This window comes from Micromonospora sp. C28SCA-DRY-2 (assembly GCF_030519475.1).
Lineage (GTDB): Bacteria > Actinomycetota > Actinomycetes > Mycobacteriales > Micromonosporaceae > Micromonospora.
In genome coordinates, this window is record NZ_JAUMKD010000001.1 from 56,571 (window position 1) to 114,241 (window position 57,671).

At 73.6% G+C, this 57,671-nt stretch carries 44 protein-coding genes (1 of these 44 only partly in view); 15 read left to right on the forward strand and 29 right to left on the reverse strand.

The window, feature by feature from the left end; genetic code table 11:
* The 3 genes in view from fsxC to fxsT are tightly spaced (at most 31 nt apart) and all read left to right on the forward strand, a layout consistent with a single transcriptional unit that may run on beyond the window.
* Nucleotides 1–28: the 3' end of an FxsC protein gene (gene fsxC, locus Q3W71_RS00255; RefSeq protein WP_302917232.1), read on the forward strand. 1,178 nt of this gene lie to the left of the window's left edge; only the last 28 of its 1,206 coding nucleotides appear in the window; its start codon lies beyond the left edge, outside the window; it ends in the stop codon at nucleotides 26–28.
* Nucleotides 25–804, forward strand: coding sequence for a TIR-like protein FxsC (locus tag Q3W71_RS00260; protein ID WP_302917233.1), 780 nt, complete (start codon nucleotides 25–27; stop codon nucleotides 802–804). Before fsxC ends, Q3W71_RS00260 begins: the two co-directional genes overlap by 4 nt.
* A 31-nt stretch (nucleotides 805–835) precedes the next feature.
* Nucleotides 836–4,726, forward strand: a complete 3,891-nt coding sequence (gene fxsT / locus Q3W71_RS00265) for an FxSxx-COOH system tetratricopeptide repeat protein (RefSeq protein WP_302917234.1) — start codon at nucleotides 836–838, stop codon at nucleotides 4,724–4,726.
* Here the strand turns inward: fxsT and Q3W71_RS00270 are convergent.
* The 11 genes from Q3W71_RS00270 to Q3W71_RS00320 all read right to left on the reverse strand — a co-directional run bounded on the left by Q3W71_RS00270 (nucleotide 4,719) and on the right by Q3W71_RS00320 (nucleotide 16,681).
* Entirely contained in the window at nucleotides 4,719–5,903 is a 1,185-nt protein-coding gene (locus tag Q3W71_RS00270; RefSeq protein ID WP_302917235.1) for an FxsB family cyclophane-forming radical SAM/SPASM peptide maturase, read from the reverse strand. The genes fxsT and Q3W71_RS00270 overlap by 8 nt on opposite strands.
* Entirely contained in the window at nucleotides 5,885–6,061 is a 177-nt protein-coding gene (locus tag Q3W71_RS00275) for a hypothetical protein (RefSeq protein WP_302917236.1), read from the reverse strand. The genes Q3W71_RS00270 and Q3W71_RS00275 overlap by 19 nt, the downstream gene beginning before the upstream one ends.
* Before the next feature lie 110 nt (nucleotides 6,062–6,171).
* The gene (locus tag Q3W71_RS00280) at nucleotides 6,172–6,627 is read right to left on the reverse strand and encodes a DUF4231 domain-containing protein (RefSeq protein ID WP_302917237.1); all 456 of its coding nucleotides are present in this window, start codon (nucleotides 6,625–6,627) and stop codon (nucleotides 6,172–6,174) included.
* A gap of 101 nt (nucleotides 6,628–6,728) precedes the next feature.
* Complete coding sequence (locus Q3W71_RS00285) at nucleotides 6,729–7,409, reverse strand: response regulator (RefSeq protein WP_302917238.1); 681 nt, start codon at nucleotides 7,407–7,409, stop codon at nucleotides 6,729–6,731.
* Nucleotides 7,406–9,958: a DUF4118 domain-containing protein gene (locus Q3W71_RS00290; protein ID WP_302917239.1), complete on the reverse strand. Its 2,553-nt coding sequence runs from the start codon at nucleotides 9,956–9,958 to the stop codon at nucleotides 7,406–7,408. The genes Q3W71_RS00285 and Q3W71_RS00290 overlap by 4 nt, the downstream gene beginning before the upstream one ends.
* 73 nt (nucleotides 9,959–10,031) lie before the next feature.
* Complete coding sequence (locus Q3W71_RS00295; protein ID WP_302917240.1) at nucleotides 10,032–10,913, reverse strand: potassium-transporting ATPase subunit C; 882 nt, start codon at nucleotides 10,911–10,913, stop codon at nucleotides 10,032–10,034.
* Entirely contained in the window at nucleotides 10,913–13,105 is a 2,193-nt protein-coding gene (kdpB, locus tag Q3W71_RS00300; RefSeq protein WP_302917241.1) for a potassium-transporting ATPase subunit KdpB, read from the reverse strand. The genes Q3W71_RS00295 and kdpB overlap by 1 nt, the downstream gene beginning before the upstream one ends.
* Nucleotides 13,106–13,125: 20 nt before the next feature.
* On the reverse strand, nucleotides 13,126–14,781 hold the full coding sequence (kdpA, locus tag Q3W71_RS00305) for a potassium-transporting ATPase subunit KdpA (RefSeq protein ID WP_302917242.1): 1,656 nt from the start codon (nucleotides 14,779–14,781) through the stop codon (nucleotides 13,126–13,128).
* A complete protein-coding gene (locus Q3W71_RS00310) occupies nucleotides 14,781–14,870 on the reverse strand; it encodes a potassium-transporting ATPase subunit F (RefSeq protein WP_302917243.1) in 90 nt (29 codons plus the stop codon). Before Q3W71_RS00310 ends, kdpA begins: the two co-directional genes overlap by 1 nt.
* A 323-nt stretch (nucleotides 14,871–15,193) precedes the next feature.
* Nucleotides 15,194–15,949 (reverse strand): YwiC-like family protein, encoded by a 756-nt coding sequence (locus tag Q3W71_RS00315; protein WP_302917244.1) that lies wholly within the window; start codon nucleotides 15,947–15,949, stop codon nucleotides 15,194–15,196.
* A gap of 3 nt (nucleotides 15,950–15,952) precedes the next feature.
* Nucleotides 15,953–16,681: a metalloregulator ArsR/SmtB family transcription factor gene (locus Q3W71_RS00320; RefSeq protein WP_302917245.1), complete on the reverse strand. Its 729-nt coding sequence runs from the start codon at nucleotides 16,679–16,681 to the stop codon at nucleotides 15,953–15,955.
* 151 nt (nucleotides 16,682–16,832) lie between these two features.
* Here Q3W71_RS00320 and Q3W71_RS00325 point away from each other — a divergent pair, with 151 nt between their 5' ends.
* The gene (locus Q3W71_RS00325) at nucleotides 16,833–17,270 is read left to right on the forward strand and encodes a hemerythrin domain-containing protein (RefSeq protein WP_302917246.1); all 438 of its coding nucleotides are present in this window, start codon (nucleotides 16,833–16,835) and stop codon (nucleotides 17,268–17,270) included.
* A gap of 424 nt (nucleotides 17,271–17,694) precedes the next feature.
* Nucleotides 17,695–19,830: an RNA polymerase recycling motor ATPase HelR gene (gene helR / locus Q3W71_RS00330; protein WP_302918682.1), complete on the forward strand. Its 2,136-nt coding sequence runs from the start codon at nucleotides 17,695–17,697 to the stop codon at nucleotides 19,828–19,830.
* A 126-nt stretch (nucleotides 19,831–19,956) separates the two neighbouring features.
* Here helR and Q3W71_RS00335 read toward each other — a convergent pair whose 3' ends face one another.
* The 4 genes from Q3W71_RS00335 to Q3W71_RS00350 form a co-directional block, all read right to left on the reverse strand.
* The gene (locus tag Q3W71_RS00335) at nucleotides 19,957–20,622 is read right to left on the reverse strand and encodes a M23 family metallopeptidase (RefSeq protein ID WP_302917247.1); all 666 of its coding nucleotides are present in this window, start codon (nucleotides 20,620–20,622) and stop codon (nucleotides 19,957–19,959) included.
* A gap of 43 nt (nucleotides 20,623–20,665) precedes the next feature.
* Nucleotides 20,666–22,219, reverse strand: coding sequence for an OFA family MFS transporter (locus Q3W71_RS00340; RefSeq protein ID WP_302918683.1), 1,554 nt, complete (start codon nucleotides 22,217–22,219; stop codon nucleotides 20,666–20,668).
* Between the two features lie 243 nt (nucleotides 22,220–22,462).
* Nucleotides 22,463–22,855 carry a hypothetical protein gene (locus tag Q3W71_RS00345; RefSeq protein WP_302917248.1) on the reverse strand — a complete coding sequence of 131 codons (393 nt, stop codon included), beginning with the start codon at nucleotides 22,853–22,855 and terminating at the stop codon, nucleotides 22,463–22,465.
* 395 nt (nucleotides 22,856–23,250) lie between these two features.
* Nucleotides 23,251–23,934, reverse strand: a complete 684-nt coding sequence (locus Q3W71_RS00350) for a TetR/AcrR family transcriptional regulator (RefSeq protein ID WP_302917249.1) — start codon at nucleotides 23,932–23,934, stop codon at nucleotides 23,251–23,253.
* 72 nt (nucleotides 23,935–24,006) lie between these two features.
* On the opposite strand from Q3W71_RS00350, the gene Q3W71_RS00355 reads away from it, so the two are divergent.
* Nucleotides 24,007–24,819: an alpha/beta fold hydrolase gene (locus Q3W71_RS00355; RefSeq protein WP_302917250.1), complete on the forward strand. Its 813-nt coding sequence runs from the start codon at nucleotides 24,007–24,009 to the stop codon at nucleotides 24,817–24,819.
* Between the two features lie 55 nt (nucleotides 24,820–24,874).
* On the opposite strand, the gene Q3W71_RS00360 is transcribed toward Q3W71_RS00355, so the two are convergent.
* The 3 genes from Q3W71_RS00360 to Q3W71_RS00370 all read right to left on the reverse strand — a co-directional run bounded on the left by Q3W71_RS00360 (nucleotide 24,875) and on the right by Q3W71_RS00370 (nucleotide 30,341).
* The gene (locus tag Q3W71_RS00360; protein WP_302917251.1) at nucleotides 24,875–27,013 is read right to left on the reverse strand and encodes a hypothetical protein; all 2,139 of its coding nucleotides are present in this window, start codon (nucleotides 27,011–27,013) and stop codon (nucleotides 24,875–24,877) included.
* 383 nt (nucleotides 27,014–27,396) lie between these two features.
* On the reverse strand, nucleotides 27,397–29,274 hold the full coding sequence (locus Q3W71_RS00365) for a Xaa-Pro dipeptidyl-peptidase (RefSeq protein WP_302917252.1): 1,878 nt from the start codon (nucleotides 29,272–29,274) through the stop codon (nucleotides 27,397–27,399).
* A gap of 140 nt (nucleotides 29,275–29,414) precedes the next feature.
* Nucleotides 29,415–30,341 carry a hypothetical protein gene (locus Q3W71_RS00370; protein ID WP_302917253.1) on the reverse strand — a complete coding sequence of 309 codons (927 nt, stop codon included), beginning with the start codon at nucleotides 30,339–30,341 and terminating at the stop codon, nucleotides 29,415–29,417.
* A 490-nt stretch (nucleotides 30,342–30,831) separates the two neighbouring features.
* Between Q3W71_RS00370 and Q3W71_RS00375 the strand changes: the two genes are divergently transcribed.
* The 3 genes from Q3W71_RS00375 to Q3W71_RS00385 all read left to right on the forward strand — a co-directional run bounded on the left by Q3W71_RS00375 (nucleotide 30,832) and on the right by Q3W71_RS00385 (nucleotide 37,291).
* Nucleotides 30,832–31,941, forward strand: coding sequence for a ThiF family adenylyltransferase (locus tag Q3W71_RS00375; RefSeq protein WP_302917254.1), 1,110 nt, complete (start codon nucleotides 30,832–30,834; stop codon nucleotides 31,939–31,941).
* On the forward strand, nucleotides 31,938–33,248 hold the full coding sequence (locus Q3W71_RS00380) for a hypothetical protein (protein ID WP_302917255.1): 1,311 nt from the start codon (nucleotides 31,938–31,940) through the stop codon (nucleotides 33,246–33,248). The genes Q3W71_RS00375 and Q3W71_RS00380 overlap by 4 nt, the downstream gene beginning before the upstream one ends.
* 164 nt (nucleotides 33,249–33,412) lie before the next feature.
* Nucleotides 33,413–37,291 (forward strand): BTAD domain-containing putative transcriptional regulator, encoded by a 3,879-nt coding sequence (locus Q3W71_RS00385; RefSeq protein WP_302917256.1) that lies wholly within the window; start codon nucleotides 33,413–33,415, stop codon nucleotides 37,289–37,291.
* A 58-nt stretch (nucleotides 37,292–37,349) separates the two neighbouring features.
* Here the strand turns inward: Q3W71_RS00385 and Q3W71_RS00390 are convergent, their stop codons facing one another.
* The 3 genes from Q3W71_RS00390 to Q3W71_RS00400 all read right to left on the reverse strand — a co-directional run bounded on the left by Q3W71_RS00390 (nucleotide 37,350) and on the right by Q3W71_RS00400 (nucleotide 41,690).
* Entirely contained in the window at nucleotides 37,350–38,726 is a 1,377-nt protein-coding gene (locus Q3W71_RS00390) for an NAD(P)/FAD-dependent oxidoreductase (protein WP_302917257.1), read from the reverse strand.
* 279 nt (nucleotides 38,727–39,005) lie between these two features.
* Nucleotides 39,006–41,237: a catalase/peroxidase HPI gene (gene katG, locus Q3W71_RS00395; RefSeq protein ID WP_302917258.1), complete on the reverse strand. Its 2,232-nt coding sequence runs from the start codon at nucleotides 41,235–41,237 to the stop codon at nucleotides 39,006–39,008.
* A 48-nt stretch (nucleotides 41,238–41,285) separates the two neighbouring features.
* Complete coding sequence (locus tag Q3W71_RS00400; protein ID WP_302918684.1) at nucleotides 41,286–41,690, reverse strand: Fur family transcriptional regulator; 405 nt, start codon at nucleotides 41,688–41,690, stop codon at nucleotides 41,286–41,288.
* Nucleotides 41,691–41,986: 296 nt separating this feature from the next.
* On the opposite strand from Q3W71_RS00400, the gene Q3W71_RS00405 reads away from it, so the two are divergent.
* Together Q3W71_RS00405 and prfH are read left to right on the forward strand one after the other, a co-directional pair.
* Complete coding sequence (locus tag Q3W71_RS00405) at nucleotides 41,987–43,174, forward strand: RNA ligase RtcB family protein (RefSeq protein WP_302917259.1); 1,188 nt, start codon at nucleotides 41,987–41,989, stop codon at nucleotides 43,172–43,174.
* On the forward strand, nucleotides 43,171–43,779 hold the full coding sequence (prfH, locus tag Q3W71_RS00410) for a peptide chain release factor H (protein WP_302917260.1): 609 nt from the start codon (nucleotides 43,171–43,173) through the stop codon (nucleotides 43,777–43,779). Before Q3W71_RS00405 ends, prfH begins: the two co-directional genes overlap by 4 nt.
* An 18-nt stretch (nucleotides 43,780–43,797) precedes the next feature.
* Here the strand turns inward: prfH and Q3W71_RS00415 are convergent, their stop codons facing one another.
* The 3 genes from Q3W71_RS00415 to Q3W71_RS00425 all read right to left on the reverse strand — a co-directional run bounded on the left by Q3W71_RS00415 (nucleotide 43,798) and on the right by Q3W71_RS00425 (nucleotide 47,899).
* Nucleotides 43,798–45,075, reverse strand: coding sequence for a multidrug effflux MFS transporter (locus tag Q3W71_RS00415; RefSeq protein WP_302917261.1), 1,278 nt, complete (start codon nucleotides 45,073–45,075; stop codon nucleotides 43,798–43,800).
* Nucleotides 45,076–45,243: 168 nt separating this feature from the next.
* Nucleotides 45,244–46,905, reverse strand: a complete 1,662-nt coding sequence (locus Q3W71_RS00420; protein WP_302917263.1) for a glycoside hydrolase family 10 protein — start codon at nucleotides 46,903–46,905, stop codon at nucleotides 45,244–45,246.
* 103 nt (nucleotides 46,906–47,008) lie between these two features.
* A complete protein-coding gene (locus tag Q3W71_RS00425) occupies nucleotides 47,009–47,899 on the reverse strand; it encodes a bile acid:sodium symporter family protein (protein WP_302917264.1) in 891 nt (296 codons plus the stop codon).
* A gap of 158 nt (nucleotides 47,900–48,057) precedes the next feature.
* On the opposite strand from Q3W71_RS00425, the gene Q3W71_RS00430 reads away from it, so the two are divergent.
* A complete protein-coding gene (locus tag Q3W71_RS00430; protein WP_302917265.1) occupies nucleotides 48,058–49,398 on the forward strand; it encodes a glycoside hydrolase family 18 protein in 1,341 nt (446 codons plus the stop codon).
* A gap of 209 nt (nucleotides 49,399–49,607) precedes the next feature.
* On the opposite strand, the gene Q3W71_RS00435 is transcribed toward Q3W71_RS00430, so the two are convergent.
* Nucleotides 49,608–50,003, reverse strand: a complete 396-nt coding sequence (locus Q3W71_RS00435; RefSeq protein ID WP_302917266.1) for an MmcQ/YjbR family DNA-binding protein — start codon at nucleotides 50,001–50,003, stop codon at nucleotides 49,608–49,610.
* Between the two features lie 83 nt (nucleotides 50,004–50,086).
* Nucleotides 50,087–50,521, reverse strand: coding sequence for a methyltransferase domain-containing protein (locus Q3W71_RS00440; protein WP_302917267.1), 435 nt, complete (start codon nucleotides 50,519–50,521; stop codon nucleotides 50,087–50,089).
* A 110-nt stretch (nucleotides 50,522–50,631) separates the two neighbouring features.
* Here Q3W71_RS00440 and Q3W71_RS00445 point away from each other — a divergent pair, with 110 nt between their 5' ends.
* Nucleotides 50,632–51,969, forward strand: a complete 1,338-nt coding sequence (locus Q3W71_RS00445) for a glycosyl hydrolase family 18 protein (protein WP_302917268.1) — start codon at nucleotides 50,632–50,634, stop codon at nucleotides 51,967–51,969.
* Nucleotides 51,970–52,050: 81 nt separating this feature from the next.
* Here the strand turns inward: Q3W71_RS00445 and Q3W71_RS00450 are convergent, their stop codons facing one another.
* Nucleotides 52,051–52,884, reverse strand: coding sequence for an NAD(P)H-binding protein (locus tag Q3W71_RS00450; RefSeq protein WP_302917269.1), 834 nt, complete (start codon nucleotides 52,882–52,884; stop codon nucleotides 52,051–52,053).
* Between the two features lie 81 nt (nucleotides 52,885–52,965).
* Between Q3W71_RS00450 and Q3W71_RS00455 the strand changes: the two genes are divergently transcribed.
* Complete coding sequence (locus Q3W71_RS00455) at nucleotides 52,966–53,946, forward strand: AraC family transcriptional regulator (RefSeq protein ID WP_302917270.1); 981 nt, start codon at nucleotides 52,966–52,968, stop codon at nucleotides 53,944–53,946.
* 18 nt (nucleotides 53,947–53,964) lie between these two features.
* Here the strand turns inward: Q3W71_RS00455 and Q3W71_RS00460 are convergent, their stop codons facing one another.
* A complete protein-coding gene (locus tag Q3W71_RS00460) occupies nucleotides 53,965–55,047 on the reverse strand; it encodes a glycoside hydrolase family 19 protein (RefSeq protein ID WP_302917271.1) in 1,083 nt (360 codons plus the stop codon).
* Between the two features lie 237 nt (nucleotides 55,048–55,284).
* Between Q3W71_RS00460 and Q3W71_RS00465 the strand changes: the two genes are divergently transcribed.
* Nucleotides 55,285–56,325 carry a sodium:calcium antiporter gene (locus Q3W71_RS00465; RefSeq protein ID WP_302917273.1) on the forward strand — a complete coding sequence of 347 codons (1,041 nt, stop codon included), beginning with the start codon at nucleotides 55,285–55,287 and terminating at the stop codon, nucleotides 56,323–56,325.
* A gap of 57 nt (nucleotides 56,326–56,382) precedes the next feature.
* On the opposite strand, the gene Q3W71_RS00470 is transcribed toward Q3W71_RS00465, so the two are convergent.
* Complete coding sequence (locus Q3W71_RS00470; protein ID WP_302917274.1) at nucleotides 56,383–57,627, reverse strand: FAD-binding oxidoreductase; 1,245 nt, start codon at nucleotides 57,625–57,627, stop codon at nucleotides 56,383–56,385.
* Nucleotides 57,628–57,671: the final 44 nt, after the last annotated feature.

The following is a 57,671-nucleotide window of genomic DNA, read 5'->3' on the forward strand; positions in this document are numbered from 1 at the left end:
CAGCCGCCCGTTGCTCGACGCCCCTTGAGCGGGGCAGCCGGTCGGCGCGGCCCGGCGGGCGCGGAGGCGGACCCCGACGTCTTCTTCTTCCTGAGCTTCGCCGAGTCGAGCGACACCGACGACGAGTTGGTGGCGATCTTCTTCAAGGATCTGCGTAGCGAGGTGCGGGCGGTCAGCGGGACTCGGAAGAGTGATCCGGCGCCCACCGGGTTCCTCAGCATCGCGAACCTGCGACTCGGCGCCGACTGGTCGGAGGAGATCAGGACCGCCCTCGGCACCTGTCGGGTCTTCGTCGCGCTCAGCTCACCCACCTATTTCGGCAGCGAATCCTGCGGCCGGGAATGGCAGGCCTTCGCCGACCGCCTGTCGGCATATCGCGCGGCCACCGGTCGGGCCGCGCCCTCGTTGCTGCCTGTTTCGTGGCGGCCGACCGAGATTCCGGAACACCTCGGCACGATTCAGTACGCCGACCGGTCATTGTCGACCATCGTGTTCGACGAGGGCCTGCTCCACGTCATGCGGTTGACCCGGCATCGTGATGCCTACCATGAATTCGTGGGGAGGCTCGCGGCTCTGATCGTTCGCACGGCGCGGAGTCATCCGATTCCGCCGTCCCGGCCGGGTCCGGATTTCTATCGCCTGCCCGCCGCGTTTCCGACCGTTCCGCCCACGGGGGGCGGCGCCGCGGCGGTTCCCCGGCAACGGGACGCCGAGGTGACCGCTCGGCAACACCCTGGCGGCAGACCCCGCACGCCGCCCGATCTGGGCGGCAGAGGTGAGCTTCCGCGACTGCACGGCAACTGACCGGTGACAGCGATCCAGAGGGAGGTCCACGGTGTCCGGTAGCGTCCCCGAGCCGGCCGGTGAGCCGCGGCACGGGCGGATCATCACCTTCTACTCGTACAAGGGCGGCAGCGGCCGGACGATGGCACTGGCCAACACCGCGTGGATCCTGGCCAGCAACGGCTACAAGGTGCTGGCGATCGACTGGGACCTCGAATCCCCCGGCCTGCACCGCTACTTCCACCCGTTCCTGGTCGACGACGAGCTGCGCCGGACCGAGGGCCTGATCGAGCTGCTCCAGCGCTACAGCGCGGCCACCGTCACCCAGGAGAGCTCGCCCTCGTGGTTCGAGGAGGTGAGCCGCCTCGACAGCGCCACGATGTCGCTGAACTGGATGTTCCCGCACGGCGGTGTGCTGGACTTCCTCCCGTCCGGCAAGCAGGACGGCCGGTACTCGGTGAAGGTCTCGAAGTTCGACTGGGACAACTTCTGGCAGCGACTCAACGGCAAGGGCTTCATCGACGCGCTCGCGGCGGGTATGCGTCGCGACTACGACTTCGTGCTGGTCGACAGCCGGACGGGGCTGAGCGACAGCGCCGGGGTGTGCACCATCAGCCTGCCGGACACCGTGGTCGACTGCTTCGCCCTCAACACGCAGGGCGTCGACGGCGCGGTCAGCGTCGCCCGGTCCATCGTGCGCGCGGACCCGAAGATCAGGATCTACCCGCTGCCGGGCCGGGTCGAGCCGGGCGAGCAGGCCAAGCTCCAGCGGGGTCGGGACTACGCGCAGCGCAAGTTCCGGCCGTACACCGACGCGCTCGATCTCGACGGCGACCGCTACTGGCGCAGCGTCGAGGTGCCGTACAAGCCGTACTACGCGTACGAGGAGATCCTGGCGGTCTTCGGCGACCGCCCGAGCGAGCCGAACTCGCCGCTGTCGGCGTTCGTGGCCCTCGCCGAACTGCTGGCCGAGCGGACGCTGGAAACACCGGACACCCCGGAGAAGCAGCGGCTGTCGGTGCTGGCCCGGTTCGAACGGACGGCCACCTCCGCGCCGATCCAGGTGATCGTGCACTACGCCGCGATCGACCGGATCTGGGCCGAGTGGATCAGCCAGGAGCTGACCCGGATCGGGCACGACTGCCTGCTGGTCGGGCCGGGCCGGCCGGAGGCGCCGGCGCTGGAGGGCATCGACCGGGTGGTGGTGCTGCTGTCTCACGACGGGCTGACCCACGAGGGCATCGAACGGTACTGGCGGCGCGAGGTCGACCGGGCCGACCTGCGTCCGGCCGACTTCCTGGTGCCGATGCGCGTCAACGGACCGGTCCTGCCGGTGCCGGCGTCGGTGGCCGGCACCGTGGACTTCCCCAACCTGCGCGCCGACGAGGCGGTGCAGGCCGTCTTCACCGCCCTCGGGATCCGCTACACGCCGCCCGGATCGGCCGCCGGTGAGCTCTCCCGGATCCGCTTTCCCGCGCAGCACACCCGGCACTGGCGGGTGCCGAGCCGGCGCAACCCCGCGTTCGTCGGGCGGGAGGCGGCGATCGAGGAGCTGCGCGACCGGCTGCTCGACCTCAACGGGTCGGCCGCGGTCTCGCTGATCGGCATGAGCGGCGTCGGCAAGACGCAGATCGCCCTGGAGTACGTTTACCGGTTCGCGGCCGCGTACGACATCGTGTGGTGGGTCTCCGCCGACAGCGTCGAACAGGTGACCGCGGGCTTCGAGGCGTTGGGCGAGGTGCTGGGGCTGCCGCCCAACCGGGAGGGGACGGGGCGGGTCGACGCGGTCCTGCGCGCCCTGCGCGAGCGGGACCCGGCCACCCGCTGGCTCGTCGTGCTGGACAACGCCGAGGATCCGGCCGAGCTGGCCGACCTCGTGCCGACCGGCCCGGGCGACACCATCATCACCACCCGGGACCAGGCGTGGTCCCGCTCGACCAGGGAGATGCCGGTCGACGTCTTCGAGCGCACCGAGAGCGTCGCGCTGCTCGCCCGGCGCGGCGCGAAGCTGGCCACCAGCGAGTCCGGGGTCCTGGCGGAGCGGCTCGGTGACCTCCCGGCGGCGGTCGAGACGGCGGGCTACTGGCTGGCGAGCACGGCCGGCACCGTGCCGGAGTACCTGCGGCTGCTGGAGGGGCACGTCGCCGAGGCGCTCCAGGTGCCCGGCTACGAGGCGCCGATCACCGCGACGTTCTCGGTGGCGATGGAGTCGCTGCGCGGCCGGAGCCCGGCCGCCGCCCGGCTGGTCGAGTTGCTCGCCTTCTTCGCCCCCAACCCGATCCCCACGGCCATCCTGAAGTCCGAGCGGATCGGCTCGCTGCTCGCCGAGCATGACGCCGCGCTGCGCGACCCGCTCCTGCTCAGCCGGCTGATCCAGCACATCGGACGGTTCGGGCTGATCAAGTCCGACCCGGCCAGCCGCAGCATCAGCATGCACGTGCTCACCCAGCAGGCCATCCGGCACGGCCTCAGCCCGGACGAGCGGACGGCGAACCGGAGCATCGGCCAGGAGGCGCTGGCGGACATCAACCCGGGCGACGCCGACAACGCCGACAACTGGCCGCTCTACGAGGCGCTCCGGCCGCACGTCGACGCGCTCGACGCGGTCACCTCCGACTCGCCGAACGTCCGCAAGCTGATCATCGACCTGGTCCGCTACCTGCGGCTGCGTGGCTACTACGCCGGCGGCGAGCAGCTCGCCGACCGGGCCATCGCCGCCTGGGCGGAGCTGTTCCCGGATCCCGACGACGTGATGACGCTGCTCCTGCGGTTCCAGTACGCCAACATCATCCGTGACCTGGGGCGGATGGCCGACGCGTACGGGATCGACGACGACCTGATGGAGCGGTTCACCCGGGTGGCCGGGGAGGACCACCCGTACACCCTGATGGTGGCCGGCAGCTACGCGCAGGACCTGCGCGAGCAGGGCCGGTGGGCCGAGGCCGAGGAGCGGGAGGCGAAGACGTTCGGGCTGATCCCGGTCGTGCTCGGCGAGGACCATCCGCGGACGCTGATGGCGGCGCTCAACTACGCGCTGACCATGCGGTTGGCCGGCAACTACGCGGAAGCGCTGCGGCTGGACCGGCAGACCCTGGACAAGCGGCGCCGGCTGCTGGGCGAGCGGCACCCGTTCACCCTGTCCTCGGCCGACGCCTACGGCACCGACCAGCGGGACAACGGGGACCTTCAGGGTTCGCGCAAGACGCTCGAGGCGGCGTGGAAGGCCTGCGAGGAGGTGCTCGGCGAGGAGCATCCCGACACCCTGCGGACGCTGCGCAACTTCGCGACGACGTTGCGCTGGCTCGGCGAGACCCGGCTGGCCGCCAGCCTGCTCGACGTCGCGCTGCCACGCTACGAGCGGGTCCTCGGCGGCGGTCACCCGGCCACCGTCGGGTGCCGCCTGGAACGCGCGAACGTGGCGTCCGACCTCGGTGAGGACGACGTGGCCCGGCGGCTCGCCGCGGACGCCGAGCGGGCGTACCGGGAGCTGTTCGACGCCACGCATCCGCTGTACCTGGTCGCCCTCAACAACCTCGGGGTCTTCACCCGCCGGTGCGGTGACCTGCCGGCCGGGCGTGACATGGCCGAGCGGGCGGCGGCTGGTTTCGAGCAGGTGCTCGGCGCCGCGCACACCATCACCGCGCTGGCCCTGGTCAACGTCGCGAACGCCGCGCACGCGGCCGGGGACGCCGAGTACGGCCGGCACACCGACGAACGCGCCTACGACATCCTCCGCGAGGCGCTGCGGCCGGAGAACATCGCGCTGATCGGCGCGATGCTCAACGTCGCGGTGGGCCGCCTCGCCGGCGGCGACTACGACCAGTCGGGCTGGAACGACGCGGTGGCCTACTCGGCGCAGGTGCTGGGCAGCGACCACCCGATCACCGAGCTGGGGCGGCAGAAGCGCCGGGTCGACCTCGACATCGAGCCGTTCGTCATGTGAACGGCGCCGGTGCGGCCGGCGGTCGCCGGGCGGCGAGGTCCGCCGAGACGCGCCTGCGCACGTGTCGGATGACCCGCAACAGGTCGAGGCAGTAGACGGACCGGAAGTCGAACCCGGCGGTCGGGTGGAACCGGTGCGCGTACAGCCCGCCGCCGCAGACGTCGAGCACGTCACAGCCGCCGCAGGCCCGCGGTACGGCGCCTGCCCCCCGTTGCTCGGCGCGGATCGACGGCACGGTGAGGGCGTCGTCGAACGAGTGGGACAGCACGTCGAGTCCGGTCTCCGGCGCGCCGGGAACCGTGGTCTTCAGCACGTCGCTGCCCTGGATGCTGCCGTCGGTGTCGATGACCACCGCGCCGGTGCGGGTGGTGCCGATGTCCTCCGTGCCGCTCGGCCCACCGAGCAGCAGCTGGATGATCGAGTCGAAGAACCGGATCGCGACGCGACGGCGCGGAGCGTCGTACCACTCGTCGAAGACCGCGACGAGCCAGTCGCCGTAGGGCGTCCCGGTGCTGGCGGGGTGCCGCCCGGGGGGCGGATGGACCCAGTTCCCGTGCGGCAGCCGCAGGTCGATCATCGGTGGCCCGAACGCCAGGAGGCTGCGGTACACCTCCAGCGGGTCGTTCGCGAGGTCGATGGTGCAGAGGATGCCGCCGTAGACCGTCCGGTAGGCCTCGCTGCGCAACAGGGCCAGCGCCCGCGCGACCCGGGGGAAGCTCTCCGCGCCGGCCGCCGAGCGGCGGAGCCGGTTGTGCGCGGCGAGCCCGCCGTCGAGGCTCACCCCCACCCGGACGCCCTGGTCCCGGAAGAGCCGGAGGAACTCGTGCCCGAGCCGGACGCCGTTGGTCTGCACGGTGAAGCCGATGTCGGCGTCCGCGGGCGCGGCCGCGCGGACCGCGGCCACCGTCCTCGCCAGGTGCGCCGGGCCGGCCAGCAACGGCTCACCGCCGTGCAGGATGACCCGGGCCTCCCGGACCCCGTGCCGCCGCAGGTGTTCGCCGATCCGCGCCGCCGTCGCGTCGACCACGGCGGCGGACATGGCCCGGGGGCGTCCCCGCCAACTCTGGTCGACGTGCTCGTACACGTAGCAGTAGTGGCACGCCAGGTCGCACCAGCCGTGGATCTTCACCACGAACTGCCGGAACGGGAGCGAGGGCGTCAGACCGCGGAGTTCCACGGCGCGACCTGGTCCGTCGACTCCGGATCGCGCTGCCGATGGCGGGCCGCGCGCAGGTGGTGGGACAGGACGTCGAAGCCCTCGTCCTCGTCGGACGCGGTGGCGGCACTCGCGCTGCCGGGACCGACGCTGGTCGGGCGGGTCGGCTGGACTGACACGTCAGCTAGTGGCATACCCGCCCCCTGGCCGGCGAAATTGCCTCACTTCCCTGCATTAAAACAAACCGCAGATGCGAAAACGACTACAAATATCCGACTCAAGGACACGTCTAGTTCGGCAACGACCGGCCCGGCTCCGCGCGCTCCTGGGCGATTTGCGCCCATCGCTGCATTTCATCGCCTTCGATCCGGGTCACCGCCTTCACGAGTTCGACGTCGCGCAGGGCCGGATCGTCGTACGGGTGCGCGCCCACCCGATAGAGCCGGCGCTGTTCCTCCACCGCTTCCCGCGCCTGACTGAACCGCAGGTAGTTCTCCTGCCACTGGAACACCGCGCGGCACCCCGCGATGACCACCAGGAGCGAACCCAGAATCGCGGGAATCTGCGGGCGACTCGGCACGAGCAGAGCGGCGAGCGGGATCGCCGCGGAGAGCACCACGGTGGTGAGTTCCGATATCCGGTGTGACCGGCGGGAGCGCTTCGCGGCCACCAGATACCACCGGTACGAACCGTCGGCGACCTCCACTGCGTAGGAACGCTCGGTGCGAGCGTCGTTCGGTTCCACGACCATGGCACACCCCATCGCTCGGAACTCCCGACCATTCCGATGATCCCCGTTCGGTCAACAGCGGGCCATCACCCGCTCGCCGGCCTGAAGAAGCGGCCTCACGGGCGGAAGCGGTAGCCCATTCCCGGTTCGGTGATGAGGTGCCGGGGGCGGGACGGGTCGTCCTCCAACTTGCGGCGCAGTTGGGCCATGTACTGGCGCAGGTAGTTGGTCTCGTTCTGGTACTCCGGCCCCCACACGTCGTGCAGCAACTGCCGCTGGCTGACCAGCTTGCCGGGGTGGCGCAGCAGCTTCTCCAGCACCGCCCACTGGGTCGGGGTCAGCCTGACCTCGGTGCCGTCGTCGCGGCTGACCGTGCGGTCGGCGAGGTCGACGGTGTGCCGCCCCACCCGCAGCGTCGCGCTGGCGTCGGTCGTGGCACCGAGCCGCCGGGTGACCGCCCGGATCCGGGCGAGCAGCTCCTCGACGCCGAACGGCTTGGTCACGTAGTCGTCCGCCCCCGCGTCCAGCGCCTCCACCTTGTCCTCGCTGCCGGCCCGCCCGGAGAGCACGATGATCGGCACGCCGGTCCAGCCGCGCAGGCCGCGGATCACCTCGACGCCGTCCATGTCCGGCAGGCCGAGGTCGAGAACGACCAGGTCGGGCGGGTGGCTGGCGGCGGCCTTCAGCGCGCCGGCGCCGGTGTCGGCGACCTCGACGTCGTACCGGCGGGCGCGCAGGTTGATCCGCAGCGCCCGCAGGATCTGCGGCTCGTCGTCGACGACCAGGACCCGTGTCATTCCGGTGGTCCCTCCACCAGGCCGTGGCTGGCGGCCGGCAGCCGCAGCACCATCGTCAGTCCACCACCCGGCGTGGTCTCCGGGGTGAGGCTGCCCCCCATCGCCTCGGCCAACCCGCGGGAGAGCGCCAGCCCGAGCCCCACCCCCGTCTGGTTGTCCCGGTCGCCGAGGCGCTGGAACGGCAGGAACACGTGCTCCCACTGGTCCTCCGGAATGCCCGGGCCGGTGTCGATGACCCGCAGCTCGACCTGGCCGGCGTGGGCGCTCGCGGTCACCGTGGGCGGCTGGTCGGGCGGGCTGTACCGCAGGGCGTTCGCGATGAGGTTGACCAGCACCCGCTCCAGCAGGCCGGGGTCGGCGGTGGCGGCGGGCAGGTCGGCCGGGATGTCGGCGGTGACGCCCGCGGCCGGCGGCCCGAGTTCGTCCAGGGCGCGCGGCACCGCGTCCTCCAGGCCGATCGCGGCCGGGGTGAGCCCGAGCACGCCCGCCTGGAGCCGGCTCATGTCGAGCAGGTTCGCCACCAGCCGGGCCAGCCGGTCCAGCGACTCCTCGGCGGTCGCCAGCAACTCCGCCCGGTCCTCCTCGTCGAACTCCACGTCCGGGCTGCGCAGGCTGGTCACCGCCGCCTTGGCCGAGGCGAGCGGGGTACGCAGGTCGTGGCTGACCGCGGCCAGCAGCGCCGTCCGCATCCGGTCGGCCTCGGCCAGCGGCCGGGCCGTCGCCGCCTCCTCGGCCAGCCGCTCCTGCCGCAGCGCCACCGCGGCCTGGGCGGCGAACGCCTCGACCAGCCGCCGGTCGGCGGCCGCCAGCCGGCGGCCGGTGAGCACGATGGTGATCCGCTCGTCGACCGGCACCGTCGTCTCCCCCGCGTCCGGGGTGGTCGCCGGCCGCTCGCCGACGCTCGCCACCACCCGCCAGGCCCGCTCCTCCCGGGTGCGGGCCGGCCGTCCGGTGGCCTCCTCGGCGAGTTCCAGCATGCTGACGGCGCGCAGCCCGAACGTCTCGCGGAGCTGGTCGAGCAGCGCGGTCAGCGGCCGCCCGCCGCGCAGCACCCCACCGGCCACCGTGGCGAGGGTCTGGGCGTCGGCAGCGGCACGGGCGGCCTCCCGGGTACGCCGAGCGGCGACGTCCACGACCCAGCTGACCGAGACCGCCACCCCGACGAAGACGGCCAGCGCGAGCAGGTTGTCCGGCTCGGCGATGGTCAGCGTGTGGAAGGGCGGCGTGAAGAACCAGTTGAGGATCAGCGAGCCGCCGAGCGCGGCGACCAGCGCCGGCCAGAGCCCGCCGACCAGCGCGACGGCGACCACGCCGGCCAGGAAGAGCAGGATGTCACTGGCCAGGGTGAGGTCCGGCAGGACCCTGAGCAGCAGGGTGAGCAGGGGAAGGCCGAGCGCGGCGAGGGCGTACCCCAGCAGTCGCCGGCGCCGGGACAGCGCCGCCGGCACCCCGACGGTCCGGCGCCCGCGGCCGGCCTCGGTGTGGGTGACCAGGTGCACGTCGATGGCGCCGGACTGGGCGATGGTGGTCACCCCGACGCCCCGGGAGAACACCTGGGCGAAGCGACCGCGCCGGCTGGCGCCGAGCACGAGCTGGGTGGCGTTGACGCCGCGGGCGAAGTCCAGCAGCGCGGCCGGCACGTCGGTGCCGAGGACCTGGTGGTACGTGCCGCCGAGGCTCTCCACGAGCACCCGCTGCCGGGCCAGCCGTGCCGGGTCGGCGCCGACCAGGCCGTCGCTGCGGGCCACGTGCACGGCGAGCAGGTCGGCGCCCTTGCCGCGGGCGGCGATCCGCGCGGCCCGGCGGATCAGGGTCTCCCCCTCCGGCCCGCCGGTCAGCGCCACGACCACCCGTTCCCGGGCCTCCCAGGTTTCGGCGATGCCCTGCTGGTCCCGGTAGCGGCCGAGCTGCTCGTCGACCTTGTCGGCCAGCCAGAGCAGCGCCAGCTCGCGCAGCGCGGTGAGGTTGCCGACCCGGAAGTAGTTGCCCAGCGCCGCGTCGATCCTGTCGGGCCGGTAGATGTTGCCGTGCGCCATCCGCCGGCGCAGCGCCTCGGGGGTCATGTCGACCAGCTCGACCTGCTCGGCGGCCCGCACCACCTCGTCGGGCACCGTCTCCCGCTGGACGGTCCCGGTGATCTGCGCGACCACGTCGTTGACCGACTCGAGGTGCTGGATGTTGACCGTGGAGAGCACGTCGATGCCGGCGTCGAGCAGCTCCTGCACGTCCTGCCAGCGCTTGCCGTTGCGGCAGCCGGGCACGTTGGTGTGCGCCAGCTCGTCGACCACGGCGACCTGCGGCCGGCGGGCGAGCACCGCGTCGACGTCCATCTCGGCGAACTCGGCGCCGCGGTACTCGACGGCGCGGCGGGGCACCTGCTCCAGGTCGCCGATCATCGCCGCGGTGTGCTTGCGCCCGTGCGTCTCCACCAGCCCGATCACCACGTCGGTGCCCCGCTCGGCCCGCCGGTGGGCCTCCTCCAGCATGGCGTACGTCTTGCCGACGCCCGGGGCGGCGCCCAGGTAGATGCGCAGCTCTCCTCGTGGCACGGGACCATCCTCTCGCTGCGATGACGGTACGGGGCGGGGCCGCCGAGGAGGCCCCGCCCGCGCGACCGGAGGCTCAGCGGGCCGGGAACTCCCGGTCCAGGGCCAGGTTGAGCTCCAGCACGTTGACCCCGGGCTCGCCCATGAAGCCGAGCGCCCGGCCGGTGGTGTGCGCCGCGACCAGGCGGCGGACCGCGTCCGGGTCCGCGCCACGCTCCCGCGCGACCCGGTCGACCTGCAACTCGGCGTACGCCGGGGAGATGTGCGGGTCGAGGCCGCTGCCGCTGGCGGTGACCGCGTCGGCGGGCACCGCGGGCTCCGCGGGCGCGTCGCCCCGGATCGGGGTGACGATGCCGCCCTCCGCCACGTAGTCCCGGCCCGGCTCGGCCAGCTCGACCGGGACGCCCTGGTAGCTGGCGAGGAACGGGGTGGCCGGGGCGGTCTGGTTGACGCTCACCGCCCGGGTCACCGGGCCGGTGAGCCCGTCGGCGCGGAACACCGCGAGCACCGCGCCGACCCCGTCCGGGGTGCAGAACGGGCGGCCGCCGTCCACACCGTCGAGGGCGCCGACCGCCTTGCTGCGCGCGCAGACCTGGGTGAGCAGGCTCGGCGTGGACTCCTCGGGGTCGGTGGCGATGGTGTCCACCACGCTCTCCGGACCGAGGTTGCTGGCCGCGGTGGCGGTGGGGTCGTAGCCGTCGCCGGCGGCGGACGGGCGGCTCTGGAAGTAGCGCGGGACGGGGTTGCCGTCGGCGTCGGTGAACGACTGCCCGATCAGGCGGCTGCCGACGGTCCGCCCGTCGGCGCTGACCAGGGAGCCGGCCGCCCTGCCGTCGAGACCGGGGAGCCGGCCCACGGCGACCAGGGCGAGCGGATAGAGCAGGCCGAGCAGGACGGTGAAGACGAGCAGGGCCCGCAGGGCGGCGAGGTGCTGGGCGAGCCAGCTGGGAAGGCGCATCAGGAGATCCCCGGGATGAGCTGGACGAACAGGTCGATGATCTTGATACCGACGAACGGCACGAGGAGGCCGCCCAGGCCGTAGCGCCAGAGGTTCCGGCTGAGCAGCTTCGACGCGCTCGCCGGCCGGTACCGCACGCCGCGCAGGGCGAGCGGGATCAGCGCGACGATGATGATCGCGTTGAAGATGACGGCGGACAGGATCGCCGTCTCCGGGCTGGCCAGCCGCATGACGTTCAGCGCGTCCAGGCTCGGGTACAGGCCGGCGAAGATGGCCGGGATGATGGCGAAGTACTTCGCCACGTCGTTGGCGATGGAGAACGTGGTCAGCGCGCCCCGGGTGATCAGCAACTGCTTGCCGATCTCGACGATCTCGATGAGCTTGGTCGGGTCGGAGTCGAGGTCGACCATGTTGCCGGCCTCCTTCGCGGCCGACGTGCCGGTGTTCATCGCCACCCCGACGTCCGCCTGGGCCAGCGCCGGCGCGTCGTTGGTGCCGTCGCCGGTCATCGCGACCAGCCGCCCGCCCTGCTGCTCCTTCCGGATGAGGGCGAGCTTGTCCTCCGGGGTGGCCTCGGCGAGGAAGTCGTCCACGCCGGCCTCGTCGGCGATCGCCCTGGCGGTCCGCGGGTTGTCACCGGTGATCATCACGGTCCGGATGCCCATCCGGCGCATCTCGTCGAACCGCTCGCGCATCCCGGACTTGACCACGTCCTTGAGGTGGATGACGCCGAGCGCGCGAGCCGGCTGGCCGTCGAGGTGCTCGGCGACGACCAGCGGGGTGCCGCCGCTGCCGCTGATCGCGTCGACCAGTTCGCCGACCTGGCCGCTCGGGTGCCCGCCGTTGTCGCGTACCCAGGCCAGCACCGCCGCCGCGGCGCCCTTGCGGATCCGGCGCACGCCGCCGTCGACGCTCTCCGCGCCGAGGTCGACGCCGCTCATCCGGGTCTGGGCGGTGAACGGCACGAAGGTGGCGTGCGGCATGACGCCGGGCTCGCGCTCGCGCAGCCCGTACTCGTTCTTCGCGAGCACCACCACCGAGCGCCCCTCCGGGGTCTCGTCGGCCAGGCTGGCGAGCTGCGCCGCGTCCGCCACGTCCGCCGCCGCGACGCCCTCGACGGGCAGGAACTCGTCGGCCTGGCGGTTGCCCAGGGTGATCGTGCCGGTCTTGTCCAGCAACAGGGTGTTCACGTCGCCGGCCGCCTCGACCGCCCGGCCGCTGACCGCCAGCACGTTGCGCTGCACCAGGCGGTCCATGCCGGCGATGCCGATCGCCGACAGCAGGGCACCGATCGTGGTGGGGATGAGGCAGACCAGCAGGGACACCAGCACCACACCGCTGACGCCGGCATCGGTGATCGCTGTCGTGTCCGGCGCCGCCGCCTGGTAGCCCTTGGAGAAGACCGCCAGCGGCTGGAGGGTGACCACCGCGAGCAGGAAGATGATCGTGAGCGCGGCGAGCAGGATGTTCAGCGCGATCTCGTTCGGCGTCTTCTGCCGGTTGGCCCCCTCGACCAGGGCGATCATCCGGTCGACGAAGCTCTCGCCGGGCTGCTGGGTGATCCGCACGACGATCCGGTCGGAGAGCACCCGGGTGCCGCCGGTGACCGCGCTCCGGTCGCCGCCCGACTCCCGGATCACCGGCGCGGACTCGCCGGTGATGACCGACTCGTCGACGCTGGCGATGCCCTCGACCACGTCACCGTCGCCCGGGATGATCCCGCCCGCCTCGACCAGGACGATGTCGCCCTGCTTCAGCTCCGGGCCCGGTACGGCCTCGTCCCGGTACCGGTTCGCGGGCAGGCCCGGGGTCCAGCCGATCAGGCGGGTGGCGACGGTGTCCCGCTTGGCCTGGCGCAGGGTGGCCGCCTGGGCCTTGCCCCGGCCCTCCGCGACGGCCTCGGCCAGGTTGGCGAAGAGCACCGTCAGCCAGAGCCACCCGGTGATCGCCCAGGCGAACCCCGACGGGTCGGCGACCGCGAGCACGGTGGTGAAGACGGCGCCGATCTCGACGATCAGCATCACCGGGTTGCGCCAGAGCGTGCGCGGGTCGAGCTTGCGCAGCGCGTCCGGCAGGGACCGGAACAGCTGCTTCGGGTCGAGCAGGTCGCCGCCGACCCGGTTGCCCCGGGTCGCGGGCGTCCCGGCGGTCGGCGCGTCGCCGGCCCCCGATGTCACCGACGGGACGGACATGTTCTCGTTCCTCATGGAGATCAGAGCCCCTCGGCCAGCGGGCCGAGCGCGAGGGCGGGCAGGAAGGTCAGCGCGACGAGGATGACCGTGACGCCGACGACCATCCCGACGAACAGGGGTCGGTGGGTCGGCAGGGTGCCCTCGGACGCCGGGGTGGGCTGCTGCCGGGCCAGCGAACCGGCCAGGGCGAGCACGAAGATGATCGGCAGGAACCGGCCGAGCAGCATGCACAGTCCGAGCGCGGTGTCCCACCAGGTGGTGTTCACGGTGATGCCGCCGAAGGCGGAGCCGTTGTTGTTGCTGGCCGAGGTGAACGCGTAGAGCACCTCCGACAGCCCGTGCGGGCCGACGTTCAGCGCGGTGGCGTTGTTGCCGGTGGCGAACGCCGCGGCCGTGCCGATCAGCACCAGCGTCGGGGTGATCAGGAAGTAGATCGCGGCGAACTTGATCTCGCGGGCGCCGATCTTCTTGCCGAGGTACTCCGGCGTCCGGCCGACCATCAGCCCGGCCACGAAGACCGTGACCACCGCGAGTACCAGCAGGCCGTAGAGGCCGGCGCCGACGCCGCCCGGGGCGACCTCGCCGAGCATCATGTTGACCAGCGGCATCATCCCGCCCAGCGCGGTGTACGAGTCGTGGAACGAGTTCACCGCGCCGGTGGAGGTCAGCGTGGTCGCCGCGGCGAAGGTGGCCGAGTTCGACACGTCGAAGCGGACCTCCTTGCCCTCCAGCGCCGCGCCGACCGCCTGCGGCACGGTGCCGTGGCCGGTCGACTCGAAGACGTTGGTCAGGGTGACGCTGGTCAGCGCGAGGATCGCCATGACGGCGGCGATCGCGTACCCCTGGCGGTTCTGGCCGACCATCCGGCCGAACACCCGGGGCAGGCTGAACGGGATCAACAGGATCAGGAAGATCTCGATCCAGTTGGTCCAGGCCGTCGGGTTCTCGAACGGGTGGGCGCTGTTGACGTTGTAGAAGCCACCACCGTTGGTGCCCAGCTCCTTGATCACTTCCTGGCTGGCCACCGGCCCGCCGGTGATGGTCTGGCTGCCGCCGGTCAGCGTGCTCACGTCGGTGCCGGCGGAGAGGTTCTGCACCACCCCGCCGATCATCAACGCGAGCGCGCCGAGCACCGCGACCGGCAGCAGGATGCGCACGGTGATCCGGGTCAGGTCGACCCAGAAGTTGCCCAACTGCTCCGTCCGGTGCCGGGCGAAGCCGCGCAGCAGGGCCACCGCGACGGCGATGCCGACCGCCGCGGAGACGAAGTTCTGCACCGCCAGGCCGGCCATCTGCACGAGGTGACCCATGGTCGACTCACCCGAGTACGACTGCCAGTTGGTGTTGGTCACGAACGACACCGCTGTGTTCCAGGCTCCGTGCGGCACCACCGGGTCGAAACCCAGGGAGAGCCAGAGCCGGTCCTGCACCCGCTGGAACAGGTAGAGGAACAGCAGCGAGACGGCCGAGAAGGCCAGCACGCTGCGGGCGTAGACGCCCCAGGTCTGCTCGGCGGCCGGGTTGACCCCGACCAGCCGGTAGATCCCGCGCTCGACGCGGGACTGCCGGGTGCCGGCGACCACCCGGTAGATGTGGTCGCCGAACGGCCTGTACACGGCGACCAGCGCCGCCACCAGCGACAGGACGAAGGCGGCACCGGCCGTTGTCATGGTCATCAGAAGCGCTCCGGGAACAGCAGGGCGACCACCATGAAGACACCCACACCGATCGCCAGCACCAGGCCGACGGCGTTGACCGCGCTCACCGCTTCTCCACCGCCCGCACCAGGAGGGCGAGGGCCAGGAACAGCCCCACCGTCAACCCCACGAACAGCACGTCAGACACGCCTGACTCCTCCAACCGGACGAGTTCCCGCGGCCGCCTCCCGGCCGCGCCGGGCAATCAAAGCGCCGCCCGAACCGGGCCGACAGGGGCTTTGACGCGACCGTGACGGCGACCGCGCGGTTATTGACGCGGTTTTCACGCGCACCCGGTGAAACCGGCCTCGGGGCCCGGTGCAGGGGGTCGCGGAGGGCGGGTCAGGGTCGGGACGGAGCGCCGGCGCTCAGAGCGCGATCGAGCCGGCGCTCAGAGCGCGATCAGCACGACCGCGAGCACGAGCAGGGAGCAGCCGATCTCGATCACCCCGACCCGCGCCGGCCGGAGCCCCCGGCCCGGCAGGACCACCGCCCGGATCAGGAGCAGCAGGAAGACCGGCGCGAGCAGCGGGTCCAGCGCCGCCGCGGCGAGCAGCGCGAGCGCGTGGAAGCCGACCGACAGGCGCAGGTAACCGGCGTCACCGCGTTCCCGGATCATGGTCTTGACGTAGAACACGGTGCCGACCAGGTACAGCAGCAGGGCCAGGAACGCGGGGACTACGTCGGCGAGGGGCACCCCGGCGATGGTCGCCAGCACGAAGACCAGCAGGCAGCTCTGCGCCACCGAGGCGAGGTCGTTGAGCAGGGCGCGCTCCCGGCGGCGCCAGGCGTATCCGGCGTTGACCGCCAGCAGCGCGGCGTAGCCCGGGGCGTACCAGAGCACGGCCGGCCGGGCGAGCAGCACGGTCACCGCCAGCGGCGCGGCCACCAGGCCGTAGACCAGCAACTGCTCGGCGAAACGGCGCGGTCGGCGGGTCTTGATCGCCTGGAAGGCGTAGTAGGACAGCAGGTAGCCGGCCAGCCAGGCGCCGAGCAGCGGCAGGTGCGGCCAGCGCGGGCCGACCAGCGCCACCCCGGCGGTGTACGGCAGCAGGAGCATCGCCCAGGCCCCGTGCTGCGGTGGCAGGAAACGGCGCACCCGCCGGCGGGGGCCGACCGGTCGCGCGGTGCTGGTGGCGGCGGACACGGGTCACCTCACGGACGGCACGGGCGCCGGGTCGGCGGCGACCGTGGGCAGGGCCAGCCGCACCACGCAGGCGTCGGGTGCGCCGAACGGTTCGACCACGGCGCCGGTCGCCGGCGCGCCGGCCTGTTCGAGCGCACCCCGGACCACACCGACGTGCAGCGCGCAGATCGTGTCCGGGCTGCGGTTGACCAGTTCCAGGAAGGGGCAGGTGCGCAGGTGGACCTCGACCGTCCCGTCGGCGGTCCGGTGCCGGCGGGGGTCGAAGCCCAGGCCGCGGAGCACGTCGAGCAACGTGTCGACCGGGTCGTCGCCGGTGGCGGTCGCGGCCGCGGCGAGGTGGCGCCCCCAGCCCTGGCCGGCGTGGACGGCCTCGGCCCGAGCCGCGCCGGGGTCGCGGCGGGAGAGGTGGTCGAGCAGGGCGGCGGCGAGCGCCCGGTACGGCGCCGGGGCGGGCGCCGCGACGGTGGCGGCCCGGTAGCGCCAGGCCGGCCGCCCCGGCTGGCCACCGCTGGCCCGCGCCCGGACCAGCAGCCCGGCGTCGACCAGGCGGTCCAGGTGGGTGCGGACGGTGGACAGGTGCAGCCCGGTCCGCTCCCCCACCTCGGCGATGGTCAGCCCGGTGTCGGCGTTGCGCACCAGGTCGAGGATCTCGGCCCGGCTGGCGGCGCCGAGCGCCCGATGGCGGCGGGGATCGATCCGCTCGCCGACCGGCCCGTTTCTCGGCGTTTCCACGCTGACCAACGTTACAAGGCAGTAGGCCCGCGAAAACCCGCCAGCGGTGGGCCGACGGTCCCGGTCTTCCGGGTCGTCCGGCCCTGCCGGCGGGGTGCCCGCCGGGCGGACGATGCCGGCAGACGTCCGACCGGACCGGGAGGTGAGTGCGGTGTGCAACTACTGCGGCTGCCGCGAGTTCCCGCTGATCGGTCGGCTCTCCGCCGAGCACGAGGCGATCGCCAACGCCGCCGGCCGGCTCCGCACCGCGGTACGCGACGGCGGTGACCCGTACGCGGCCCTCGACGACCTGCTCGACCTCCTGCTGCCGCACACCGCCACCGAGGAGCAGGGGCTCTTCGTGGCGCTGCGGGAGGAGGGCAGCCTGGCCGACGCGGTGGCCAAGCTCTGCGCCGAGCACGACGACATCCACGGCGTGCTCGGCGGGGTGGACCGCGCCGCGCCGGACTGGCCGGCCGTGCTGGCCGCCCTCGACCGGCTGCACCGGCACATCGACAACGAGGAGCACGGCCTCTTCCCGGCGGCGGTGATCGCGCTGCCGATCCCGGCCTGGGACCGGATCACCCCACCGGCTGGCGCGTCCCGGTAGCACCCGGGCACCGCGATCCGGCGGACCGGCCGCGATCGGAGCGGGTCCGCGCCGGTAGGGCCAGGCCCAGGCGATCCTCCCCGGCCGGCGGACCGCCGTGGCACGCCGTCGCGCCGCCGTCCGCGGCGTGCCGTCGCGGCGTGAGTGCGGAGGGTCTCCGGGAGGGTCGACGGGCACGAAAAAAGAGGGAATCGCTCCCCTCCATTTTCAAGGTATAGCGGACCGGGGGGCTTGCCGCAAGACCCGGGTCGTGCCGCAGAATCGCTGGCCGAGGTCAGAAACCTCGGGAATTGGGGGGAATTGCGATATGGGTACCGTCTTGTCGACGTCTGGGGCGGATGGGGATGGCGGACCGGTGGCGGGACCCGCGGCCGGTGGCGCCGGAGGCCGCGCGGCCGGCGACACGGCTCCCCCGACCAGCAGCGTGTTCGACCTGCCCGACCAGCTCGCCGCCAAGGCCGACCCAGCGCTGATCGGCCGCGACGAGCAGCACTTCGCGGCCATGGCGGAGAGCCTGGAGCAGGTGTTCGCCGACCTGACCGACCGCCTCGACGCGGCGCGCAGGGCGCCCGGCGGCAAGGGCCGGCAGGCGGTGGACCGGGACCAGGAGATCCGCCGGCTGACCGCCCGCCTGCGTACGTTGAGTCGCTACGGTCTGGACCTCTGCCTCGGGCACATGGTCAGCGCCGACGACCCCGAGCCGGTGTACATCGGACGGCGTGGCCTCACCGACAGCTCGGGGCGTCGGCTGCTGCTCGACTGGCGCTCCCCCGCCGCCGAGCCGTTCTTCGGCGCGACCCACGCCAACCCGATGGGGTTGGCCAGCCGCCGCAGGTACCGCTGGACGAAGGGCCGGATCACCGACTACTGGGACGAGGTGTTCAGCCCGGACGGGTTCGACGGGCACGCCGCCGCGCTCGACGACCAGTCCGCCTTCATCGCCAGCCTCGGCGGCAGCCGGTCGAACCGGATGCGGGACGTGCTCGGCACCATCCAGGCCGACCAGGACGCCATCATCCGCGCCGGTTCGAGCGGCGCGCTCGTGGTGGACGGCGGTCCGGGTACCGGGAAGACGGTCGTCGCGCTGCACCGCACCGCGTACCTCCTCTACGCCGACCCGCGGCTCGGCAGCCGGCGGGGCGGCGTGCTCGTCGTCGGTCCGCACCAGCCCTACCTGGCCTACGTCGCCGACGTCCTGCCCAGCCTCGGCGAGGAGGACGTGCAGATCTGCACCCTGCGGGACCTCGTCCCCGAGGGCGCCGCGGCGACCGTGGAGACCGACCCGGAGGTGGCCCGGTTGAAGTCGTCGGCCGACCTGGTGCGGGCGATCGAGGCGGCCGTCCGGTTCTACGAGGAGCCGCCCCGCAAGGGGATGACGGTCAGCACCGAAGATTCCGACATCCGGCTGACCGCCGACGACTGGGCCGAGGCGTTCGACGCACCGGATCCCGGTACCCCGCACAACGAGGCGCGCGACGAGATCTGGGAGGAGCTGCTCACCATCCTGACGGACAGGTACGACGGCGACGAGCCGGAGGAGCTGGTCCGCAGGTCGCTGCTGCGCAACGCGGAGCTACGCCGGGCCTTCAACCGCGCCTGGCCGCTGCTCGACCCGGCCGACCTCGTCGGAGACCTCTGGTCGGTCCCCGCCTACCTGCGCACATGTGCCCCCTGGCTGAGCGCGGACGAGATCCGGACGCTACAGCGCGACGACCCCCGCGCCTGGACCGTGTCCGACCTGCCGCTGCTGGACGCGGCCCGGCAGCGGCTCGGCGACCCGGAGGCGTCCCGACGCCGGCACCGGCACGAGGCCACCGTGGCCGCCCGGCGGGAGCACATGGACCAGGTCGTCGACGACCTGATCGCATCCGACGCGTACGACGACGGCGAAGGCCTGATGACGATGCTGCGTCAGCAGGACCTGAAGGACGCCCTGGTCGACGACGGCGCACTGCCCGGCGCCGAGCCGGACCGGCTCGCCGGCCCGTTCGCGCACATCGTCGTGGACGAGGCCCAGGAGCTGACCGACGCGGAGTGGCAGATGCTGCTGCTCCGCTGCCCGTCCCGGAGCTTCACCATCGTCGGCGACCGCGCCCAGGCCCGGCACGGGTTCACCGAGTCGTGGCAGGACCGGCTCGGGCGGATCGGGCTCGACCGGATCAACCTGGCGTCCCTGACCATCAACTACCGGACGCCGAAGGAGATCATGACGGCAGCCGAGCCGGTCATCCGGGCGGCGCTCCCGGACGCCAATGTGCCGACCTCCATCCGCAGCGGCGGCGTGCCCGTCGTCCACGGGTCCACCGCCGAGCTGCGCCCGATCCTGGACACCTGGCTCGCCGCGCACGCCGAGGGGATCGCCTGCGTCATCGGCGATCCCACCTTCGCCGCGACGTCCCGGGTCCGTTCGCTGACCCCGGAGCTGTCGAAGGGGCTCGAGTTCGACCTGGTCGTCCTCGTCGACCCCGAGACGTTCGGCGACGGCATCGAGGGGGCGGTGGACCGCTACGTCGCGATGACCCGGGCGACCCAGCAGCTGGTCATCCTGACCAGTTCCTGACACCGTGTCCGCCGCCAGCGGTCGGCGGGCGACCCGGCGGGGTGAGCCGGCGCCGTGACGCGGTCGCCCGTACCCGCCTCTCCCGGCCCATGACCGGGGACAGGCGGGTGCGGGCGGCCGACGGTGCTACGGCTGCCCGGCGGCGCAGTTGTTGCTCTTGCGGGTGACGGTGTACTCGGTGTCGTCGTTCGTGATGCCCGACGGCTGGCCGTCGAAGTAGGTCTCCACCTTCTCCCAGCCGCGGCGCTGCTCGTAGTGCAGGTGCGGGGCGCCGGAGTTGCCGGTGCTGCCGACTCGGCCGATCTGCTGGCCCTGGGCGACCCGTTGGCCCTCGGCGACCAGCGGCGGTTCGAGCAGGTGCAGGTACTGCGTCTCCCACTTGCCACCGTGGTCGATCTTCACCCAGTAACCGCCGCCCCGGCCACGCGGGCCGTTCGGGTTGTCCGGGGTACGCCCGCCCAGGGAGCCGTTGATCCCGGCGACCGTGACCGTGCCGGCGTAGGACGCGAGCACCGGCCTCCCCCACGCCTCGCCGGTGGTGGGGAACAGGTCGACGTCGAAGTCGTCGTGGCCGGGGTAGGTGCCGAGCTGCCAGGTCTCCCCGCAGGCCACCGGGAGCTGGAAGAGCGGACGCGGGCCGGGCGGCCGCAGCAGCGGCACCACGACCACCGCGACGGCGACGAGCGCCAGGGCCGCGGCGAGCGCGAGGATCCACCGGAGGTTGCGTCTGCGGGCGTGGCGGCGGGTGCGGCGTCGGGCTGGAGGGTGGCCGGTCGTCACCGCCCGAAGCATGGCAGACGCCGGCAAGGCTCCGGCTCCCGGGTGGCGCGGCGGATCATTCCGTGAAGAGCTTCGCCGCGGTGGTCAGGGTCTGCACGACGCCGTACCCGAGCAGCACGGTGACCAGCGCCCAGGAGATCCAGAGCCGGGCCTGTTGCGTGCCGACGGCCTGCGCCGGGGGTCGGCTCTGCGGCCCGAGCGCGACCGGGTCGGTCTTCTCGGCCGGCGCCACCGGCACGGCGCCGCCGGTGTCCGGTTCGTGGAAGCGTTCCGGGACCGGGCGGACCAGCAGGTTGGCGATGAAACCGACGGCCAGCACGCCGACCATGGTGAACAGGGCCGGCCGGTAGGCCGACGCGGTGAGGGTGCCCGGCTTGCCCTGCGTGTCGAGGATCCCGTTGACGATCAGCGGGCCGGCCACGCCCGCGGCGGACCAGGCGGTCAGCAGCCGGCCGTGGATGGCGCCGACCTGGTGGGTGCCGAACAGGTCCCGCAGGTAGGCGGGAACGGTGGCGAAACCGCCGCCGTAGAAGGAGATGATGACGCCGGCCAGGAGCACGAACAGCACGGTGGCGTTCTGTCCGACCACCGCCAGCAGGGTGTACAGCACCATGCCGAGGCCGAGGTAGAGCACGTAGATCGGCTTGCGGCCGATGAGGTCGGACGTCGTCGACCAGACGAAGCGCCCGGCCATGTTGAACAGCGACAGCAGGCCCACGAAGCCGCCGGCCGCGGCGACCGAGACCGCCGACACCCCGTTGTCCCGGAAGAAGTCCTGGATCATCGGTGCGGCCTGTTCGAGGATGCCGATACCGGCCGTCACGTTGGTGAACAGCACGATCCAGAGCAGCCAGAACGAGCGGGTGCGGATGGCGTTCGCGGCCGAGACGCTGGCCCGGGTGATCATGGGTTTCCGCGCCACCGACGAGGGATCGAAGCCGGCCGGGCGCCAACCCGGCGGGGGCACCCGCACGTTGAACACGCCGAACATCATGATCACGAAGTAGCCGATGCCGAGCGTGAGGAAGAGCCCCACGAGCGCGCCGCCCGAGGCCACGGCCCCCGCTCTGGCCGGGTCGAAGCCGGGGTCGTAGAGGGAGAGCAGCTGGCGCGACAGCGGGCTGGCGAGCAGCGCGCCGCCGCCGAATCCCATGATCGCCAGACCGGTGGCCAGCCCGGGTCGGTCCGGGAACCACTTGATCAGCGTGGAGACGGGCGAGATGTAGCCGATGCCGAGCCCGATGCCGCCGATCACGCCGTAGCCCAGGTAGAGCAGCCAGAGCTGCCGGGTGGCGATGCCGAGCGCGCCGATCAGGAAGCCGGCCGCCCAGAAGCACGCGGAGGTGAACATCGTCTTGCGGGGCCCGCTGCGCTCGGCCCAGGTGCCGCCGACCGCCGCCGAGAGACCGAGCATCACGATCGCGATGCTGAAGATCACGCCGATCGCCGTCTGGCTGACGTCGAACCGGGCGATCAGCGAGTTCTTGTACACGCTGGTCGCATAGACCTGGCCGATGCACAGGTGCACAGCGAGCGCGGCCGGCGGGATCAGCCACCGGCTGTATCCGGGGGGCGCGACGGTGTGCCGAGGGTCGAGCGCGGCCAACACGGGCACTTCCGCACCTCCTGCGCGCGAACGGGCGGTCCGCGGTGCGACGGCCGTGGCAGGTCCCACCGCGACAGGACACGGCGGGGTACCCGGACAGCGCCGGTTCATCCCACGTCAGGCGGCGGGACCGCCCGGGCGCGACGGGCGCACGATGGTCGGCCGGTGGCAGGCATCCGGCGGGACCCCGCCCGCTCGCGGGGGTACGCGCGAGCGGCGAGGTCCGCGGGGCCGGTCGGGCGACCGTCAGGTGACCCGGCTCAGGCCGCGCCGGCCGTTGCCTCGGCGGACGTTCTCCGTCCGGCCGTCGGCGCCGAGCATCCGGCGCGCGGCCTCGAGCCCGGTCAGCGCCGCCCCGTACGCGGTCAACTCGCGCTGGAAGTGCTCGACCTTGGCGTACCAGTACTTGAGCTCCGGGTTCATCGACTTGGAGTTGATGTAGTTGACGATGTCCGTCTCCGGGTCGATGCCCCGGCGCGCGCAGCAGCGGTCGAAGCGGGCCTTGGTGCGGTCGTACTTCTCGGTCATCGCCGCCAGGCTGGCCTCCGCCTCGAGCAGCCTGGACTGCAGATACGCCACGTACTCACGGGGAATCGACGGGGTGGCGAACTCCAGTCGGGTGGTGGGCAGTGCGGACATCGCCGTCACCGCCCCGGACAACTGGCCGGGCCGTGCCGCCGGCGCGACGTGACCACCGGGTACGGGCGCCGGGCCGGCACGCTGCCGGACGTCCCGGGCAGCGCCGCCTGCCGAGCTACGCATCCGTTCAACAAGATCATGGTGACCGCCTCCACTCGCGCTACGTCGGGTGCACCGCCGGCGGGGAGGTCGAGCCCTGGCTGGCCCGGCGACGTTGCCGCCAGCCACCGCCGGCGCAGTGATGTACTTCTACCCCTGCGGGCGGCCGACTATGCCCGGGCACGGACCTCGGTGCTTCGGCGCGGCTGGTAGGTGCGTGTCGTGACCCGGCGGCGGGTGCGCGCGGTCTCCGTGGTGTGCACCCCGTCCGGCGTCGACGTGCCGCGCGGCACGGCTCAGGCGGGGTCAGTCGCGAGCAGGCCGCACAGCAGGCTCCGCTGGGCCCGCTCGAAGAGGTCCGTGGCCGGGGGTGCGGCGGGCGGCTGGGTCAGGGCTGCCACCAGATGGGGGTACGGACCGACGTCGAGGCCGGCGAACGTGAACCCCTCCCCGGCCGTCCGCTTGCGGGCGAACAGGATGGAGATCCCGTTCATCACGCCGATCGCCTCGAACTTGGCGACCGGCGTCGCCGGGACCGGTGCCATGATCCGCAGGCAGGCGTCGAAGAACGCCAGTGCCTCCGGGCCGATCGCGGAGGCCCGTTGGCTCAACTCCGACAGCCAGGGGTGCCGCTCGTGCACGGCCCGTTGGGCGCGGGCCATCCGCAGCATCGCGTCCAGCCAGTCCCCCTCCGGCTCCGGATACGGCCGCAGTTCGGCGGCCACCCGGTCGGCCATCAGGTCGAGCAGGTCGTCCCGGGAGGACAGGTACCGGTAGAGCGAGGCCGCACCGGTCTCCAGTCGGGTGGCGACCGCCCGCATCGACACCGCGGCCAGCCCGTCGGCGTCCGCGATGGCGATCGCCGCGGCCACGATGTCGTCCCGGCTGTGGGCCGGGGTCGGGCCCCGGGTGCCACGTTCGGGTCGGCGCCAGATCGACTCCCGCTGGGAGTGGCCGGATTTCGGGGCTGCGTCGCTCACCGATCCACTGTAAACTGCAAACGCCGTTCGCAGTTTTTGGCCAACGCGGAGACGCGGGGAAGGCGGAACACCATGGACCGGATCATCGCCCCGGACGGCGAGAAGATCGTGCTGCACTCCACCGGCGCCGGGCCGGACGTCGTCGTGGTGCACGGCGGTGGGGTCACCATCGAGCCCTACCGCAGGCTGGCCACCGCCCTCGCCGAACGCTGCACCGTGCACCTCTACAACCGGCGCGGCCGGGCGGACGCCCCCGCGCGCCGCGAGCCGTACACGGTGGCGCAGGAGATCGAAGACCTCGGCGCGGTGCTCGCGCACACCGGCGCCCGCACCGTCGTCGGGCACAGCTCGGGCGGCTTCATCGCGCTGCGCGCCGCGCTCACCCTGCCGATCGCCCGGCTCGCGCTCTACGACCCGGCCGTCTCGGTCGACGGCATCCTCACCGGCGAGTTCATCGCCTCGGCGCGGGCCGCGCTGCGCGCCGGCGACCCCGCCCGCGCGATGGCGATCGTCGGCGCCGCCGCCAACCCGCACCTCCCGGCGTCCCGACTGCCGCTCGGCGCGCAGACCGCGCTCTGCCGGCTCTTCCTGCGCACCCGGATCGGGCGGCAGATGAGCGAACTGCTCGACATCACCCTCGACGAGACCGCCCTGGTCGCGGCGCACGGCGGCGCGCCCGAGCAGTACGCGGGCGTGAACGCGGAGGTGCTGTTCGCCTACGGGCAGGCCGGGCCGCCGTACTACCCGAAGATCGCGGCCGCCCTGGCCACCGCCCTGCCGCGGATGCGGGTGCTGCCGGTGCCGCGCTGCGGCCACGACGGCATCAACCGGGCGCCGGCCCGACTGGTCGACCCGCTCGTGGCCTTCCTGACCGCGACGGCGTGAGGCGCGCGGCGGGGGCGCACCGGCGGGACCGGCGCGCCCCCGTTCGGTCGGCGGCTCAGCGGCGGACGTATTCCCCGCCGCCCGGCGTGACCGCCGCCGGTCCGGCCAGGCCGGCCACGGCGCCCGCGGCGCTGGCGGTGCCCGGGTACAGGTAGAAGCCGCCGACCACGTCGACGACCACATCCGCGCGTCCGGTCAGGTTGTGCACGTGGAAGGCGTCCCGCGGCCCGATCCCGGCGAGCACGCCGTTCGAGACGATCTGGCCGGCCTCCGGATTCAGGTTGCTGGAGGCCGGCTTCGCCACGCCGGCGTCGGCCGGCCAGACGGTGAACACCGTGTTCCGCTCGGGGGCCACCGCCGTCACGTTGGTGGCCAGCACCTGGGTGGCCGCGTCGATCAGGCCGGGCGGCGGACCGCTGGCCAGGTCCACCCGGCCGGTCTCGCCGGAACCGAGTGTGCGCAGCCGCATCCCCATCCGGCTGTCCACGATCCGCACCGGGGCGTTCGCGCGGAAGCGCAGGCCGTCGGCGACCAGACCGTCGTCGATCACGCCGACCAGGTCGACCACCAGGTGCGTGGTGGCGGAGCTGTAGATCATGTAGCGGGCGGCGTCCTCCGCCCCGCAGGCGACCAGGGGGCAGCGCTGGGTCGTGACGTACGCCAGGTTCGGCACCACCTTGCCCGCCCGGTAGTTCACCATGGAGATCACCGGCGGAGCGTCCTCGCCGGACCAGGCGGTGAGGAAGCCGTCCTTCAGCGGCTGGACCGCGGTGATGTTGAGGACGAGCGCCTTGACGTGCCCGTTGTAGTCCACCGCGCCGAAGTCGGCGAAGTCCACCCAGTCGTTGAGCGCCGCCCCGGCGGGCAGCGCGCCCCGGTGGTCCGTACGGCTGTCGAAGAGCCGGACCGGCGCCACCGGGCGGTACTGCCCGCCCTGGCCCAGACCGGCGGGCGCGACGCTGGCTCCCTGGTAGAAGGCGACCACGTCGACCACCACATGGGTGCTGCCGGCCCGGTTGTAGATCGAGATCCGCCCGCTGGGGTCGAGCTGGACGGTGACGCTGTTGGAGCCGAGCCAGTCCTTCGCGAAGTTGACCGACGACGCCGTGGGCCGGGGCCCGCCGGCGGGATAGACGGTGAGGAAGCTGCCGGCGGTCGGACCGGTGACCGTCACGTTGAGCACGGCGGCGGCGACGCCGGTGCCCGGCACCCCGGCGCGTCCGGCCACCTGGAGCACGAGTGACGAGTCGGGACCGAGCTTGCCCTGGCGTCCACCGAGCCCCGACCGGGTGTCCAGCAACCGGGCCGGACCGACCGGGTAGTACGTGCCCTTGGCGCCGTCCGTGACGGTCGCCTCGATCGGCACCGCCTGCCGGCCGGCCGGACCGTTGTCGGGCAACTGGAGCAGGGCGGTGCTGCGGGCCACCCGGTCGGGTCGGAAGGTCACCACCACCCGGCAGCTGGATCCGGGCGCCAGGACCCGTCCGGAACAGGCGTCCTCGCTGATCGTGAAGGCGCCGGGATCGGCGCCGGCGAGGGTGGCGGCACCGAATTGGACGTCCGCGGTGCCGTCGGAACCGAACTCGACCGACGTCGACCGGGACTCGCCGACCCGCACCGGCTCGAACGCGAGCCGGGACCGGTCGGGCACCGCGGCCACGTAGTCCAACGAGGAGTTGAACCGGATCTCGCCGGTGATCGGGGCGGGCTGGCCGGCACAGGTGAACCGGTAGACGGCGGCGAACACCTCCACCGCTCTCGATGTCGGGTCCTGCCGCACCTCCTGCACGGTGATCGTGCCGGTGCTCTCCGCGCAGCTGCGGCGAGCGGTCGAGGTGAGGTCGAGCCGGGCGTGGGTGGCGTCGGACAGCGGAGCGGTCGGGTAGGTCCGCCCCACCTCCCAGGGGCCACCGGCCGGCGGTTCGGTGACCAGGTTGGTCCGATGGTCGGTGGCGTCGCCGGGGACGACCGCCTCGATGAGGAACGACCCGCCGGGCTCGGTCCCCACCCGCATCGTCGCGGAGCTGTCGTCGTAGGCGGCGGACCCGCCCACCGACAGCGGGGCGTGCTCGCCGAGGTTGACGGTGAAGGCGGTGTACGGGGCGGTGGGCGCGGCGAGCGCCATCCCCGGTAGCAGGGCCGTGGCACACGCCCCGGCGGCGAGTACGCCGAGAAAGGTGCGAATTCTGCGCACGTGGACACCCCGTGGGATCGAAGGATGACGAAGGAACCGACCGGCGGAACCCGACCGGGGACGAGACGTGAGCCGTGGAACCGTGAAGCCGGCGAGATTGCCGACACACTAGGGGCCTGGCTCCGGGGCCGGCAACCCCGTCCGGCACCGTCCGAGGACGGGCGGTGGGCAGATCCGGATCAGTGCCCTCGTAGCCGGCGGCCCGACGCCGGGCGGCGAACGTCGCGGACGCCGCAACCGGCGGGGCTGGGCCTGACCAGGCGGCCACCGGACGGCCCGGTGGGGCGATTCCGACCCGCCGGAACCGCCCCACCTCGGTCAGTGCCACAGCCGACCGCCGGTCACCTGAAGCCGCCGGTCGCCCCCCGCGGCTCGGGGCCGGCTCAGAAGCCGAGGACGGCCCTGCCCCCGACCACCGGCAGCCGCAGCTCGCTGTCGCCCGGCGCGACCCGCAGCCGGGTGCCGCCGAGCGGCAGCAGGGTGTACTCCTGGTCGCTGGAGAAGACGACCACCCCGATCCGGTGGCCGGCCGGGAAGACGTAGTCCTTCGGCTCCAGGGTCCACCGGTAGTCGTACCGCTTGCCCTGCTTCACCGGCTGGGTGCGGGCCGGGTCGTTGCGGTTCTGCGGGTCCATCCAGCCCCGGGTCACCACGGTCGGCGTGGCGGTCGAGCCGGCCGGGCCGTAGTCGACCAGGTACACGGTGAGGTTCGCGTCCGGCTTGTTGTCGATGGCCATCCGCAACCGCATCTCGGGGCGACCGGAGATGCGGACGTCCCGGCTCAGCGCCGGGGACCGGTAGACCAGCCGGTTCGGGCTCGCCGCGTCCGGGTTGGCCACCAGGGCGTCCGGGTGGATGGTCCGGCCCTCGTCGACGAAGCTCTGCTCGACCCTCCCCTGTGGCCGCCCGCCCGTGGTGAGCATGCCCGGTCCGGTGGCGTCGGTCGCGGCCAGCTTCAGGGCGACCGCGCGGGCGCCCGGGTCGGGCCAGTTGCGGTACGTGGTGTAGACGCGGTTCTCCCGCTGCACCACCGCGGTCGGCTCCTCCATGATTCCGTTGCGCACGCCCCAGAGCCAGTAGTCGAACCAGCGGTTCTCGGTCTGCTTGTATGTCCAGGTCCGGCCGTCGGGCAGGGTCACCGACGCGTTGCTGCCCGGGCCGCCGTGCCCGCCCTGGTGCAGCCAGATCTTGCGCGGTACGTCCCGCCGGGCGAGCTCGTCCCACCAGCCGGCGAAGTGCTCGGTCTTCACGTTCCAGTCGTTGAGGCCGTGCACCACGAAGACGCTCGCCTCGACGCGCCGGGCGTCGAGGTGGTCGCGGTCCCGCCAGAAGCTCGTGTAGTCGCCGGTGACCCGGTCCTGCTCCGCGGTGAGCCGGGCGATCTCGTCGGCGCAGGGACCCTCGGCCCGGGCCCGGCCGGCGGTGAACCGGGCCAGGACGTCGGTGTCCTCGCCCTGGAACGTCCCCGGCGCGACGACCAGACCGTTGGCCCGGTAGTAGTCGTACCAGCTGCTGATCGCGGCGACCGGCACGATCGTGCGGAGTCCCTCGACCCCGGTGGTGGCCACCTGGTTGGGCAGCGTGCCGTTGTAGGAGACGCCGGTCATGCCGACCGCGCCGGTGGTCCAGCCGGCGGTGACCGGCGCGCCGTTCGCGTCGTACCCCGGCGCCCGCCCGTTCAGCCAGTCGACGACCGCCCTGGTGCCGAGCGTCTCGGCGTGGTCGCCGCTGGTCGGGCAGCCGTCGGAGTCGCCGGTGCCGACGCTCTGGCCGAGCACCACCGCGTAGCCGCGCGGGACGTAGTAGTCGTCCAGCGAGCCGGGCAGGTTGGCCTTCGCCCCGGCGCGCTGCACGCCCAGGTCGAGCGCCCGCAGCCCGGAGCCGCGGGTCAGCCCGTTCTGCGGCAGCTCGTCCACCAGCACGCTCGGGTACGGCACGTCGCCCCAGACGTCCTTGCGGTACGGGCTGTGCTCGAAGATGACCGGCACCTTGAGCCCCTGGGTGGCGGTCTCCCGGGGCCGGGAGATGTCGATCGCCACCCGGTCGAGCCGGCCGTCGTGGTCGGTGTCGACGGTGGTCTGCACGTACACCCGCTCCTCGATCGCGTCGGCGAGCGAGAAGACCGGCTGGGTCATGCCGTCGACGACCACGATGCCGGATGGTGGGGCGGCCGCGGGTCGGGCCGCCGCCGGGGCGGCGCTGAGCAGCAACGCGCCGGACACGCCGACGCCGAGTAGGGCCAGATAGGGGGATCGACGCACGCGCGGCTCCCTTCGTCGGGCCGTGGCCACGGTCGGCCAGGGGTGCCCCCGAACATGTCACATGGCGGGCGTGGGCGGCAGTCCCGTCGATCGATCCATCGCCGATCCGTCCATTCACGGCGGCCGCGCGCCCGCCGCCCTCAGTCGCCGGTCGCGTCGGGGCCGTCACCACGGACGGCCCCGCTGCGGCGCCGGCCGGGCACCGCGAGCGCGAGCAGCGCGACCGCGAGGACCGGCAGCAACGCCGGCAGCGGTGCCGTGACCGGCCCCGGCGACGAGGGCTGGCCGATCGCCACGGCGACCACCGCCTCCCGGCGGTACCCGGGCTCCAGGAACGCCGAGCCCCCGGTGACCACCTCTGCCGCCTGCCAGACCATCGGCCGGGCCGGCCCCGCGCCCGCCAGGTCGGCGGCGAGCACGGCGGTGACCAGCAGCAAACCGCCCAGCACGGCCGGCACCCCGGAGCGCCACCGTCGGCCGGCGGCCACCACGAGCACCGCCAGCCCGGCGGCGACCGCCACCATGGTCGGCACCCGCGCGCCGAGCGTGACCAGCCGCCGGGCCAGCGTCCCGCCGTCGACGTCGACGAGCAGGACGGCCGCCACCACCGCGACGACGGCCCAGGCGACGCGGCGCGGCCAGCGCGCCTCGGTCCGCGGCCGGTCGGCCAGCGTCACCACCGTGCCGCCGCAGATCAACCAGGTGCCCAGCACCATCGGCCAGTGCGCGGTGAGCTGCGCCGACAACGCCTCCCCCAGCCAGGCCAGATCCGCGCCGACGGAGTACGGCTCGGGCGCGCCCAGCGGCGCGTAGAACGGCGACAGGTACCTCGGCCCGCCCACGCCGCGCGCCGACAGCGCGGCGTCGACCGCGAGGACGCCGGCACCGGCAGCCACCAGGACACGCCCCCGCCCGCCGCCGAGCAGCACGATGGCGGCGAGCCCGGCGAGGGCCACCCCGGTCGCCTGCCCGGCGAGCACCGGCGCGTCCGACAGCGCCCCGAGTACGTGCACCACCACCGCGCCGGCAACCACCGACCAGCACACCGTTCCAGCAGACAGCCGCACGGCGCACATCCAACCACGCGATCGGTCGGCTCTCCCGCCACCAGTGGATCGCGGTCGCCGCGCCGCCGTCCCGCGCGGGCAGGCGAGCACCTACCGGAGCGCTGGCGAACTCACCGCCGCGACGGTCGCGGCCGATCGTTGATGATCGACTTGTGTCGAGCTGATGACGGCGGGCGACAGGGTGGGGTTCACCTGCCGGGGTGACCGGGAGGCGATGCGACCCGAGGAGGCATGCCATGGAGAAGGCCAAGGTCGAGCAGACCGGCACGAAGAAGCTGGCGCTCAAGGTCCGCAAGCTGGAGAAGCTGGAGACGACGGGCGTCCGCGACGCCGTCGGCGGCTGATCCGGCGACGGCGCTTCGGTCGCTACGGAATATCGGGGGTAGCGACCGAAGTGCCGTCTCCAGACCAGGTTTCGTCCGGGCTCCGGTCCTTCCCGGCCGGCGCGGGCGCCCCTGTCCCAGCGAGGGTTGTGAGGTCGCGGATGCCCATGCTCAGGCCACGTGTCAAGCGTGTCCATCAGCCGTACCGCCTGCCGGGGAGTCGACTGCTCATCGGGCTGATGCAGTACGGCGTCGCCGCCAAGATCCAGGACGACGAGGAGGGCAGCGTAGCCCGGATCCTGGCGCTGCTGGACGGCACCCGCGACCTGGCCCAGGTCTGTGCCGATCTCGCCGCCACCCACCCGGATCTGGACGAGGAGAGCGTCCGGGAGGTGGTGGACCAGCTCATCGAGCAGGGGTTCGTCGAGGACGCCGGCGCGCCGCTGCCCGACGGCTTCCCGCGCGAGGCCGCCGCCCGGTACGACCGCGCGCGGCACTTCTACTCCTGGATCGACCCCATTCCGCGCCGGTCGCCCTACGAGGTCCAGGCGCGGATCGGGCGGGCCCGCGTGGCCCTGCTCGGCCTCGGCGGCACGGGCACCGCGGTGGCCGCCGGCCTGGTCGCCAGCGGCGTCGGCAGCCTGCACTGCGTCGACTTCGACGTCGTCGACGAGCCGAACCTGACCCGCCAGCTGCTCTACACCGAGCGCGACGTCGGCCAGCCGAAGGTGAAGGTCGCGGTGGAGCGGCTGCGGGCGATGAACTCCGGGGTGGAGGTGACCGGCGAGGAGTGCCAGGTGCGCGCCGCCGCGGACCTCGCCCCGCTGATGGCCGACCGCGACGCCTTCGTGCTCTGCGCGGACAAGCCCGTGCAGCTCATCCAGAGCTGGACGAACGAGGCGGCGCTGCGCACCCGCACACCCTGGTTCATGGCCCTCTACACCGGCCCGATGACGGTCGTCGGCTCGTTCCTGCCGGATCGGACCGGCTGCTACACCTGCATGTGCCGGCGGCAGGACCAGCACGAGTTCTACACCGACGGCACGCCGCTGATCGAGCTGGAGCGACCCAACGCCGTCATCGCGGCGAGCGCCAACGTCACCGGGCACCTGTGCGCGCTGGAGGTCCTCTACCACCTCGGTGGGCTGCCGCGGCAGGTCGCCGGGCGGGTCTTCCACCACAACGTCGCACGCTGGGACCACCAGTACTTCGTGGAGGTGCCACGCGACCCCGACTGCCCCTCCTGCGGGCCGTCAACGCTGAGGGCGAGGACGTGACCGGCACGGAGACGGCGCGGGCAGAGCCGGCCGCGACGACCGGCAGCCGGGTCCGGTTCCACCCACTGCGTGGCCGGCCGTCCGACGACGACCCCGACGCGGTGGTGGTGGGTCGGCCGGACGTCGGCGCGTTCGTGGAGTTGCCGGCGATCGGCGCCCGGGCGGTCGGACTGCTCGACTCCGGGCTGTCGATCGGCGCGGCCGAGCACCGGCTCGCCACCGAGCACGACGTCGATGTCGACGTCGTGGACCTGGTGGAGGCGCTGTGCGAGGCGGGCATGGTCGCCGAGATCGACGGCCGGCGGGTCGTCGACCCGCACCGCCGGCTCCGGCCGCACCTGCCGGGCCTGCGGGCCCGGCAGGTGGCCTGGCTGTTCAGCCCCGCGGCGAAGCTGGCCTACCTGGCGCTGGTCGCGGCGACCCTGGTCACCGTCGTACGCCGTCCCGAGCTGCTGCCCTCGTACCGGGACTTCTTCTGGACCGACTACGTCGGCCTCGCCGTGCTCGTGAACACCGCGCTCTTCTCCGTCACGGTGACGGTTCACGAACTGAGTCACCTGGTCGCGGCCCGCTCGCTGGGCGCACCGGCGCGGATCCGGTTCGCGACCCGGCTGCACCATCTGGTGCTGGAGACCGACGTGACGGCGATCTGGTCGGTGCCGCGCCGGCACCGGTACCGGGTCTACCTCAGCGGGCTGCTCTGGGACCTCGCGGTCGTCTGCGGCGCGCTGCTGGTGATCGCGTACGCCGAGCCGCACCCGCTGGTCGCCCGGCTGCTGGCGGCCGTCGTGCTGGTGATCGTCATGTCGATGGCGGTGCAACTGCACGTCTACATGCGCACCGACCTCTACTTCGTCCTGCTCGACCTGCTGCGGTGCCGCAACCTGTTCCACGACGGCCTCGCGTACGCCCGGCACCTGCTGCGCCGGTGCGGCCACGCGGCGCTGCCCGGCCGGGTGGCGGCGGCCGGGGCGGACCCGAGCGCCGAGCTGCCGCCGTACGAGCGCCGCGCGGTGCGGATCTACTCGGCGGCGGTCGTGCTCGGCAGCACTGTCGCGCTGGCCAGCTTCGCCGGCTTCGGGCTGCCGATCCTGCTGCACGGGGCGGTCCAGGCCGGCTCGGCGGTGGTCGCCGGCGCGACCGGTGGCGGCCTGCTGCCGGCCGTCGACGGCGCCCTCGTCCTCGCCGTCGAGGGCACGTTGCAGGCGATCTTCCTCGGCACGCTCTACCGCCGGCACGCCCGGCGTCGCCGGCCACCGTCCCGCGCCGGTGACGTGTCGGGGGCCGAGGCCGTCCCGGCCGGCTGACCGGTCGCCGGCCGGCCCGCCCGGCGGGCCGGCCGCCACCCCACCCGGACTCCTCACGTTGCCTATTTCCCGCCCTCGCCTACTGTCGAGCCAGACGCGGCGACCCCGGTCCACGGCTGGTGGTCGCCCTGACCGGCGCTTCGGAGGGCGAACAGGTGCCAGCGGTGACGTTCCGGCTGCTCGGTCCGGTCGAGGTACGCGTCGACGACCGGCCGGTGCGCACGGGCGGCCCGCGCAGCCAGGCCATGCTGGCCGCGCTGCTGCTGGAGGCCAACCGGCTGGTACCGGTGCGCCGGCTGGTGGACGCCGCCTGGGGCGACCATCCCCCGGCGAGCGCCGAGGTGCAGGTCCGCAACCGGGTGGCCGCCGCGCGGCGGGCGATGCGCGCGGCGGGACTACCCGCCGACGTCATCGGCACCCAGGGCTCCGGCTACCTGCTCACGGTCGCCGACGGTCAGCTCGACCTGGACGTCTTCGAGGCACGGGTCCGCCAGAGCGACCGGCACGTCGACCAGGGCGCGCCGGAGGCGGCCGTGGCCAGCCTGCGGGAGGCGCTGGCGCTGTGGCACGGTCCGGCGCTGGACGGCCTGCGGACGCGCGCGCTGACCGCCGCCGCCCAACGGCTCGACGAGCGCCGGATGACCGTGGTCGAGCGGTGCCTCGATCTCGAACTGGGCCTCGGCCGGTACGACGAGGTGATCGGCCGGCTGCTGGAACTCGTCGAGGCGTACCCGTGGCGCGAGCCGCTGGTCGGCCGGCTCATGCGGGCGCTGTACCTGACCAACCGGCCGGGCGAGGCGCTGGACCGCTTCGACCAGCTCCGCCGCCGCCTGGCCGAGGAACTCGGCGTCGACCCGGCGCCGGAGCTGACCCGGCTGCGCGACCTGATCCTGCGCAACGATCCCAGCCTCCAGGCCGTGCCCGAACCGCCCAGGGAGCCCCGGGAGATCCGTGGTGGTTCCGGGTCGAGGCCGGCGGACCGGCCGGCCGCCGACGCCGGCCGCCCGGCCGGGACCGCGCCGGCGGAGCCACGTCCCGCGCCGGCCGCCGAGGTGCTGTGGTTCGGGTTGCTCGGCCCGCTGCGGGTGGAACGGGACGGCTCGGCGCTGCCGGCCCTCCCGCCCCGGTCCCGCGTCGTGCTCGCCTGCCTGCTGGTGCGGGCCGGCGAAGCCGTGGATCTCGACACCCTGGCGGAGGAGATCTGGGGCATGGATCCGCCGCCGGCGGCCCACGCCGAGCTGCGCGAGTGCGTCGACGCCATCCGGCGCCACCTCGGCCCGACCGGGCCGGACCTGCTGGTGCCCGCCCGGAGCGGCTACGCCGTGCACCTGGCGCCGGGACAGCTCGACGCCCAGACCTTCCGGCGGCTGACCGAGGCGGCCCGGGCCGCCCGCGCCACCAACGACCACCAGCAGGCGTTGACCCTGCTGGACCGGGCGTTCGCGCTGCGCCGCGGCGTGACGCTCGCCGACGTTCGCACCGGACCGCTGCTCAGCTGGTACACGGCGCAACTGGACGCGGAGTTCACCGCCGCGGTGGAGGAGCAGGCCGCCCTGCTGTTGCGACTGGATCGGGCCGGCGACGCGGTGCCGCTCCTGCGCCGGCACGTCGCCGCCAATCCGACCCGGGAACGGGCGCACGCCCTGCTGATGAACGGGCTCAGCCAGGCCGGTGACCCGGCGGGCGCGCTGGCGGCGTACGAACGGGCCCGGCTGGCCCTGCGCGAGCAGCTCGGCATCGAACCGGGGCCGGATCTGCGGCAGGCCCACCGGGCGGTGCTGACCCAGGACCGCACCCTCTGGGCGCCCGGCGCCCCGGTCACCGGTCCGGCGCCGGCGGCGGAACCGGCCGGGGTCCGACCGCGGCAGTTGCCGCCGGCGCCCGCCGTCCTGGTCGGCCGGGTCCGGGAGCGTACCGCCCTGCGGCTGGCCGCCGGGGCGTCCCGCGCCCGGGCGCGCCCCGCCGTGCTCGCCCTCAACGGCCCCGCCGGCTCCGGGAAGTCGACCCTGGCGGTGTGGCTGGCGCACACGTTCGCCGACCGGTTCCCGGACGGCCATCTCTACCTGGACCTGCAGGGTTCCACCCCGGCGCTCACCCCGCTGACTCCGCTCGCGGCGCTGACCCGCCTGCTGACCGGCCTGGGCCTTCCCGCCTCCGCGATCGCCGGGGACCAGGCGGAGGCGGTCGCCCAGTTCCGGTCCCTGTCGGCCAGCCGCAAGGTGCTGATCCTGCTCGACAACGCCATCGACGCGAACCAGGTCGCGCCGCTGCTGCCCGCGTCGGCGGACTGCCTGGTGCTGGTGACCAGCCGGATGATGCTCAACTCGCTGGACGGCGCCACGCACGTGCCGGTCGGCCCGCTGTCACCCGCCGAGTCCGTACGGATGCTCGCCGAGCTGATCGGCGCGGAACGGGTGGCGGCGGAGCCGGAGCAGGCCGCCCGGCTCGGCCGGTTGTGCGAGCACCTGCCGTTGCCGCTGCGGGTGGTCGGTGCCCGGTTGGCCGCTCACCCGACGCTGCCGCTGCGCCGGCTGGCGGACCGGCTGACCGACGACCGCAACCGGTTGGACCTGCTGGAGCTTCCGCAGTTCAGCGTCCGGGCCTGCCTGCGGTCGGGATACCAGCAGTTGCAGGAATCCGGGAACCCGGTGGACCAGCAGGCGGCTCAGGCGTTCCGGCTGCTGGCCGAGCTGGCCGTGCAGCCGTTCGACGCCGCCGCGGTCTCCGCGCTGTTGGACGTACCGCCGGCCCGGGCCGAGGCCGTCGCCGAGCGCCTGGTCGAACTGCAACTGCTGGAGCCGCTCGACTCCGACCGGTACCGGCTGCACGACCTGCTGCGCCTCACCGGTCAGGAACTCACCCGGGGCGACGGGTCCGGTCAGCAGACCCGCGCCGCCGCGGAGCGCGTCATCGCCTACTACGTGGCGACCGCCTGGGAGGCGGCCAACGCCGTCCGGCCCGGACCGCTGGACCGCGGTCCGGTCGAGTCGCCGCACGCCGTGACCTTTCCCGACCCGGCGGCCGCCAACCGCTGGCTGGAGCGCGAGCTCCCCACGCTGCTGGCGGTCGCCCGCCGTCATCCCGGCACGGCGGCCCTGGACCTGTTGCGGTCGATCAACCACTACCTGGCGCCCCGGTCCCGCTGGACGGAACTCGGCGAGCTGGCAGCGCTCGCCCGGGACGCCGCCGGCGGCGATCCGTGGGGTGAGTCGCTCGCGCTGACCTCGCTGGGGCTGGCCCGGCACCGTCTCGGTGACCCGGAGGAGGCGCTGGCGCATCTCGGCACCGCACTGGCCATCCGGCAGCGGATCGGTGACCCGCTGCAGGCCACCACGTTGCAGCTCATCGGCCTGATCCGCTACGAGATCGACCAGCCCGCCGAAGCCGTCTCGTGTTTCGTCCAGGCGTACCGGCTGCACCGCAGGACGGGTAACGACTTCAACCTGGCGATCAGCCTGCACAACCTCGGCGAGGCGTACGACGTCCTGGGCCGCCCGGCGGCCGCCGAACGTTTCTCCCGCCGGGCGCTGAAGGTCCGGCAGGCGCTGGGTGACCGGTTCCTGGCGATGACCCGCGTGTCGGTCGGCCGGGCCCTGGTGCGGCAGGGCCGGGCGGAGGAAGCCCGCTGGTGGCTGGACCGCGGCATCGCCGAGGCCCGCGAGGTGGGATACGGCGAGGCGGAGTGGCACGGCCTGATCGTCCGGTCCGAGGTGGCCGTGCGCCGCGGTGAAGCCGAGGCCGCCCTCGCCGACCTGCACCGCGCCGGTCACCTCGCCGAGGGCCTGGGCCGCCCCTTCCTGTACGGCATCGTGCTGCGGCAGTCCGCCCGGGTTCACCAGATGACCGGGGACGTCGGCCTCGCCGAGTCGAGCCGGTCCGCCGCGCGGGAGATCCTGGACAACTGCGTGACCGGCCGCGATCCCGGGATCGAGAACTTCCTGGCCGACAGCGACCCGGATCCCCGGGCGGCAGGTCCGGCCGACCGCCGCCGCCCGGCCCGGATGACCGGGAACGGTCTCCAGGTCGGCGCCACCCGGCGCTGACCCGGCGCCACCCGGCGCTGACCCGGCGCCACCCGGCGCTGACCCGGCGGTGACCCGGTCAGCGGGCGCGCAGGTTGGCGCGCAGGGCGCCCAGGACCACGCCGGGGGTGGCGAGCGATCGCGGGTGCGCGCGCATGGAGACCACCTCGTTGAAGCGCCGCGCGGTCGGCACGTGCGTGACGGTCGCCGCGACGATCTGCCGGCTGACCCAGCTGGAGAGCCGGTAGCCGCGCGGGTAGGGCCCGTCGACGTGCGGCAGTGCCAGGTCCGCGGAGGTCGACATCGACCAGGCGGCGTCGACCACGACCTTCTGCAGGGCGAGGAACCGGCGCGCGGGCACCCGCAGGTCCGGCCGGGATCGCAGGTACGTCGACAGGCAGGCGGCGTGCAGCGCCGCCGCCGTCATGCCCTGCCCGTACACCGGGTTGAACGACGCCACCGCGTCGCCGACGCTGACCAGCCCGGCCGGGAACCGCTCCAACGCGGCGAACTCCCGCCGCCGGCTGTCGGCATGGCGGTAGGTCTGCACGTCGCCGAGCAGCTCGCTGTCGGCGACCTCGCCGAACTCCGGCGGGAACTGCTCGCGCAGCCGGCGGACGAAGTCCTCGGCGGTACACCCCGGCCGGTGGTCCCCGTAACCGGCCATCATGGCCATCCACCGGCCGTCCTCGATGGCGAAGAACGCGGCCCCGGCCACGTCGGACGACATCCTCGGGGTGTGCAGCGCCATGACGACAGTCAGGGCCGGGTTGGCCTCCCGGCGGCGGAACAGGGCCGTCGCGTAGTTGAGGTGCACCGGCATCCGCCGGGTGACCGGCCGGTCCCAACCGGCCCGCTCCAGCCAGTCGGACAGCCGGCTCGACCGCCCCATGGCGTCCACCACGAGATCTCCGCTCTCCACGCCGGACATCCCGCCGACGTCGAAGCGCACCCCGGTGGTGACGGCCCCGTCGATCACCAGACCGGTGGCCCGGGCGGTGACCGTCTTGACGTTGGGCAGGCGTAGCACCTGCTGGCGGATCAGCCCCTCCAGCAGTGGCCGGCTGCCCGCCAGGCTGTCGGCGTCGTCGGGGACGACCACCTTCCGTCGACCGTCGAGATAGCTCCGCCGGGCCGCCGGCGGGGCCTCGACCGCCCCCTGGGCCAGGGCCTGCTCGCGGAAGCCCGGGAACAGCTGCTCGAGCTGGAGGAAGCCGCCGGGCAGCAGCGCGTGCAGCTGCGTGCCCTGCGGCACGCCGGGCCGCCCGCCGGGCACGTGCAGGTCGTCCCGGTCGAGGACGACGACGCTCTCCGCGTGGTCGGACAGCACCCGCGCGGCCAGCAACCCCGCGACGCTGCCGCCGACCACCACCGCCTTGCCCAGCACCGGCCACGACCGCTGCGGGGGTCGCACCTGGTTCAGCGCCGCGAAGACCCGGGCCGGCGAGAGGGACATGGTGCTCTCCAAGGAGGTACGAGGAGTGGTCGCTGCTCACCTGCCTGGCGGCCGGCGATCGTGCGTGGGCGGACCGGCGGGCGAGCCGGTCGACGTGACGCCCGTCGATCCTCGCACAGGCACGGGGCACCGCCCGGACGGGTATGCGACAAATCAGGCGTCCCGCAACCACCCCCGGTCGCCCCGCCGTCCCGTGGCACCGCTGCCGGGCGGCCGACCACCCGACCGACGACGAGCGGGCCGGCCGGCGGGTACGCCGGCCGGCCCGCTCCGTCGGGATCAGACGAGGTCGAACCGGTCCAGGTTCATCACCTTGACCCACGCCGCGACGAAGTCCCGGACGAACTTCTCCCGCGCGTCGTCGCCCGCGTAGACCTCGGCGAGCGCGCGCAGCTCCGAGTTGGAGCCGAACACCAGGTCGACGCGGGTACCGGTCCACCGGACCTCGCCGGTGGCGGCGTCCACGCCCTCGAACGTGTTCGCGTCCTCGGACGTCGCCCGCCACGTGGTGCCCAGGTCGAGCAGGTTGACGAAGAAGTCGTTGGTCAGCGAGCCCGGGTTCGTGGTGAAGACGCCCAGCGGCGACTGCCGGTGGTTGGCACCCAGGACGCGCAGACCACCGACGAGGACGGTCATCTCGGGCGCGGTCAGGGTCAGCAGGTTCGCCTTGTCGACCAGGAGGAACTCGGCCGGCAGCCGGTTGCCCTTGCCGAGGTAGTTGCGGAAGCCGTCGGCGGTCGGCTCCATCGCGGCGAACGACTCCACGTCGGTCTGCTCCTGGGTCGCGTCGGTGCGCCCCGGGGTGAAGGGAACCTCGACGTCGAAGCCGGCGTTGCGGGCGGCCTGCTCGACGCCGGCGCCGCCGGCGAGCACGATCAGGTCGGCGAGCGAGACCTTCTTGCCGCCGGTCTGGGCGGCGTTGAACGCCTGCTGGATCCCCTCCAGGGTGTGCAGCACCCGGGCCAGCTCGTCGGGGTTGTTGACCTCCCAGCTGTTCTGCGGCTCCAGGCGGATCCGCGCGCCGTTGGCGCCGCCGCGCTTGTCGCCGCCCCGGAACGTCGACGCCGACGCCCACGCGGTGGAGACGAGCTGGGGCACCGACAGCCCGGAGGCGAGGATCTGCGCCTTGAGGGCGGCCACGTCGTCGGCGTCGACCAGCTCGTGGTCCACCGCCGGGACCGGGTCCTGCCAGACCAGGACCTCGGACGGGACCTCCGGGCCGAGGTAGCGCTGGATCGGGCCCATGTCGCGGTGGGTCAGCTTGAACCAGGCCCGGGCGAAGGCGTCCGCGAACTCCTCCGGGTGCTCGTGGAAGCGCCGCGAGATCTGCTCGTAGATCGGGTCGAACCGGAGGGCGAGGTCGCTGGTCAGCATCCGCGGCTCGCGGCGCTTCGTCGGGTCGTGCGCCTCCGGCACCATGTCGCTGCCCGCGCCGTTCTTCGGACGCCACTGGTTGGCGCCCGCCGGGGACTTCACCAGCTCCCAGTCGTAGGCGAACAGGATGTGGAAGAACTCGTTGTCCCACCGGGTCGGGTGGTAGGTCCAGGTCACCTCGATGCCGCTGGTGATCGTGTCGGCGCCCTTGCCGGTGCCGAAGCTGCTCTTCCAGCCCAGGCCCTGCTGCTCGATCGGGGCGGCCTCCGGCTCCGGGCCGACGTGGTCGGCGGGGCCGGCGCCGTGGGTCTTGCCGAAGGTGTGGCCGCCGGCGATCAGCGCGACGGTCTCCTCGTCGTTCATCCCCATCCGGCGGAACGTCTCGCGGATGTCCCGGGCCGAGGCGAGCGGGTCGGGGTTGCCGTTCGGGCCCTCGGGGTTGACGTAGATGAGCCCCATCTGCACCGCGGCGAGCGGGTTCTCCAGCTCGCGGTCGCCGGTGTAGCGCTGGTCACCCAGCCACGTGGTCTCGGGGCCCCAGTAGACGTCCTCCTCCGGCTCCCACACGTCGGCCCGGCCGCCGGCGAAGCCGAAGGTCTTGAAGCCCATCGACTCCAGGGCGACGTTGCCGGCGAGGATCATGAGGTCGGCCCAGGAGATGCTCTGGCCGTACTTCTTCTTGACCGGCCAGAGCAGGCGGCGGGCCTTGTCCAGGTTCGCGTTGTCCGGCCAGCTGTTGAGCGGCGCGAAGCGCTGCATGCCGGCACCGGCGCCGCCCCGGCCGTCGCTGATCCGGTACGTGCCGGCGCTGTGCCAGGCCATCCGGATCATGAGCGGCCCGTAGTGGCCGAAGTCGGCCGGCCACCACTCCTGCGAGGTCGTCAGCAGCTCGGCGATGTCCCGCTTCACCGCGGCCAGGTCGAGGCTCTGGAACGCCTTGGCGTAGTCGAACTCCTCGCCGAGGGGGTTCCGCACCGCGGGGTTCTTGGCGAGGATCTTGAGGTTGATGCTCTCCGGCCACCAGGCGCGGTTGCCGCCACCCTGGGTCGGGTGGGGGGCGCGGCCGTGCGCGACCGGGCAGCGGGACTCGCTACCCGCCTCCGCGTCGTGGACGACGGCCTCGTGGTGCTCGGACATCGGGTTCTCGGACAACGCTTTCCTTCCGTGGTGGGGGGAACAGTGGGATCAGGAGTTGCCAGCGGTGGAGCAGTCGGGGCAGCGGCCCCGGTAGACGACCTCGGCCTCGTCGATGGCGAAGCCGTGGTCGTCGGACGCGGTCAGGCAGGGCGCCGCGCCGACGGCGCAGTCGACGTCGGCGATCAGGCCGCAGGACCGGCACACGACGTGGTGGTGGTTGTCACCGGTACGCGCCTCGTAGCGGGCCACGGAGCCGGGCGGCTCGATGCGCCGCAGCAGACCCGCCGCGGTCAGCGCGCGCAGCACGTCGTACACCGCCTGGCGGGAGACCTCGGGGAGGTCCCGGCGCACGGCACCGATGATCGAGTCCGTGTCGGCGTGCGGATGCGCGTGCACCGCGTTCAGCACTGCCACCCGGGGGCGGGTCACGCGCAACGCGGCCCCACGCAGCATCTGCTGGAGGTCCAGAGCCGTGGTCACGCCGGAAGTGTGGCCGGTTTTCTGGAATGAGTCAAGAAAGAATGTCGGACGCCACCCGGGACCCCGCCGGGGCCGCCCGCCGCGCGAGGTCAGCGGGCTGTGGCGGCGGGGCGTCCGTCCGCCGCCGAAAGTCGCTTGCCGCCGTACGGCCGGCTCCGGCAGGGTGACAGCCATGACGTTCTGACGGACCCACCCCGCCCGAGGCCGCCCGGCGCCGACCGGTGCCGCCTCCGTCCGTCCATCCCTCTCCCGTCGGGAAGTGAGCGTCCTTGTCCCAGCACCCCGTGCGGCAGGAGCCCCTGCCGCCGCCCGGCCCTGCCACCGTCACCGTCTTCGCCTCCCCCACGAGCTGGATCGAGTCCGCCGCGGTCGCCCAGTGCCACCAGGTGGCCGCCCTCGCCGGCATGATCCACGTCGCCGGCATGCCGGACCTGCACCCCGGCAAGGGCGCCCCGATCGGCGCCGCGATGACCTCGACGGTGCTGTATCCGTTCCTGGTGGGCTCCGACATCGGCTGCGGCATCGCCGTCTTCCCGATCGCGCTCAAGCGCGCCGTGCCCGAGCGGCTGGCCGCCCGGTTTCCCGACCTCGACCGGGCGCTCGACCCGGACCGGGACGCCGACGACCCGGCCTGGGCGGTCGTGCCGGGCGACCTGCCCGCCGGTCACGTCGAGGGGCTCGGGACGGTCGGCCGGGGTAACCACTTCGTCGAACTGGCCCGGATCGGCACCGTCTTCGAACCGGGCCACGCGAGCCGGCTCGGGCTCGACGCCGGCGACCTCGTGCTCGTCGTGCACAGCGGTTCCCGGGGGCTCGGCGAGCGCATCCTGCGGGCGCACACCGAGGTCCACGGCGCCGGCCCCGCCCCGGACCCCGCCACCTACCTGGCGGCGCACGACGACGCCGTACGGTGGGGCTCGCTCAACCGGCGGCTGCTGGCCGCCCGGGTGGCCCACGCCCTCGGCGCGGAGCCCACCGAGCCGGTCCTCGACCAGTGCCACAACCTGGTCGAGGTCCACGACGGGGTCTACCTGCACCGCAAGGGCGCGGCGCCGGGCGACGGGCGGGACGTGCTCGTCGCCGGCACCCGCGGCACCCCCTCCTACCTGGTGTTCACCCACGCCGGGCCGGAGGCGAACCACTCGGTGGCGCACGGCGCGGGGCGGAAGATGTCGCGCGCCGACGCCCTGCGCCGGGGCCGGGCCAAGCACACCGTCGAGGAGTTGCGCCGCACCCCGGTGGGGTCGCTGGTGGTCTGCGGTGACCGCCAACTGCTCTTCGAGGAGGCGCCCACCGCCTACAAGCGGATCGAGCGGGTGATCGGCGACCTCGCCGACCACGGCCTGGCCACGCCCGTGGCCACCACGGTTCCGCTGGTCACCTACAAGACCGCCGACGTCGGATCGGCAGCCCGGCCGAACCGCCGGGACGACCGTCGGCGGCGGGGCCGGCCGTGACCGTCCACCTGCTGATCTCCGCCGGACGCGGCCCGCGGGAGTGCGCCTGGGCGCTGGGTCGGCTGCTGCGCCGGCTGGAAGCCGACGCCACCCGGCACGGCCTGACCACCGGTCGACTCCGGACGGTGCCGGGCGACCGGCGCGACACCTACCGGTCGGTCCTGATCCGGATCGCCGGCGCCGGCGCGGAGCCGTTCGCCGCGTCGTGGACCGGAACCCTGTGCTGGCAGGCGCCGAGCCCGTACCGGCCGAGCGCCGGCCGGAAGAACTGGTACGTGATCGCCCACCCGTGCCCGCTCGACGCCCCGACCACGACGTTCACCGAAGCGGACGTCGACATCGTGGCCTGCCGCACCGGCGGCCCCGGCGGCCAGCACCGGAACAAGGTCAGCACGGCGGTGCGGGCGACCCACCGCCCGTCGGGCCAGGTCGTCGTGGTCGACACCGAACGGCGGTTCAGCCTCAACCGCCGGATCGCCGTCCAGTTGCTGCGGCAGCGCGTCGAGCGCGGTGACGAGGCGGCCCGGCAGGCGGTCACCGCCGCCCGCTGGCGGGTCCACGACGAACTCGTCCGCGGCAACCCCACCCGGGTCGAACGCCCGTGACCGCCGGCGCGCCGGTCGTCAGTGCGCCGCCACGACGATCGGCTCCGACCCCAGCTCGGCCAGCCGGGCCGGCCGGACCACCACGAGCAGCACCGCCGTCGCGGCGACCATGCCACCGGCCACCACCAGGGCCATCGCCACCGCGCCGGTGCCCAGCACGCCCACCAGCGGCGCGGCCAGCGCGCCGACGCCGAACTGCACGGCGCCGAGCAGCGCGGACGCGGTTCCGGCCGCCTCCCCGTGCCGGGACAGCGCCAGGGCCGGCGCGTTCGGCATCGCCAGGCCCGCGGCGGCGAGCACCACCCAGAGCGACACCAGCAGGCTCGGCAGCCCGCCGAACCCGGTGGCGGCGACGGCGAGCAGCGCCAGCCCCGCCGCGGTCCCCACGCCCAGGGCCACGACGAGGATCCGCTGCGGCGGATGGCGGCGCAGCAGCCGTACGTTGAACTGGGTCGCCGCGATCAGCCCGACCGCCCCGGCGCCGAAGGCCAGGCCGAACTGCTGCTCGTCCAGCCCGTACTGCTCCTGGAGCACGAACGACGACCCGGCCACGTAGGCGAACAGGGCCGCCATGGCCAGTCCGGCGACCAGGACCAGGCCCACGAAGGTCCGGTCCCGCAGCAGCGAGCGGTAGACGGCGACCGTCGCGGCCACCCCGGCGGGCCGGCGCCGATCGGCCGGCAGCGTCTCCCGGAGGCCGAGGGCGGCGACCACGACGAGCAGCACCCCGAACGCCGCCAGGGCCACGAACACGCCGCGCCAGTCGGTCCAGCGCAGCAGCCCGCCGCCCAGGGTCGGCGCGAGGATCGGCGCGGCTCCCATCACCAGCAGCAGCCGGGAGAGCAGCCGGGCGAAGGCCGCGCCGCTGAACAGGTCGCGGACCACCGCCATGGCGACCACCGAGGCGGCCGCGACGCCGAGGCCCTGCACCACCCGCAGGACACCGAGCACGGTGACGTTCGGTGCGACGACGCAGAGCAGCGACGCCACGACGTGCAGCGCGATGCCGGCGATCAGCGGTTTGCGGCGGCCGACGGCGTCGGACAGCGGGCCGATCAGCAACTGGCCGAGGGCGAGGCCCGCCAGGGTGCCGGTGAGGGTCAGCTGGACCGCCGCCGACGTGGTGTGGAAGTCGGCGACGATCGCGGGCAGCGCCGGCAGGTACATGTCGATCGTCAACGGTCCGACCGCGATCAGCGACCCGAGCACGAGGACCAGCCGCAGGCGCTGCCGGGTGCTCATCAGGTCACCGGGCGTCGGCGGGGCCGCCTCCGGAACCTCGACGACGGCGCTCATCGGGTCGATTCCGGGCGGTCGGCGGGCAGTCGGGCGGGAAACAGCTCAGGAGTCACACCTGACTCCAAATCCGGATCCGATGATCTGATTCCCGGTCCGACCCGAGGTAACGCAGGTCACAGCGCGAGCGCCCGCCCCCGAGCGGACCCTCCCGGTCCGGCCGCCGCGTCAGCCGGCGACCGCGGCCGGCGCGCTGAGCCCGCCCTCGTTCCCGCTGCGGTCCAGGCCGGACACGCAGTAGGTGAGCGGCCCCCGGGCCGGGGCGGTGCGGTCGACCCAGCCGGTGTCCCGGGTGGTGCCGACGAGCCGGGCGGCGTCGCCGTCCACCCGGTAGACGGCGAAGCTGGTCGCGCCGTCGCCGCGCCAGGCCAGCTCGACACCGCCGCCGTCCGCCCGCCGCGTCCCGGTGACCGTCGGGGCGGCCGGGGGCGCCGCCGGCAGCTGCGCCATCGTGGGCAGCAGCGCCGGGCCCGCGTAGTGCGCCGCGCGATAGCGGCTCACCGCGCCGAGCTTGTCGGCGCGCACCTGCTTGGCGCTGAAGTGCACGCTCCCGTGCACGCCGTGCCGGCGGTTGAGGGCGAGCTGGCGGTCCAGCTCGGCCGGGTCGCGCCAGGCGCCGCGCTCGCCCACCCGGTAGTCGGCCTGGCCGATGTAGAGCTGCACCCGGGTGCCCTTCACCGTGGCCGTCCACCACGGCAGCAGCTTGGCGTAGTCGGCCTTGTCGAACCCGATGTGCCAGTAGAGCTGCGGTACGACGTAGTCCAGCCACTGCTCGCGTACCCAGAGCCGGGTGTCGGCGTAGATGGCGTCGTAGCTCTGCAACCCGGCGGTGGCCGAGCCGGCGGGGTCGGTGCGCTTGTTGCGCCAGATGCCGAACGGGCTGATGCCGAACTTCACCCACGGCTTGATCGCCTTGATCCGCTCGCTCATCTCGCGGACCAGCGTGTTCACGTTGTGCCGGCGCCAGGCGTGCTTGTCCGGGAAGCCCCGGCCGTACCGGGCGAACGCCGCGTCGTCCGGGAAGTCCTGCCCGGCCTCCGGGTACGGGTAGAAGAAGTCGTCGAAGTGCACCCCGTCGACGTCGTAGCGGCGGACCGCCTCCAGCATCGAGTCCTCGACGAACGCGCGCGCCTGCGGGATGCCCGGGTTGAAGTAGAGGCGGCTGCCGGGTCGGTCGGCGCTGGGATAGGTCACCACCCAGTCGCGGTGCCGCCGCAGCGGATGGGTCGGCGCCAACTGGTCCAGCCGGGGGCCGGGCCCGCCCACGGTGGCCGGCTGCCCGCCCCGGTACGGGTTGAACCAGGCGTGGAACTCCAGGTTGCGGGCGTGCGCCTCGGCGACCATGAACTCCATCGGGTCCCAGCCCGGGTCGCGGCCGTCGCGGCGGCCGGTCAGCCACTCCGACCAGGGCGCGTAGCTGGACGGCCAGAGCGCGTCCCCGCTCGGCCGCACGTGCACGAAGACCGCGTTGTGGTTGTTGCGCACGGCCAGGTCCAGCCAGGCCCGGAACTCGGCCTGCACGGTCGCGGTCGGCAGCCCGCGCCGGCTCGGCCAGTCGATGTTGTTCACCGTCGTGATCCACATGCCGCGCAGCTCGCGGGGCGCCCCGGCCGCCCGTCCCGCGCAGTCGCGGGCGCCGCCCGCCGGGTCCGGCGCCACGCCGACGACGGCGGCGTCACCGCGCGCCCGCGTACCGCCGTCGCCGTCGACCCGGTCCCGCAGCGACCAGGCGCCGGCCCCCACCGCCACGGCGAGCGCGACGGCCACCGCGACCGGCGTCCTGGTACGACGGCGGTGGGTGGCGGGAGCGGACGGGTCGGGGCCGGGCATCGCCCCAGTCTGCCCAGCCCGGACCGCCGGGTGAACAGCCGGGCCCATTACTTAACGATCAGCTAAGCCGCCGCCGGGCCGGAACGAGGCGCCGGCCGGCGCCTCAGGCGGTGGCGGATTCGGTCGACGGGGCGACGGACCGGCCGCGGGTCACCAGGTAGCCGAAGCCCGCCGCGGTGAAGAACATGACGATGCCGTAGACGGCCCCCGGGATCGCCATCTGCGTGCTGTCCAGCAGCGCCGGGCTGAGCGCGATCGTGATGGCCAGGGTGCTGTTGTGGATGCCGATCTCGAAGCCGGCCGCCGTCGCGGCCCGCCGGTCGACCCCGGCCAGCCGCGGCACGCCGTATCCGATCGCGAGGCTCAGCAGGTTGAACGCGAGCACGGCCAGGCCGACCGAGACGAAGTAGTCGGCGATGTTGTCCCGTTCGCCGAGCACCGCGCCGGCGATCACCGCGACCAGCACGACGACGGACAGGATCCGGACCGGACGGTCCAGCCGCTCCGCGACCCGCGGCGCCCGGGCCCGGACCAGCATGCCGATCGCGACCGGGACGAGCACGATGGCGAAGACCTGGAGCACCTTGTCGAACTGGAGGCCGATGCTCCGCCCGTCGGCCAGGAAGTGCCCGGCGGCGAGGTTGACCACGATCGGCAGGGTGAACACGGCGAGCACCGAGTTGACGGCGGTCAGGGTGATGTTCAGGGCCACGTGCCCGCCGAACAGGTGACTGTAGAGGTTGGCGGTGGTGCCGCCGGGTGAGGCGGCCAGCAGCATCATCCCGACGGCCAGTTCCGGCGCCAGGTCGAAGGCGAGCACCAGCGCGAAGCAGAGCGCCGGCAGCAGCAGCACCTGGCACACCAGCGCGATGACGGCCGCCTTCGGGTGGTGGGCCACCCGCCGGAAGTCGTCGACGGTCAGCCCGAGACCCAGGCCGAGCATGATGATGCCGAGGGCGATGGGCAGTCCGATCAGGGTCAGGGCCGAGTCCATGACACGACATGGTCACCGCCCGGTAACACGCTCACAATCCCCCGTGCGGCCGGCCGCGGGCGACCTCAGGGCTCTTGACCGCCGGCGACGATCCGCTTAGCTTCATCGATCAGAAAGGTGTCTTAACTAATTCAGCCGCGTCCCTCCCGGGAGTGCCGATGCGACCATTCCGCCACCGCCGTCTCACCGCCCTCGCCGCCCTGGCGACCGTGCTGGTCGCCGCCGCCCCGCCGACCGCGGCGAGCGCGGGTGACGGCGGGAAGCGCCCCGGGTACCACCGGGTCGGCTACTTCACCCAGTGGGGCATCTACGGCCGGGCCTTCCCGGTCAAGAAGCTCGACACCTCCGGGGCGGCCAGCCGGCTCACCCACGTCAACTACGCCTTCGGCAACGTCAGCGAGGACGGTCGCTGCTATGTGGACGGCGGGCCGGGCGAGGGCGACGCCTGGGCCGACTACCAGCGTCCGGTCCCGGCGGAGGAGAGCGTCGACGGCGTCGCCGACGCCTGGGGCGAACCGCTCAACGGCAACTTCGGCCAGTTGGCCAAGCTGAAGGCCCGGCACCCCGACCTGAAGGTGATGATCTCACTGGGCGGCTGGAGCTGGTCGACGTACTTCTCGAACGCCGCCCGCACCGACGCCTCCCGCAAGGCGTTCGTCGCCTCCTGCATCGACCTCTACCTCAAGGGCAACCTGCCGATCCTCGACGGCGGCAGCGGCGGCCCCGGATCCGCCGCCGGGGTGTTCGACGGCATCGACCTGGACTGGGAGTGGCCGAACTGGCCGGGCGAGCCGGGCAACGTGGTCCGCCCGGAGGACCGGGAGAACTTCACCAAGCTGCTCGCCGAGTTCCGCCGGCAGCTCGACGCGTACGGCCGGCAGACCCGCAAGCACTACCCGCTGACCGCCTTCCTGCCGGCCAACCCGGCCGCCATGGACGCCGGATTCGAGGGCCGCAAGATCTTCCGGTACCTGGACTTCGCCACCGTGCAGGGCTACGACTTCCACGGCACCTGGGAGCGGGTGACCAACCAGCAGTCGGCGCTGCGGGTGCCGGCGGGTGCGCCGGACAACCCGGACTTCTCCGTGGAGGTGGCGATCGACGGCTGGATCGCCCGCGGCGCCCCGCGCGGCAAGCTGGTCCTCGGCATCCCGTACTACGGCCAGGGCTGGACCGGCGTCACCGGCGGGGGCAACGGCCTGTTCCAGCCCGCCGCCGGGCCCGCGCCGGCCACCCACGCCCCCGGGTTCGAGGACTACAAGCAGCTCAAGACCCTGCCCGGCAAGGGCTACACCGTCCACCGCGACCTGCGCGCCGGGCACGCCTGGCTGTTCGACGGTACGACCTTCTGGACGTACGACGATCCGGCGGTGGTGCTGCAGAAGACGCTGTACATCCGGCGGGCCGGGCTGGGCGGAGCGATGGTCTGGTCGCTGGACGGCGACGACGACAACGCCACGCTGACCAAGACGATCGGCCTGGGGCTCGGGACGCGGTAGCCGCACCCGGTCCACCCGGCGATCCCCCACCGGCCCGCCGCCGCACCGCCCGGCGGGCCGGTGGCGTCCGGCGGAGTCGCCCCGGCGGGCCGGTGGCGTCCGGCGGAGTCGCCCCGGCGACCTGCCGGGACCGCTCGGGCCGGAGCCCCTCAGGCCGGGGCCGCTCGGGCCGGGGCCGCTCGGACCCGGGTCGCTCGGGCCGGGGGCGTTCAGGCCGGGGTCGGGCTGGACGGGTCGGCGTGGTCGTCGAGGTCGGCGCGGAGCGCGTCCGGTGCGCGCATCCGCCACGCGTCGGTGACGAGTTCGTGCAGGCGTGCCACGCTCACCTCGGCTAGCCGCACCATGACCAGCGGCAACCCGTCGTAGGCGGGCGTGGTGAAGAACAGCTCCGGCTCGCCGAGCAGGAGGGCCTGCTTCTCCGCCTCGTCGCCGACGTACAGCACCGCGATGTCGGTCCGGATGACCCGCGGCCGGCCCGGCCGGCGCTCCGGATAGGACCAGACGAAGCCCTTGTCGGCCACCCGGAAGTCGAAACCCTCGCTGTCGATCTCGACCACGTGCGGCAGGGCGAGGGCCAGGCGGCGGACGTCGTCCGCGTCAGCCATGGACGTCGCCGCCGGATGTCGCAACCCGCATGGGCACAGGTTAACCGCCGCGCCGGCCGGGCCCATCCCGCGTCCTCGGCGGCTCAGGGTCGCGGGATCTCCAGCGCGCGAAGCGGGTCGCCGCCGTCGACGAAGAGCCGGGCGTCCGCGGTGGTCGCCATCGCGATCCGTCGCAACGCCCGCCGGCCCGCCTCGGGGTGCCGCCCGTCGAGCGCGCCGACCCGGACGGCGAACACCAGGTCGTACGGCTCCTCGTCCGGGCCCAGCACGAGGTCCTCCGCCGCGACTTGGCGGACGCTCATCCGGCCCGAGCGGATCTCGGCCGCCGCCGCGGCCCGCGCCTGCGCGACGGCGCTGGCGGACCTGTCGATGGCCAGGATGTGGCCGGTGGCGAGGCGGGCGGCGACCGCTCGGGCCGCCGCGCCCGGACCGCAGCCGATCTCGAGGACCCGGGAGTCCGGCCGGATCGGCAGCGCGGCCACGATCGCGGCCAGACGGGGCGACAGACGTGCCGGCACGAGCGTCAGGATAGCGACCCGCACGCGGGTGAAACCCCGCCGAGCACGCCGCCTCTTACTTTTAACAAAGTTAATTGATAGCCTCCGGTTCATCGACGAGGAGGAATGTCATGGGACTTCGACGGACGATGCCCGCCGTACTGGCCGGCGTGGCACTGGTCGCCGCGCTCGCGGCACTGCCGAGAGTGGACGGCTTCGCCGCGACCACGACGGGCCAGCACGACACGCTGGCCGCCTGCACGGCGCCGGCCTGGGCGGAGGGCACCACCTACCCCGCCGGTAGCCGGGTCAGCTACGCGGGCCGGTCGTACCAGGCGCTGGTGACCCACACCCCACCACCGGGCGCCGGCTGGAACCCGGCCGCCACCCCCTCGCTGTGGACCGATCTCGGCGCCTGCGACGGCGCGCCGTCGCCCACGCCCACCGGCACGTCCTCGCCCTCCCCCACCCCGACGCCCACGCCCACCGGGACGAGCACCCCACCCGGCCCGGAGACCTGCGCGGGCAAGCCGAAGCCGGCCGGCAAGGTGCTCCAGGGCTACTGGGAGAACTGGGACGGAGCCGCTAACGGCGTCCACCCGCCGCTGGGCTGGATCCCGATCACCGACCCGCGCATCCCCGCGCACGGCTACAACGTGATCAACGCGGCGTTCCCGGTGATCCGCGCCGACGGCACGGTGCTCTGGGAGGACGGCATGGACGCCACGGTCCGGGTGCCGACCCCCGCCGAGATGTGCCGGGCCAAGGCCGCCGGGCTGACCATCCTGATGTCGATCGGCGGCGCCACCGCCGGGATCGATCTCAGCTCGTCCGCCGTCGCCGACCGGTTCGTCGCGACCATCGTGCCGATCCTCAAGCGCTACAACTTCGACGGCATCGACATCGACATCGAGACCGGGCTCACCGGCAGCGGGAACATCGCCCAGCTCTCGGCGTCGCAGGCGAACCTGATCCGGATCATCGACGGGGTGCTGGCGCAGATGCCGCCGACCTTCGGCCTCACCATGGCGCCGGAGACCGCGTACGTCACCGGCGGCAGCGTCACCTACGGGTCGATCTGGGGCGCGTACCTGCCGATCATCAAGCGGTACGCCGACAACGGGCGGCTCTGGTGGCTGAACATGCAGTACTACAACGGCAGCATGTACGGCTGCTCCGGTGACTCCTACCCGGCCGGCACCGTGCAGGGGTTCACCGTCCAGACCGACTGCCTCAACGCCGGCCTGGTCATCCAGGGCACCACCATCCGCGTCCCGTACGACAAGCAGGTCCCCGGCCTGCCGGCGCAACCCGGCGCCGGCGGCGGCCACATGGCCCCGGCGACCGTCGCCCAGGCGTGGAACACCTACCGCGGCGGCCTGAAGGGGCTGATGACCTGGTCGCTGAACTGGGACGGGTCGAAGGGCTGGACGTTCGGCGACAACGTCAAGGCGCTCCAGGGCCGCTGAGCCGAGCGTGCGGAGGCCAGGGCTCCCGGGGGAGCCCTGGCCTCCGCCGCACCGCCCGGGCGGTCGGCGACGGGCGCCGGCTCAGCGCCACGCCCCCGCCGCCACCGCCGCGGCGACGTAGGACTCGAAGTCCGTCGGCTCCCGGTCCAGCACCTGCCGGACGCCGTCCACCGGCTCGGCCAGGAGCCCTTCCCGGGTGACCTCGAACAGCGAGGTGTACAGCCCGACCCACGGGTCCTCGACGCCGTCGGCTCGCAGCTCCGCCTCGTACTGCTCCGGTGTCAGTTCCACGAAGCGCATCCGCCGGCCACTGGCGCGCGCGATGATGTCGACCGCCTCGGCGTAGCCGAGCGCGCGCGGGCCGGACAGCTCGTACGTCCGGCCGGCGTGCCCGTCCTCGGTCAGCAGCGCGACCGCGACCTCCGCGAGGTCGTCGGCGTCGACGAAGGGCTCTGGAACGCCGCCCGTCGGCAGCGCCAACCGCCCGGCCAGCAACGGCGCGTGGTAGAGGTCCTCGCTGAAGTTCTGGGCGAAGTTGTTCGCCCGCATGATCGCCCACTCGGCGCCGGAGTCGCGCACCGCCCGCTCCGCGGCGATCATGCTCTGGTCGGCACCCGCACGCTGCGCCCACACGTCCACGCCGCGCCCGGAGAGGACCACGAACCGTTCGACCCCGGCCGCCGTCGCGGTCTTGACGAACTCCGCGGCCAGGTCGGGCTCCTCCGGCGCCACCAGGTACGCCGCGCGCACGTCGCGCAGCACGGCGGGCCAGGTCGCGCGGTCGTTCCAGTCGAAGTGCGTCTCCGCTGAGCGGGACGCGGCGCGGGTCGGGACGCCGCGCGACCTGAGCGCCCGCACCACCCGACGTCCGGTCTTGCCGGTGCTTCCCAATACCAGGGTCGTTCCTGCGGTCATGGGTCCAGTCAACCGAGCGCCGTCCGGGCGGACCATACGTCAGCGGCTCCGGCGCATGTCCGTCCGGCTACCGTGAAACCCGTGGATGTACTGGGAGACCTGTTGCGCGGGGTACGCAGCGACGGCGCGGTACTGGGCGAGACGATGTTGGCCGCCCCGTGGTCGCTCCGGTTCGCCGACGGAGCCGATCTGACGCTGTGCGTGATGACCCGCGGCTCGGGGTGGATCGTGCCCACCGACGGCGAACCGCGGCAGCTGCGGACCGGCGACATCGCGGTGGTTCGCGGGCCGGAGCCGTTCCTGTTCGCCGACGGCCCGACCCCGCGTGGCGTACCGATCGACGTCCGCTGCCTGGATCGGGCGGCGTGCGCCGCGGTCCGGCCCGAGATCTGCGCGGGCGACGGCGCCACCGCGCTGGCGGTCGGCGTGTACCGGAACGACCGGGACACCGGACGCCGGCTGCTCGGCGCGCTGCCGCCGGTGCTCGTCGTGCCGGCGACCTGCGACGACAGCCTGCTGCGCCTGATCAGCGCGGAGATCGCCGAGGACCGCGCCGGGCAGACCGTCGTGCTGGACCGGCTGCTCGACTGGCTGCTGGTGTGCACCCTGCGGGCCTGGTTCGACGGTCCGGACGCCGCGCCGCCCGCCTGGTACCGCGCGCTCGCCGACCCGGTCGTCGGCCCGGCGCTGCGCGCGATGCACGAGGCACCGGCCCGGCCGTGGACGACGGCAGCGCTGGCGGCGCACACCTCGGTGTCCCGCGCGGCGCTCGGCAAGCGGTTCACGGCGCTGGTCGGCGAGCCGCCGCTGACCTACCTGACCTCGTGGCGGATGGCGCTGGCGGCGGAACTGCTGGCCGACGGCGGCATGACGCTGGCCGCGGTGGCCCGCCGGATCGGCTACGCCAGCGAGTTCGCCTTCAGCGCCGCCTTCAAGCGGGTCCGCGGCATCAGCCCCAGCCAGCACCGCCGGCTCGCCCGCGGCGTCGACCGCACGGCGGCGCCCGCCCCCACCGGCGCCGCCCACGCACCGGGCCTCGTCGCCCTCGACGCGCGAGGGTGACGAGGCCCGGTCCGGGGGTCAGCAGTACAGGTTGGCTCCGGCCGGCACCCCGAGGATGCCGACGAACTGCTGGTACCGGGTGACCCGGCTCTGCACCTGGGCGGGGTTGCCGCCGTTGCACTCGATCGAGCCGTTGATGCTCCGGATGGTCTCGCCGAACCCGGCGCCGTTGACCATCGCGTGGTGGGCGGTCATGGTGCCCGGCCCGTTCTGGGTCATCCAGTACCAGATGGCGGTCTTCCAGGCCACCGCGGCGTCGTTCTGCACCAGCCAGGGGTTGGTCAGCAGGGGCAGCCCGAGGGCGTTGCCGGCCGCGTTGTAGTTGAAGTTCCAGCTCAGCTGGATCGGCCCGCGCCCGTAGTAGGCGGCCTGCCCGGCCGGGCAGCCGTACGGCTGGCTGCTGTCGCAGTAGTGCGGGTAGTTGGCGGTGTTCTGCTCCACGATGTGGACGAGCCCGCCGGTCTCGTGGTGCACGTTCGCCAGGAACGCCGCGGCCTCCTGGCGCTGGACGGTGGCGCTGCCGGTCTTCGTGAACGCCGGGTAGGCGCTGAGCGCGGCGACGAGCCCGGAGTACGTGTAGAAGGAGTTGCGGCTCGGGAACATCTGGTTGAACTGCGCCTCGGTGACCACGAAGCCGCCGGGGTTGGTGGGCGGCGGGCTGCTGGTGGGCGGCGTGCCGTTACAGCTGTAGGGGTTCCAGTACCAGGTGCTGATGGTGGGGTCGTAGCCCGGGTTGTCGTGCTCGGCGATGTAGTACAGGCCGTTGGTGTACCGCACGATGGCGCCGGCGGCGTACCAGGTGCCGGCCACCCAGTTCGGGTGGCTGCAGCTTCCCGTGGGCGGCGGCGTGCTGCCGCCGCCGCAGGCGCCCAGATCCTGCCAGACGCCGGTGGTGCCCGGCGGGGCCTCGTTCTGGGTCCACCACCTGGCCTGGTAGTTGCGACCGCTGTGGGAGACCTGGGCGCCGCCCGTGTAGACGGCCGAGGACTGCCAGGGGGTCGCACAGGCGGCGGCCGACGCGGCGGTCGACGGGATGATCGCCACCAGTCCGCCGGCGACGGCTAGCGCCGCGAGCGCGACCAGGGCGCGCAGTCTCGACATCTGACCACTCCTTCCGGGGAGACGGGCCGATGGCCGTAACCCATCGACGGGAGTGACTCTAACATCTTCTGTTCACAAACCTTACTATTGTTGCCCCGGGGAGCCACGTAGCGTCGACCGAGGACCCACCCCACCACGGCCGGTCCGGGCGCCGGCGTCGCGGCGGCCGGCGCCGGCCGGGCGACCCCGGGTGGGATACGGGGGCATCACCGGCGCGGTTCGGGGAACCACCGGCCGGTGCCGGACGTGACCGCTCTGCCCTGGCCCCTGCCCTGGAGTGCCGCCGTGTTCGTCCTGGCCGGGGTCGTCACCGTCGCGGGCAGCATCCGCCTGGCCAGCCTCGGCGACGCCCTGGCCGACCGGACCGGCTGGGGCGAGGCCCTGTTCGGCGTGGCGTTCTTCGGCCTCGTCACCGGCCTGTCCGGCATCATCATGACCATCGTCGCCGCCGCCAGCGGAGAGGCCAGCCTGGGCTACGGCAACGCCGTCGGGGGCATCGCCGCGCAGACCACGGCGGTGGCCGTCGCCGACGCCTTCCATCGGCGCGCCAACCTCGAACACGCGGCGGCGTCGCTGTCGAACCTGCTCTCGGGTTGCCTGCTCATCGCGCTGCTCGCGCTCGCCCTGCTGGCCAGCTACGTGCCGGAGACCACCATCGTCGGCGTCGACCCGATGTCCGTCGTCCTCGTCGCCACCTACGTCGGCGGGCTGGTCCTCATCCGCCGGGCCGGGGCGCAACCGATGTGGCAGGCGATCGCCACCGCCGAGACCCGACCCGACGTCCCGCACAACGAGAGTCCCCTCAACCGCCGTCCGCCGGGCTGGCTGTGGAGCCGCTTCGCCCTGGTCGGGCTGGTGGTCGCCGCCGGCGGCTGGCTGGTGGCGCTGGCCGCCGAGAGCATCGTCGACCTCACCGGCCTCACCGCCGGGTTCGTCGGGGCGGTGCTCATGGGCATCGTCAACGCGCTGCCGGAGACGGTCACCGCCATCGCCGCCGTCCGCCGGGGCGCGGTGACCCTCGCCATCGCCGCCGTCCTCGGCGGCAACATCCTGGACGTGCTCACCCTGGTCGCCGGCGACCTGGCCTACGGGCAGGGATCGATCTACCACAGCGCCGGCGATCCCGAACTGCTCGCCACGACCACCAGTCTCTTCATGACCGCCACGCTGCTCGGTGGGCTGCTCATCCGCCAGACCTGCGGATGGGGCCGGCTCGGCTTCGAGGGGGTCCTGCTGCTGGTGAGCTACGCCGCCATGACCGTCGTCCTCGCGCTCTGAGGGCGGGCCGGCGGTCGCGTCCCGACCACGCCGAGCGGTACCGGACGGGGTGCGCGGCTAGGCGGCGACCAGCGCGGCGGGCGGGACGGCGAGGCCGGCGGCGAAGACGTTCTCCGGGTCGTAGGTGCCCTTGATCCGGCGCAGCGCCGCCCAGTTCGCGGCGGTGAAGGCCGACGGCAGCCGGGCCGGGTCGTGGAGGAAGTTGAGGAAGCCGCTGCCCAGCCCGCAGCGGCTCAGCGCCGCCGCGGTCCGCGGCGACGCCACGCTGTCGAGGACCACCGACAGCGGCGCGTCCCGGTGGGCGGCGGCACCGGAGCCGGCGGCGATGCGGCCGCCCCAGTGGCGGATCTCGACGGTGGTGTCCGGCTCGTCGACGAGCGCGGCGACGAGGTCGTCGTCGAGCGCGCGGACCTGGTCGAAGGTGCGCGCGAAGGTGCCGCCCATCGCCGCCCGGGCGAAGTCGACCACCCGCATGCCGTCGTCGACGACCGGCCCGGCCACCCGGCGCAGCGGTTCCAGCAGCGCCCGGCCCCGGTCGGCGTCACCGGCGTACATGGCCTTCACCACCAGCGACCCGTCGCGGGTGAGGAGCACCGCGGTGCTGAGCGCGTCCGGCACCCGCTCGATCCACCGCCGGTAGTAGGCGAGCGTCTCGGCGGCCCGGTCCCGGCCGAAGGTGAGCGCCCCGGCGTACACCCGGGTGACCGGGTAGAGGCGGAACTCGAGCGCGGTGACCACGCCGAACGAGCCGCCGCCGCCACACAGCGCCCAGAACAGGTCCGGGTCGCGGTCGGCGCTGACCGTCCGCGGCGTGCCGTCGGCCGTGACGACCTGGGCGCGCAGCACGCTGTCGGCCGCCAGGCCGTGCGCGCGGGCCAGCCAGCCGAGGCCGCCGCCGAGGGTGTAGCCGGTCACCCCCACGTCGGGCGAGGAGCCCGACAGCGGCGCGAGCCCGAACGGCGCGGCCGCCGCCAGCACGTCGCGCCACCGGGCCCCGGGACCGACGCGGGCGACCCGGCGGTCCGGGTCGACCACGACCGAGGTCATCGCGCCGGTGTTGAGCAGCAGCGCGCCGTCGTGCGCCACGTGCGTCCCGTGACCGGTGGCCTGGACGGCGAACGGCAGGCCGTGGGTACGGGCGGCCAGCACCGCCCGGCGGACGTCGGCGGCGCCGGCGGCCCGCACCACGACGGCCGGCCGCGGGTCGAGCGCCGGATTGAGGGCCTTGCGATGGTGGTCGTAGCCCTCGTCGCCGGGGAGGAGGACGTGGCCGTCGATGCGGAGTGTCTGCTGAATCGTCATGCCCGTCAGACCCCGGGGTGGTCCCGAACTCATCGACGCGGCAG

What these genes read in the sequence shown, in the direction of transcription:
- Q3W71_RS00285 (WP_302917238.1), bottom strand. Translation starts at nt 7,409, where the DNA reads ATGACACGGGTCCTGGTCGTCGACGACGAGCCGCAGATCCTGCGGGCG.
- Q3W71_RS00295 (WP_302917240.1), bottom strand. Translation starts at nt 10,913, where the DNA reads ATGCGCCTTCCCAGCTGGCTCGCCCAGCACCTCGCCGCCCTGCGGGCC.
- kdpB (WP_302917241.1), bottom strand. Translation starts at nt 13,105, where the DNA reads ATGTCCGTCCCGTCGGTGACATCGGGGGCCGGCGACGCGCCGACCGCC.
- kdpA (WP_302917242.1), bottom strand. Translation starts at nt 14,781, where the DNA reads ATGACCATGACAACGGCCGGTGCCGCCTTCGTCCTGTCGCTGGTGGCG.
- Q3W71_RS00335 (WP_302917247.1), bottom strand. Translation starts at nt 20,622, where the DNA reads ATGCTTCGGGCGGTGACGACCGGCCACCCTCCAGCCCGACGCCGCACC.
- Q3W71_RS00345 (WP_302917248.1), bottom strand. Translation starts at nt 22,855, where the DNA reads ATGTCCGCACTGCCCACCACCCGACTGGAGTTCGCCACCCCGTCGATT.
- Q3W71_RS00355 (WP_302917250.1), top strand. Translation starts at nt 24,007, where the DNA reads ATGGACCGGATCATCGCCCCGGACGGCGAGAAGATCGTGCTGCACTCC.
- Q3W71_RS00375 (WP_302917254.1), top strand. Translation starts at nt 30,832, where the DNA reads ATGCTCAGGCCACGTGTCAAGCGTGTCCATCAGCCGTACCGCCTGCCG.
- Q3W71_RS00390 (WP_302917257.1), bottom strand. Translation starts at nt 38,726, where the DNA reads ATGTCCCTCTCGCCGGCCCGGGTCTTCGCGGCGCTGAACCAGGTGCGA.
- katG (WP_302917258.1), bottom strand. Translation starts at nt 41,237, where the DNA reads ATGTCCGAGCACCACGAGGCCGTCGTCCACGACGCGGAGGCGGGTAGC.
- Q3W71_RS00400 (WP_302918684.1), bottom strand. Translation starts at nt 41,690, where the DNA reads ATGCTGCGTGGGGCCGCGTTGCGCGTGACCCGCCCCCGGGTGGCAGTG.
- Q3W71_RS00415 (WP_302917261.1), bottom strand. Translation starts at nt 45,075, where the DNA reads ATGAGCGCCGTCGTCGAGGTTCCGGAGGCGGCCCCGCCGACGCCCGGT.
- Q3W71_RS00420 (WP_302917263.1), bottom strand. Translation starts at nt 46,905, where the DNA reads ATGCCCGGCCCCGACCCGTCCGCTCCCGCCACCCACCGCCGTCGTACC.
- Q3W71_RS00425 (WP_302917264.1), bottom strand. Translation starts at nt 47,899, where the DNA reads ATGGACTCGGCCCTGACCCTGATCGGACTGCCCATCGCCCTCGGCATC.
- Q3W71_RS00430 (WP_302917265.1), top strand. Translation starts at nt 48,058, where the DNA reads ATGCGACCATTCCGCCACCGCCGTCTCACCGCCCTCGCCGCCCTGGCG.
- Q3W71_RS00435 (WP_302917266.1), bottom strand. Translation starts at nt 50,003, where the DNA reads ATGGCTGACGCGGACGACGTCCGCCGCCTGGCCCTCGCCCTGCCGCAC.
- Q3W71_RS00445 (WP_302917268.1), top strand. Translation starts at nt 50,632, where the DNA reads ATGGGACTTCGACGGACGATGCCCGCCGTACTGGCCGGCGTGGCACTG.
- Q3W71_RS00450 (WP_302917269.1), bottom strand. Translation starts at nt 52,884, where the DNA reads ATGACCGCAGGAACGACCCTGGTATTGGGAAGCACCGGCAAGACCGGA.
- Q3W71_RS00460 (WP_302917271.1), bottom strand. Translation starts at nt 55,047, where the DNA reads ATGTCGAGACTGCGCGCCCTGGTCGCGCTCGCGGCGCTAGCCGTCGCC.
- Q3W71_RS00470 (WP_302917274.1), bottom strand. Translation starts at nt 57,627, where the DNA reads ATGACGATTCAGCAGACACTCCGCATCGACGGCCACGTCCTCCTCCCC.